The organism is Streptomyces sp. NPDC001493 (assembly GCF_053597235.1).
In genome coordinates this window covers 1-57,671 of sequence record NZ_JBSFHV010000009.1, presented here as the reverse complement: position 1 = coordinate 57,671, position 57,671 = coordinate 1, and the positions used below count along the sequence as shown (strand labels likewise).

Genomic DNA, 57,671 nt, shown 5'->3' with positions numbered 1-57,671 from the left:
CGCCGCACCGGCCCGCCGGGGAGCGGGCCTGAGCAGGGGGTTCTCGTCCCAGCTCGGGGTCCTGGGCGCGGCGGCCGGACGGCCGGCCGCGGGGTCGACCCGCAACTCGTCGACCAGGCTGGCCTGACGGACCCGGCGGGGGAGCGGGGGCTCCGAACCGGGTGCCGGGGCGTCCCCGCCCGGCGGGAGTGCCGGATGGCCGGAGGCCTGGGGCTGCCGGTCGCCGCCGTGCGCGTGGTTCCCGTACGGCGAGGTGTCCGCGTCCGGGTCCGGGTAACCGCCGGGGTACGACGGCTGCTCCTGGTACGACGGCTCCTGGTACGGCTCCGGATACGGCTCCTGGTAGGCGGTGCCGGGCTCCGGGAACTGCCCGGCGTGCGCGTCCGGGTCCGGGAAGCCGTGCCCCGGCACCGGGTACTGCCCGGCCGCCGTCATGTACGGCTGCTCCTGGGCGGCGTACTCCCGGTCGCCGGGGGCGTAGGGGTCCGAGGGCCCGTAGACCTGGTCGCCCGGACCGTAGGACGGCCGGTCGCCGGAACCGTAGGAGCCCTCGGGGGTGCCGTACGACTCCTGCGCGGGGGCGTAGGAGGGGTCGGCGTACGGCTCCTGCCCGTACGGCTCCTCGGGGGCGGAGTACGGGGGTTCCGGGACGGTGTACGTACCCGACTGGACCGGCCGGTCCGTGTCCGTGGCGGCGGCGGGGGGCCGGGCCTCGGACGCGACGGGGGGCGCGGACCGCTGGGAGCGGGCGGCGGCGTGGTCGACCAGGGCGGTGACCCCGGCCATCGCCCGGCCCTGGACGCGGGACGGCAGCGCGCCGGTGGAGACGGGGGCCTCCTCGCGCGCGGGCTCCGGCGCGGAGACCGGGGCGGCGGACACGGCGGCGACCGGGCGCCCGGTCGGATGGGCGACCGTGAGCTCGTCGGGGACGAGGACGACGACCCGGGTGCCGCCGAACGCCGACGAACGGAACTCCACCCGCAGGTCGTGCTGGTGGGCGAGGCGGGAGATCACGTGGAGGCCGAGCCGGATGTCCTCGGAGTGGGCGAGCACGTCCATCCGGGGCGGCTTGCTCATCAGCTCGTTGGCTTCGGCCAGTTGGTGCTCCTCCATGCCGAGCCCGCGGTCCTCGACCTCGATGGCCAGGCCGCGGCTCACCTTGGCGGCGCGCACCTCCACCGGGCTCGGCGGCCGGGAGAACGCCAGTGCGTTCTCGATCAGTTCGGCCAGCACGTGCGAGACCGGGCCGACGGCACGCTCGGAGAGCCAGGGCGTTCCGTCGAGGTCGAGCACCACCCGCTGGTAGTCCTGCACCTCGCCCTGGGCGGAGCGCATGACGTCCAGCAGCGGGACGGGCTTGCGCCAGCGCCGGTGCGGGGCGCCGCCGGCCAGGATGACCAGGTTCTCCTCGTACCGGCGCAGACGCGCGGTGAGGTGGTCCAGGTCGAAGAGGCCGTCGAGCACCTCGGGGTCTTCGTGCTTGCGCTCCAGCTCGTCCAGCTTCTTGAGCTGCTGGCCGATGAGCTGCTGGGTGCGACGGGCGATGCGCTGGAGGAGACGCTCGAACCCGCGGTGCTGGTCGGCCTGTTTGACGGCGGCGGCGAGCGCACTGGTGCGGGCGAGGTTGAGCGCGTCGCCGAGCTGGGTGATCTCGTCGCCGGTCCTGCCCTTGCGGTCGGACTCGATGGCGCGGGCCTCGGCCTCGACATCGATCTTCTCGCCCTGGCCGAGCCGTTCCACGATGTCCGGAAGGGTGCGTTCCAGCTCCTCCGCGCGGTCCTGGAGGCGCTTGATGCGGCGTCGCAGGTTACGGGTGAGGCGCCAGGTGGTCAGGATGACCGCGATCACCGCGAGCAGGCCGACGACCGTGGTGACCACCATCTTGACCAGCAGCGACACGATGGTGTTCTTGCCGATCGTGACCACCAGCGAGGTGCGGTGTTCGAGCAGGTTCACGAGTTGGGGGGTGACCTGGTCCATCGTCGAACGCCAGGACTTCTCCGAGGCCGCGATCCGGACGAACCCCTTGGAGTCGGCGTCGCGGGGCGCGAGGATCTGCGACTCCAGCTTCGTCTTCGTCTTCCATGCCTCGCCACCGGCCATCTCGTTCCACATCGCCCGCTCGTCGGCGGGGAGGTTGGGGAGGACCTTGGTGGAGTACTGGAAGGACTGGCCGGTGATCTCCTTGCGCAGCTGCGCGAGGTCGGCGGAGCTGAGCTTGCCGGCCGGCCAGCCGCGGGCGAGCAGCGCGTCCGAGCGGGAGACCATCTCCTTGACCCAGAAGAGGTCGACCAGCGGCGCGGACGCCGTGGTCACCTCGCCGTTGTCCACCTGGCTGAGGGCGGCGAAGAGCTGGAGGTCGACCGCGATGAGATCGGTGTAGTAGCCGTAGACGACCGCCTGCTGCTCGTCGTCGCCCTGGTCCACCAACGTCCGTTGTGCGGGTAGCTGGTTGATGGACTCACGGGCCTTGCCGACGGCCTCGCGCACCTTGGACGGGGCGCTGTCGGCGGAGATGTCCGAGACGGACTGGAAGGTCTCGATCGCCTTGTCGGTGAGCTTGCGCTGCCGCTGGAGCGCCTCCTTCGAAGCATCGGGATCGGCCAGCGCCTCTGCGCTGAGCCGCCGTTCCTCCTGCAGGTTGTAGTACACGATGTTGGACGGCTGGCCGGCCTTCTGGGCCAACTGCCCCTGAGCTGCCTGCCGCTGGAAGTCGAGCAGGGTCTGACCACTGGTGACCGCCCAGAGGGCCGCGAGGGCGATGCCGGGGACGATGGCCAGGATGAGCAGGGCTGTCCGCAGCGACATGGGGGTCGAGTCGGTGCGCCGAGACGCGCGCGTGCGCAGGGCATTCTCCTTGACGTGGGTGACGGTCTCACGACCAGTCAATTCCGTTGAGAACTTCGACACATAGATACTAGGCACAGTGAAAAAATGAAGAGAAAGTGGGCTCACACGAACAACACCGGTCCCACATATCCCTCACACGCCCAGGTGTCGTAAGGAGCCGCCCGCGGGGACCGCCCGGGTGGACATGGGGCGCCGCCGCACCTCGTGCGGCGTGCCGGACGGGTGAACGCCTTCGGGGGATATATCCATACTCAGTGCCTCATTCTCCGGACACCCCGCTGTGATCGCGCTCGTCCTCTGCCACTTCGCCCTGGCGGCCTGCGCCGGTCCCCTGGTGCGCCGGCTGGGCAGCCGTGCGTTCGTCGTGCTCGCGCTCCCCCCGGCCGCCACCACGGTCTGGGCCTTCACGTTGTGGACGAGCGCCGCCGACGGACGGGCCGACACCTGGTCCTGGGACTGGATCCCCGCGTACGACGTCTCCGTCGACCTGCGGCTCGACGCCCTCGCCGAGCTGATGGTGCTGCTCGCCGCCGGGGTCGGCACCCTCGTGCTGCTGTACTGCGCCTCGTACTTCGCCGACGACACCCCCCAACTGGGCCGGTTCGCCGGGAACCTGCTGGCCTTCGCCGGTGCCATGCTCGCGCTCGTCCTCGCCGACGACCTGATCACGCTCTACGTGTTCTGGGAGCTGACCACCGTCTTCTCCTACCTGCTGATCGGGCACACCAGCGAGAAGAAGCAGAACCGCAGATCGGCGCTCCAGGCCCTCACCGTCACCACCTTCGGCGGACTCGCCATGCTGGTCGGGTTCCTCATCATCGGCCGGGCGGCGGGCACTTACCGGATCTCGGAGATCGTCGCCGACCCGCCCACCGCCTCCGTCGCCGTCCAGGCCGCCGTCGCGCTGGTCCTGGCGGGCGCGCTGTCCAAGTCCGCGATCTGGCCGTTCTCCCTCTGGCTGCCCAACGCCATGGCCGCCCCCTCCCCGGTCAGCGCCTACCTGCACGCCGCCGCGATGGTGAAGGCCGGCGTCTACCTGGTCGCCCGGCTCGCCCCCGCCTTCGCCGACGTACCCCTGTGGCGCCCGGTCGTCCTCGTGCTCGGCGCCGCCACCATGCTGCTCGGCGGCTGGCGCGCGCTGCGCCTGCACGACCTCAAACTCGTCCTCGCCTACGGCACGGTGAGCCAACTCGGCTTCCTCACCCTGCTGGCCGGGGACGGCACCCGGGACGCCGCGCTCGCCGCCGCCGTGATGATCCTGGCGCACGCCCTGTTCAAGGCCCCGCTCTTCCTCGTCATCGGCATCGTCGACCACGCCACCGGCACCCGCGACCTGCGCCGGCTCTCCGGCGTCGGCCGCTCCCTGCCGCTCGTCTGCGCCGTCGGCGTGCTCGCCGCCGCGTCCATGGCCGCGCTCCCCCCGATGCTCGGATTCGCCGCCAAGGAAGCCGCGTTCGAGGCGCTCCTGCACGGGGACACCGCCGACCTCTGGACGCTGGCCGCCACCGTGGCGGGCTCCGCGCTCACCACCGCGTACACCCTCCGGTTCGTCTGGGGCGCCTTCTTCCGCAAGCCGGGTGTCGCGGACATCCCCGTCCACCGGGTCTCCGCCGCCTTCCTCGCCCCGCCCGCCGTGCTCGCCGTCACCGGACTCGTGCTCGGCCCCGGGGTCGGCTGGACGGACCACCTGTTCGAGCGGTACGCCGACGAGTTCCCCGCCACCGCGTACCCCTACCACCTCGCGCTCTGGCACGGCTTCACCACCGCGCTGCTGCTCTCCGCCGTCGCCTGGGCGGGCGGCGCCCTGCTCTTCGCCGCCCGCGCCCCCGTCCGTACGCTCTCCCGGCGCATCGCCTGGCCCACCGCCGACAGCGTCTTCGGCCACCTCCTGCTCGGCCTGGAACGCCTCGCCCTCCAGATCACCGGCCTGGTGCAACGCGGTTCGCTCTCCGTCTACCTCGCCACCACCCTGCTCGTCCTGATCGCCGGGCAGCTCGCGGTCCTCATCACCGACCGCCCCTGGGACGACGCGACCGCCCCCAGGCTCTGGGACTCCCCGCTCCAGGGCGCCCTGGCCGTCCTCACCAGCGCCGCGGCCCTGCTCTGCCTCACCGTGAGCCGCCGCATGAAGGCCGTGGTGCTCGCCGGACTCACCGGCTACGGCACCGCACTGCTCTTCGTCGTCCAGGGCGCCCCGGACCTGGCGCTGACCCAGTTCTGCGTGGAGACCGTCTCGATGATCGTGTTCGTGCTGGTGCTGCGGCGGATGCCGGTGCACTTCCAGGAGACCGTCAGCTCCTGGCGGCGGGCCGTACGCATCCCCGTCGCCCTCGCGGCGGCCGCCACGTTCGGGGTCGCCGTCTGGGTCTCCGCCGCCGCGCGCACCGCCGAACCGGCCGGCGCGGCGATGGTGGAGGAGGCCGCGAGCCACGGCCTCAAGGACGTCGTCGCCGCCATCCTGGTGGACCTGCGGGCCTGGGACACCATGGGCGAGTCGGCGGTGCTCGCCGCCGCCGCGGTGGGCGTCACCAGCCTGATCTACCTGCACCGCAGGAGCGAACAGCCACCCGCCTCCGGCGGGGAGCCCCCCGGCCGGCCCCCGTCCACCGCCCCCGCACCCGCCGGTGTCCCCTCGCTCACCGCCACCCCCGCGCACTCCACCGCCTGGTCGCTCTCCCGCGACCGCGAGGGGCTCACCGGACTCCCGCAGGGCGACGAGGGCGCCCCCGAACGCGACTGGCTCGCCGCGACCTCCACTCTCGCCCCCGAACACCGCTCACTCGTCTTCGAAGTGGTGGCCCGGCTGCTGTTCCACCCCGTCCTGGTGCTCTCCGTCTACCTCCTCTTCTGCGCGGAGAACATGCCGGGCGGCGGTTTCGTCGCCGGACTGGTCGGCTCCGTCGCCCTCATCACCCGCTACCTCGCGGGCGGCCGGTTCGAGCTCGCGGAGGCGGCCCCGCTGCCCCCCGGACTCATCACGGGCATGGGCCTGTTCCTCTCCACCGGTGTCGCCCTGCTCGGACTCTTCGACGGCACCGTGCTGCACGCCTGGACCTACCACGGCCACCTGCCGGTTCTCGGCGACTACCACCTCGGCACCTCGGTGCTCTTCGACTGCGGGGTCTACCTGCTGGTCCTCGGAGTCGTCCTCGACATCGTCCGCGCCCTCGGCGCGAAGATCGACCGGCAGATCGAACGGGCCGCCGCCCTGCGGCACCAGGGCCCGGCCGAGGCGGGGGGCGGCACCCGGTGACCGTCAGCGCCTCCTTGCTCGCCACCGCCGTGGTGCTCTGCGCGGTCGGCGGAATCCTCATGCTCACCCGGCCGCTGACCCGCATCCTGCTGGGCGCGGTGATCATCGGCAACGGCATCAACCTCCTCGTGCTGTCCGGCACCGGCTCGGCCGGCGCCGCGCCCCTGCTCTACGGCGTACCGCTGCGCGAGGTCACCGACCCGCTGCCGCAGGCCATCGCCCTCACCGCGATCGTCATCACCCTCGCCACCACCGCGTTCCTGCTCGCCATGGCCTACCGCAGCCACCAGCTGACCGGCACCGACGAGGTCCACGACGACCTGGAGGACCGGCGCATCGCGCTCCGTGCCGAAGTACGCGGCGAGCGCGCCCAGCTCATCGAGGAGTACCGGACCGGGGACGCCCCCACCAGCGAGGAGCGCACCCGCTACCTGGAGGAACGCCGCCGCCTGCGCCACCGGCTGCGCGCCGACCGCGCCCTCCAGGCCCGGGGCCGGGACGCGACCGGTGACCTCTGGCACGACGTGCTCGGCGCCGACCCGGAGGACCACGCGGAAGCCGCGGCCGTCGGTGACCGCTCTTCGTCGGCCGAGCCCTCGCACCACCCCCGCCCCGGAGACGACCGCCCCGGAGACGACCACCCAGGAGACGCCGGATGAACGCGCTCGTCCCGCTGCCGGTGCTGCTGCCGCTCTGCGCCACCGGACTCAGCCTCGCCTTCGGCACCCGCCTCAAGCGCTTCCAGCGCTTCATCAGCGTCGCCGTGCTCACGCTCGTCCTCGGGCTCTCCGCCGGGCTCATGGCCGCCACCCAGTCGGAAGGACCGCTCTCCGTCCACCTCGGGGACTTCGCCCCGCCGCTCGGCATCACCCTGGTCGCCGACCGGCTCTCCGCCCTGATGCTGACGGTCTCCTCGGCGGTCACCCTCTGCGTGCTCGTCTACTCCCTCGGGCAGGGCATGGCCGACCGGGACGAGGAGACCCCCGTCGCCGTCTTCCACCCCGCCTACCTCATCCTGGTCGCCGGGGTCTCCTGCACCTTCCTCGCCGGAGACCTCGTCAACCTCTACGTCGGCTTCGAGATCATGCTCGTCGCGAGCTTCGTGCTGCTCACCCTCGGCGGCACCGGACCCCGCGTGCGCGCCGGATCCACGTACGTGATCATCTCGCTCTTCTCCTCGATGCTCTTCCTCACCGCCATCGCCATGACCTACGCGGCGACCGGCACCGCCAACTTCGCCCAGCTCGCCCAACGTCTGCCCGAACTCCCTCTCGGGGTACAGACGTTGATCCAGGCCATGCTGCTGACGGTCTTCGCCATCAAGGCCGCCGTCTTCCCGCTCGGCGCCTGGCTCCCCGACTCGTACCCCACCGCGCCCGCGCCCGTCACCGCCGTCTTCGCCGGGCTGCTCACCAAGGTCGGCGTCTACAGCATGCTGCGCACCGAGACGCTGCTCTTCCCCGGCAACCGGGTCGGCGACCTGCTGATGGCCCTCGCCCTCGCCTCGATGATCGTCGGCATTCTCGGCGCCGTCGCCCAGACCGACCTCAAGCGGCTGTTCTCCTTCACCCTGATCAGCCACATCGGCTACATGATCTTCGGTATCGGCCTCGCCACCCGCCAGTCCTACGGCGGCGCGATCGTCTACGTCACCCACCACATCACCGTGCAGACCACGCTCTTCCTCGTCGCCGGGCTGATGGAACGCCGGGGCGGCACCACCGAACTCACCCGGACCGGCGGCCTCGCCCGGGCCGCCCCGCTGCTCGCCGTGCTCTACCTCGTCCCCGCGCTCAACATGGCGGGCATCCCGCCGTTCTCCGGATTCATCGGCAAACTCGGCCTGATGCGGGCCGGTGTCGCCGACGGAAGCGTCTGGGCCTGGCTCCTGGTGGCCGGCTCCACGGCCACCAGCCTGCTCACGCTGTACGTGATGGCCAAGGTCTGGAACCTGGCGTTCTGGCGCGACGCCCCGCCCGGACAGGCCCTCGACGGCACCGTCCTGGAGGCCGACTCCGACGAGGACGACGACGACGCCGACGAGGGGCCGGACCGCATGCCCGGCACGGGCGACGAGCCGGTGGGCCATCTGCCCGGACCGGCCGGACGCGCGTTCGCCGCCACCCTGCACGGACGCGCCATCACCACCACGACCCGGCTGCCCCGCACCATGGTCGCGGCCACCGCCGCCGGAGTCGCGATCAGCCTCTCCTTCACCGTCTTCGCCGGACCCCTGACCACCTACACCGACCGGGCCGCCGCCGAACTCCTGCGGCGCACCCCCTACATCGAGGAGGTGCTCGGCCGGTGAGCCGCCGATTCCCGCACGGGCCCGGGATGCCACCGCTCAGCGTCACCCTGGGCAGGAGCGGGCGCCGCGTGCTCGACCTGCCGCTCATCGTCTGGCTCACCCTGATCTGGGTGATGCTCTGGTCCACCCTGACCTGGGCCAACGTCCTCATCGGGGTGGTCGTCGCGGTGGCCGTCTGCCTGGCCTTCCCGCTGCCCCGGGTCGACCTCGGACTGCGGCTGCACCCCTGGGGCATCCTGCTGCTCGCCGGCTACCTGCTCTACGACATGGTCACCTCCGGGGTGAAGGTGGCCGGGCAGATCCTCGCCGGCCGGCCGCACCGGGCCGCCGTCATCGCGGTGCCGCTGCGCTGCCGGAGCGACCTGATGCTCACCGCCACCGCCGTCGCCGTCTCCAACGTGCCGGGCGGCGCCATCGTCGAGGTGCGCCGCTCCACCGCCACCGTCTTCCTGCACGTGCTCGACGCCGACCGGCCCGCCGAACTCGACGCCGCCCGGCGCTCGGTGTGGCGGATGGAGGCCCTGACCGTACGGGCCTTCGGGACCCGGGACGAGATCGCCCGGGTCGCGGAGCCGCCGCCGTCCCACCCGCAGACCGGGAGCACCCCCGCATGACCACGACCGGGAACACCGACCGCTGGCTGCTGTACGTGGCGGTGGCGATGATCGTCGTCGCCGGGCTGCTGCTGCTCGCGCGCATCTGGCGCGGACCCTCGATGCTCGACCGCGCGCTCTCGCTCGACGTGTGCGCGGCCCTGATCATCGCCGGGCTCGGTGCCCGCGCGGCTCTGGTCCGCGACACCTTCTACTTCCCGATCATGCTGGTGCTGGCCTTCCTCGGCTTCACCGGGTCCGTCGGCATCGCCCGATTCATCGCGGTACGCGACCGGCCGCGCCCACGCCGCCGGCCGGACCGCCCCACCGGCACGAAGGAGATGGGAAGTTGACCACCTGGCTCACCGTCGTCGACACCGCGGGCGCCGTCGCCATCCTGCTCGGCGCGGCGACCTGCCTGCTCGGCACCTTCGGCATGCTCCGGCTGCCCGACGTCCTCTCGCGCAGCCACGCGGCGACCAAGCCGCAGACCCTCGGCATCCTGCTGGTCCTCATCGGGGTGGCGATGCGGCTGCGCAGCGGGATGGATCTCGCGACCCTCGCCCTGATCCTCTTCTTCCAGATGATGACCGGCCCGGTGGCCGCGCACCTGGTCGCCCGTTCCGCGTACCGGACCGGCCAGATCGACCACGACGACCTGCTCTTCGACGACCTGGACACCCAACTCACCGAAGAGCGCTGACCCTTGGCCGCTTCTGCGAGTGGGCGGCCATGCGCTTCGGCGCGGTATGCCCGGAAACAGAAGCGTGCCATGATGCGGGTCAACTGCCGGACGCTGGGGGGCGTATGGGAAGCACGGGTACGGTGCTGCGCGAGTTGCGCGGGGCACAGAAGACGGCCAAGGGCGTCTCGCTCTACTCGCGGTACGTGAACAGGCCCGCCGGCCGGGTGCTCGCGGCGGCGGCCTTCCGGGCGGGGCTCACGCCCAACCAAGTCACCCTGGTGAGCGCCGCGTTCACCTTCTCGTCCCTCGCGGCCCTCGCGCTCGCCGGGCCCTCGTGGGCGCTCGGGGTGCTCGTCTGGGCCGGACTGGTGGTGGGCTTCGCCTTCGACTCCGCCGACGGCCAGCTCGCCCGGCTCACCGGACGCGGCGGCCCGGACGGGGAGTGGCTCGACCATGTGGTGGACTGCGCCAAGATGATCCTGGTCCACACGGCCGTACTGATCTCCCTCTACCGCTCGGACGTCTACCGCATCGGCGAACAGCGCGGCGAGACATGGCTGTTGCTGCCGCTGGGCTTCCTGTTCACCGCCGTCCTCACGTTCTGCGCCGGACTTTTGCGCGAACAGCTGGGCAAGGCGGCTCTGCGCGGGGGCGCCGGGGCCGTCGCCCCCGCGGGACCGGTCTCCCCGGTCCGCGCCGTCGCACTGCTCCCCGCCGACTACGGGGTCTTCTGCCTGGTCTTCCTGCTGCTCGGCGAGCCCACGGCCTTCCTGGCGGGGTACGCGGTGCTCGCCGTCGTGCACGCACTCTTCCTGGTGGCCTTCCTGGCCAAGTGGTTCAGGGAGCTGAGAGCGCTCCGGGCCGCGTGACGAGCACGTCCAGCGCCTTGCGCAACTGGGTGCTGGACGTGTGCACGGTGTACGGGAAGTAGACGACCTCCACGCCGACTTCGGCGAAGTCGCGTTCGAGCTTCTTCCCCTTCTCCGTACCCCGCCAGTCGTCACCCTTGAAGATCACGTCGAAGCGGACCTGCTGCCAGGTGTCGATCTTCTCCGGCACGGTCTCCACGAAAGCGGCGTCCACGTGACGGATGCTGCGGACGATCTCCAGCCGCTCCCGCAGCGGGATCACCGGCCGGTGGCCCTTGGCGAGCTCGGCCATCTCGTCGGAGACGACCCCGGCGACCAGGTAGTCGCACTGACTGCGGGCATGACGAAGGATGTTGAGGTGACCCACGTGGAACAGGTCGTACACGCCCGGCGCGTAACCCACCCTGTGCTGCACCATCCGTTCTCTCCCCCCACGGTGAACGTCATGTGCTGATGTTTCCAACGACCTTACTGTGAAGAACACTTGTGCAACCCGTGAACGGATAAGCTCGACGCGGGGCTGTTCCCTCGGGGAACAGGGGGCCGTTCCGGGGGGAAGGCGATCGTCCGATGTCCGCTGCCGCACCACACACGCCGCTGCACGACCGCAGAATCCTGGTGGTCTCGACCAACTACGCGCCGGAGCTGACCGGCATCGGCCCGTACGCCACCCAGCTCGCCGAACACTGGGCGGCCACCGCCGCGCGCGCCGACGTGCTCACCGGGATGCCGCACTACCCGTCCTGGCGGACCGACGCGGAGTACCGGGGCGTCTGGCGCACCACGGAGGAGCGCGAGGGGGTCCACGTCCACCGCCGGCGCCACTACGTACCGCCCCGGCAGACCGCGCTGCGCCGGGGCCTCTTCGAACTGACCGTCCTCGGCCACGGACTGCTCGCCCCGCCGCCCGGCCGCCCGGACGCCGTCGTCGCCCAGATGCCGAGCCTCGCGGGCGGGGTCGTCGGCGCCCGGATCGCCCGCCGCCACGGCGTCCCGTACATCCCCGTGGTCCAGGACCTGATGGGCGCCGCCGCCGCCCAGAGCGGCATCCGGGGCGGCGGCAGGGCCGCGTCCGCCGCGGCGGCGGCCGAGCGGTACGCGCTGCGCGACGCGGCGCTCGTCGGCGTCATCCACGAGAGCTTCGTGCCCGGCGTGACCGCCCTCGGCGTCGACCCCGCCCGCATCCGCACCGTCCCCAACTGGACCCATGTGCAAGGGCCCACGGCCGACCGGGCGGCCACCCGCGCCCGTCTCGGCTGGCACCCGGACACCCCCGTGCTGCTCCACTCGGGGAACATGGGGCTCAAGCAGGGGCTCGACGTGCTCGTCGACCTCGCCCGGCTGGCGCCCGACGTCCGGGTCGTCCTGATGGGCGACGGCAACCAGCGCGAGGCACTGCGCGCACGGGCGGCCGGGCTGGCCAACCTCGACTTCCTGCCGCCCGCCGCCGCCGAGGACTTCACCGACGTCCTCGCCGCCGCCGACGTCCTCGCCGTCACCCAGCGCGCCTCCGTCCTCGACATGTCCGTCCCCTCCAAACTCACCTCCTACTTCGTCTCCGGACGGCCCGTCGTCGCCTCCGTGGCCGACGGGGGCGGCACCGCCGAGGAGGTCCGCCGCTCCGGCGCCGGAGTGCTGGTGCGGCCCGAGGACCCGGCCGCCCTGCTCGCCGCCGTACGCGAGCTGGCCGCCGACCACGCGGAGGCCGACCGGCTCGGCACGCGCGGAGCCGCCTACGTCGCACAGCACCTGAGCCGCGAGGCGGGGCTCGCCCGTTTCGACGCCCTGCTCGCCGAGGCATTCGACAACGCCCGAGGGATCGCACGAGGGAGCACACGCCGATGACCCATCCCATCCGACCCCTGGACGACCAGGACGAGCCGGCGCTCCTGCGCGACCAGTTCCGCCAACTGCTGCGCTACCGGGGCCTGCTCGCCACCGGGGTGCTCCTCGGACTCCTCGGCGGCGGCTACCTCGCCGTCGCGGGCGACGAGACCTGGTCGGCCACCGGCGAGGTGCTGGTCCGCTCCGCGACCGCCGACCCCTTCGCCACCGGAGCCTCCGCCGACAAGGGCATCAACATCGGCTCCGAACGCCAGACCGCCGTCAGCGACACCGTCGGCACCCTCGCCTCCCGCACTCTCGCCGCCAAGGGCGACAAGGTCTCCTCCCGCGACCTGCTCGCCGGGCTCCAGGTCACCAACCCCCCGAACACCCTCACCCTCCGGTTCGCCTACACCGGCGCCACCCCGCAGCAGGCGCGGGACCGCGCCGAGGCCCTCGCCACGGCCTACCTCGCCAACCGGAAGCAGCTCACCGAGGACAGCATCGAGAACATGGCGAACGGCTACCGCGCCCAGCTCAAACCGCTGGAGGAGAAGCGCGACCAGCTGGAGGAGCAGATCGGCTCCTCCACCGCCGACGACATCACCAGCGCCCGCGCGAGCCTCATCGTCTCCATCTCCGAACTCAGCCAGAAAATATCCGAGTTGAAGGCGCTGGACGCCACCCCCGGCTACCTCAACAAGAAGCCGGTGACACCCACCGAACCCACCGGGGCGGGCCTGCCGCTCCTCCTCGGCCTCGGCGGAGTCGTCGGCCTCGCCCTCGGACTGCTGCTCTCCTGGGTCCGCCTCGTCTTCGACCCGACCGTACGCTCCACCCACGAGCTGGTCCGCTCGCTCGGCGCCCCCCTGCTCGGCACCCTCCCCAGGGAGCGCGCCGCCGCCGCGGGCCTGCTCGCCATCGGCCGCGGCGGCAGCCGGCTCGCCGAGGAGTACCGCGCGGTGGCCTTCCGGCTCGCCTACGACCCCGCCTTCGCCGACAACCGCCGGCTGCTGGTCACCGCCCCGCGCGGGGACAACTCGGCCGCCACCGCGGCGGCGGCCAACGTTGCCGCCGCCTTCGCCGAGATGGGCCGCGACGTCCTCCTCGTCGAGGCGGACCTGCGGACCCCCTCCCTCGCCCGCGACCTGGGCCCGGCGGTCAGCGAACCCCGGCCCCGGTGGGCCTCGGACGACAAGCGCGGCTGGCCCGCGGGCAGCCGTACCAACGTCGACGTGCCCGGCTCCGGCGCCTTCGCCCTGGTGGCGGGCGCCCCGGTGGACAACGTCCCGCGCGCCCTCACCTCCGCCCCGGTCGGACGGATCGTCGCCGAGGCGGACGCGCCCGGAGCCGTCGTCATCGTGCTGGCCCCGCCCGTCCTCTCGTACGCCGACGCCGTCGCCCTCGTGGACCGGGTGGGCGGCGTCATGATCGTCTGCGACCCGCGCGAGGTGCACCGCAGCGACCTGGAACGCATCCGCGAGGTCGTCGGCGCGGCGGGCGGCCACCTGCTCGGGGTGCTCCTGCACCCCGGACGCACCCGGCGGGCCCGCAAGGAGCAGCGGAAGCACCAGAAGTCCGCCGGACGGCGGGGCGGCGGTGGCGGACAGGGGTCCGAACCCGAGGAGGCCGAACGGCCGGAGATCACCGGCGACCCGGCGGAGACGATGGGGCTGCGCACCTTCACCGTGCCGCCCGCCCGCCGGTGAGGGCCCGCGGCGCGGTCGTCAGCTCCGTCGCGGACCAGGGGGTCGCCGCCCTCACCAACATCCTGGTGCTGGTCGCGGCGGCCCGGCTCTCCACCGTGGCCGGATTCGCCCGGTTCTCCGCGGTCTACCTCGTCTTCACCGTGCTGCTCGGCGTCTTCGGCGCCTACACGGGCCAGCCGCTCGTCCTCACCCGGGGCGGCGAGGCGGCCCGGAACGCCTGCCGCTCCGCCGTCGCCTTCGCGCTGCTCGCGGCGACCGTGCTCGGCGCCCTCCTCGCCGGCGGCGCCCTCCTCGTCCCGGGGGACACCGCCCGCGCCCTGCTGGCGCTCGGACTCGTGCTGCCGGTCGTCCTCGGCCAGGACGCGATGCGGTACGCCTTCTCCACCCTGCGGCTGCCGCACCTCGCCCTCGCCGCCGACCTGCTCCGCCTCGGCTGCGTCCTGGGCGCACTCGGTTCGCAGAGCCACGGAGCGGGGGCGGCGCGGCTGGTCGCGGTCTGGGGGCTCTCCGCCCTCCCCGCGCTGCTGCTCTCCGCCGTCCTGCTGCGCGGCCGCACCGCCGGGGCCCGTACCGAACTCGGTCCGTACCTGCGGCGCGGTCACCTGGGGCAGCGGTTCGTCGTGGAGTTCGGGGTCGGCAACGCCACCAGCCAGCTCTCCGTGCTCGGCCTCGGCACGGTCGGCAGCCCGCTCGTGGTGGGCGCCCTGCGCGGCGCGACCACCCTCTTCGGGCCGCTCAACGTCCTGTTCACCTCCGCCACCAGCTTCGGCCCGCCGCTGCTGGCCCGGGTCGGCGACGAGCGGCGCCGGATACGGGCCACCGCCGCTCTCGCCGGGGTGCTCGCCGCGACCGCCGCGCTCTGGGCCACCGCCCTCGCGCTCCTCCCCGACCGGATCGGCGGCCAACTCCTGGGCGACACCTGGTCGTCCGCCGCCGCGCTGCTGCCCGCGACCGGCAGCCAGTACGCGGCGATGGCCTTCGGTACCTGCGGACTCCTCGCCCTGCGGATGCTCGACCCGCGCACCACTCTCTCCATCCAGGTGGTGTTCTCGCTCGCCGCCGTCGTCTTCCTGATCGCCGGCTACGCGGCTGCCGGGGTCACCGGCGCCGCCTGGGGGCTCTGCCTGGGCTCCGTCTGCAAGGCCGTCGCCACCTGGACCCGGGTCGCCAGGCTGCGGCGCACCGGTGCGGCCGGTACGGGGGCCGTCAGCGCGACCGCTGTTCGCTCCGCTCCGTGAACGTGGTGACGAACGCCAGACAGAGCGCCGCGATGGCGAGCTTCCCCACCGACTGGAGGAGTGGGCCGCGCAGCAGGATGAAGGTGTAACCCGCCACCAGCGGCGCCGCGATCGCCAGCACGCTCCCCGGGCCCGGCCCGGCCCGGGTGACGGCGAGCGCGTACCGGCGGTCGGTGCGCGCGGCGACGTACCCGATCAGCGCCAGACCCCCGACCATTCCGGCCGGACCGAAGTCCACCCAGAACTCGGTCCACAGCGGTGCCGAGAGGTTGGTCATGTTCATCCCCATCCACTGCCCCACCCGGACCCCGGTGTCCTCCGGCTTCCCGCTCCACACCGCGCGCGGCACGAAGAACAGGGCGGAGCCGGCGAGTTGGCGGCCGTACGTGTGACCCCGGGTGTCCACCCAGGCGATGGTGTTGGCGAACATGACCGTCTGGTCGTAGTCCTTCGTCGCCAACGGCTCGAAGGCCGAGGCCGACTGCACCGGCCGGTACCCCGAGTCGTCGTACCGGAACTTGTCCGCGTACGGGAAGAGCACCAACGCCCCCACCACGCCCAGGGCCAGCACCGTGCGGTACACCGCCGCACTGCTCGGGAACGCCGTGAAGAGCAGCGAGACGAGGACCGTGAGGAACCAGTAACGCGCGTTGGAGATCGGGTTGTTGACGATGAGGTTGAGCGCCAGCAGCCCGGTCCACGCGAGAACCGTCGACGGCGAGCGGCGGGCCCGGCGCGAGGTCACCAGACGGCGCGTCCAGAAGAGAAGGGCCAGCAGCGCGGGCACCGTGCCGAAGCCCTTCAGGAACGCCGAACCGACGTTCGACTCGGTCGAGGCGACCCCGCTCTCGGCCACCGACGCGCTGATCTCCTGCCGGCTGGTGAAGAAGATCGCGGGGCCGCCGAGCTTCACCACGTAGTACCCGCTCGCGGCGAACGCCAGCAGCAACAGCAGCCGCAGCCGGGTCCGGCTCGCGATCGCGGGACGGCCGTGCCGCGACCGGGAGGAGGGGGACCGGCGCCGCAGCGGGCGGCGCGAGGCCAGCAGCGCTCCCAGGTCGAACGCCGAGCACCCGACGAGGATCATCGCGGTGGCCGTCACCAGATCCGCGCGGGGCCCCACCAGGGGAGTCGGCGTCTGCCCGATCACCGCCTGCGCCAGCGGCGCGACACCCATCGCGATGTACACGAACATCCAGAACACGCCCTGGAGCAGACGCCGCCGGGTGGAGAGGATCATCGTCGCCAGCCGGGCGCCGGCGTAACACGTCAGGACCAGCTGCAGCCAGAACACGGTGTCCCGGCTGCCCGTCCCCGGCTGCGCCGCGACCACCGCGGGCAGGAAGACGACCAGGCCCAGGATCAGCGGCACCGCCAGCGCGCGCGACAGCATCGCCCAGGCGAGCGGCCTCGTCACGGGCTCCAGGGTCCGCCGGACCGTGGCCGCGCGGGCGGCACGGGCGGCACGGGCCGCATCGGCCTTCGCGGCCGGAGCCGTGTCGTACACGGACGTCATGCGCCCCCCGTTCCGTGGACCTGCGAACACCTTAACGAATCAACCCACTTGAGGGGGTGCGATGACTACTCTGTGAAAACCGGCCGAGGTTGAGGGGAACCCTGGTGAAAATCCTGCACGTCGTCACGCTGCACACCCCGGACCACGCCTTCGGCGGGCCCACCCGGGTGGCGCTCAATCTCTCCAAGGTCCAGCGGGCGGCCGGTGACGACGCCCGCGTCATGGCCCTGGGCGACGGCTTCGGACCCGGCGAACTCCCCGGGGAAGTAGAAGGAGTTCCGGCCCTCCTCCACCGCGCCCGGCACGTACTGCCGATGTTCGAGGTCAGCGGGATCACCTCGCTCTCCCTGCTGCGCGCCGCCCGCCGCGCCATGCGCGCCGCCGACCTCGTCCACGTACATCTCATGCGCGACCTGGTGACCCTGCCCGTCGCCCTCCTCGCGCTCGCGACCCGGACCCCGCTGGTCGTGCAGACCCACGGCATGATCGACCCCACCGAGAAGCCGGTGGCGAAACTGACCGACCTGCTCGGCGTGCGGAAGGTGCTCCGCGAGGCCGACGCCGTCCTCCACCTCACCGAGACGGAACGCCTCGACGTCAACGCGGTGGCCGCGCCGGTCGCCCTCACCCGCACGGTCCGGCTGGTGAACGGGGTACGCCCCCAGGAGCGCAAGCCCGCCCGCGAGCCCGGCCGGCCGCCCACCGTCCTCTTCCTCGCCCGCGTGCAGGAGCGCAAGCGCCCCGAGGACTTCGTCGCCGCGATGCCCGCCGTGCTCGCCCGGCACCCCGACGCACGCTTCGTGCTGGCGGGCCCGGACACCGGGGCGCTGGCGGGCACCCTGGCCCTGGCGGAGAAGCTCGGCGTGACCGGCTCCCTCGACCACGTCGGCCCGCTCGGCCACGAGGAGGTCCTGGCGGCGGGGCGCGAGGCGGACGTCTACGTGCTCCCGTCGATCGAGGAGCCCCTCGGGGTCTCGGTCCTGGAGGCGATGTCGGTCGGCACCCCGGTCGTCATCACCCGCACCTGCGGCCTCGGCCCGGACGTGGCGAAGGCCGGGGCGGGCCGGGTGATCGACAGCCGCGTCGGCGAGGACGCGGCCAACGCCGCCAAGGTCGCCGAGGCCGTCCTCGAACTCCTGGAGCCGGAGGCCGCCGCCGAGGCCGGCAGGGCCGCCTGGGACCTGGTCAACGCCGACTTCACCATCGACGTGGTCACCGCCACCCTGCGCCGGACCTACGAGGACGTGGTCGCGCGGCGACGGGCGTGAGTCCTCATGCGGTACGGAGGTCGTGCACCTCGACGGCGAGCCGGGGCCACGGGCGCTCGAACGCTTCGGGGGAGAGAGGGGCGGCGTGCAGCTCCCCGGAGCGGCGGAACCGGACGGTCGTTCCCCTCGTGCCGTCGTCGGCGACCGGCGTCAGGCCCGTCACCGGGACTCCGTACGCGTAGCGCTGCGTCCAGGCTCCGTCCGCCCGCCGGTTGGTGTGGACGAGCCACTCGCTGAGCGCCGCCACGACCGACATCCCGCGTCGCGGGTGCCCGTCGGGGAGCGTCTGCGCGCCGGGACGGTCGAAGAACCGTAGATCCTTCGTGGCCATGACCGGCTTCTTCACCGGGCGACCCCGCGCGTCGAGCCGGGTGTCCGTGCCCCGGCCGTCGTCCGCTACGGAGACCGAGCCGTCCGGGTGGAGGGTGACCGTACAGCGCCCGCCGCCCCTGTCCTCCGCCTCGTCCGCCGCGTAGGCGACGACCTCCAGCACCAGATGGTCCGGGCCGCCGGGAGCGAACGCGGCCGGATCGCTCCGGACGTGGGCGAGATGGGCGTGGTCCACGGTGCTCGCCCAGTCGTGCGTGGTGTTCCGCCAGGGGGCGGGAGATGCGTCCATGAGGGGGGATTCTCCCCGCGGACCGGCCTGTGTGCGTGCCCTGTGCCGCCGCCCGGCGAAGACGGGTGAGGGGTCCGCGCAACCGCGAACCCCTCACCCGTGTTCGGGTCACCCGTGTCGGGGTCACCCGTGTTCGGGTCACCCGTTATCCGGCCGATCAGCCCTCGTACGCGTCCAGTTCGGCGAGGAAGCTCTCCCGGACCGAGGGGGCCGCCCACGAGATCTCGATGGCGTTCCGCTGGAGGCGGACCAGCTCCTCGTCCGAGAGGGCGGCGGGGCCGCGCAGGGCCGCGAGGTTCTCGGAGACGTAACCCGGGAAGTACGCCGGGTCGTCGGAGTTGACCGTGACCTTGACGCCCTGGTCGAGGAGCGCGCGGATCTCGGCGGCCTTCAGGCCGTCCGTGACATGGGAGTTGGAGATCGGGCACACGGTGAGACCGATTCCGCGCTCGACGATGCGGGCCACCAGCGCCGGGTCCTCCAACGCGTTGACGCCGTGGTCGATGCGGTCGACCCCGATCTCGTCCAGCACCTGGCGGATGTGCTCCGTGGAGTTCTGCTGGTCGACGTCGCAGTGCATCGTCAGCCGGAAACCCTCGGCGCGCGCCCGGGCGAAGACCTCGCGGAACTTCACCGGCGGGTTGCCGGCCTCGTCGGAGTCCAGGCCGACGCCGATGATCCACTCCTTGTACGGCAGGGCCTGGACGAGCGTCGCCATCGCGAACTCGGCTTGGAAGTCCCGCAGGAAGCACATCACCAGACGGCCCCGGAAGCCCGTCGCCCGCTCGGCGTCGTCCAGCGCACGGGTCAGGCCCCGGATGACGGTGTCGAAGGCGACACCGCGCGCGGTGTGGGCCTGCGGGTCGAAGAAGATCTCCGCGTAACGGACGTTCTGCGCGTGCGCCTTGGCCGCGTAGGCGGCGGCGAGGTCGTAGAAGTCCGCCTCGGTGCGGAGCACGGACATGCCCTCGTAGTAGACGGAGAGGAAGCCGGGCAGGTCGTCGAAGTCGTACGCCTCGCGCAGCGCGGCCTCGTCGGCGTACGGCAGCTCGACGCCGTTGCGGCGGGCGAGCGCGAACTTCAGTCCGGGCTCCAGGGTGCCCTCGATGTGCAGGTGCAGTTCGCACTTGGGCAGACCCGCGACGAAGGGGTCCACGGTGACGGTCTCGGTCATGGCGATCTCCTCGGTGGGACGGGTCAGTTGGCGGAGGGAAGCAGGATGTCGACGACGTCCTGGGTGTGGTAGCTGACGACACCCAGGTCGGTGACGGCGTACTCGGGGATCGCGGTGATCTCCAGGAAGATCAGGTAACCGAACGCCGAGGGGAGTTCGCAGCCGAGCGCGCGGGACGCGGCCTCCAGGCGGTCCTCCGCGTCGGCCATCTCCTCCGGGGTGAGGTCGGCGACGATCCCGGCCACCGGCAGCGGCAGGAACTCCTTGATCACACCGCCGTCCACGACGACCTGGCCGCCGCCGTGCTCGGAGAGGTGGTTCACCGCCAGGGCCATGTCGGCCCGGTCGGCGCCGACGCAGACGATGTTGTTGTCGTCGGGGGCGGCCGAGGAGGCGATGGCGCCCGACCGCAGCCCGAAGCCGTTGATCATCGCGGTGACGGTGGCGCCGTCGTTCTTGCCGTACCGCTCGGAGACCGTGACGTACAGCGCGTCCTGCGCGAGGTCGGCGCGGACCGTGCCGTCGACCACCGGCAGCGTCATCTCGACGCCCTTGCGGACGAACGGGACGGTGCGGTCCATCTCCACGACCAGCACCCGGGCCTCGTCGCCCTCGGCGGCGATGCCGACGCCCTCCGGCGCGAGCGGGGCCACCTTGAACGCGGGGGAGAGCGCCGGGGTGCGTACGGGCGGCTGCGGGGCGCGCAGGGTGCGGCCGTTCTCCGCGACCAGCTCACCGCGCGCGAACACCCGCTCCACCTGGAAGGACTCGGGGGAGTCGACGATCAGGACGTCCGCGAAGCGGCCGGGCGTGATCGAGCCGACGAGGTGGTCGATGCGGTACATCTCGGCGCAGTTCAGCGTGGCCATCTGGATCGCCTCGACCGGACGGACACCGGCCTTGATCGCCATCCGGACCAGCTTGTCGAGGTGGCCCTCGCGGATGATGTCGGCGACGTGCATGTCGTCGGTGCAGAACCCGACGTGCCGGGACTGGGCGCCGAACTCGGTGACGGTGCGCACGTTCTCGTTCATGAAGTGCGCGACCGAGGACTCGCGGATGAGCAGCGACATGCCGGCCCGCAACTTCTGGAGGGCCTCCTCGGCGGTGTAGCTCTCGTGGTCGAGGCGGACGCCCGCCGCCGACAGCGCGTTGATGGTGGTCTGCGCCGCCATCGGGGCGCAGCCGAAGATCGGCAGCCGGTTGCGGTGGGCGAGTTCGAGGGCCCGCAGCACCTTCTCGTCACGGTTGAGGACGAACTCCGCGACCGTCTCCCAGACACCGAAGCACTCGGCCCAGCCCTGCGTCTCCTCGTGCTCCTCGGGCCCGAAGGAGAACCCGACCGTGGTCTCGGGCAGGGTGTACGGCGTCTTGAACGGCGCGCCCCAGAAGATCTTCATCGGGCTCGCGTCGGCCTCCCGCAGCGCCTCGCGGACCCCTTCGAGACCGGCGACGACGAGGAACTGGTCGAGCCCGGAGATCACCGAGGTGGTGCCGAAGCGGACGGCCGCGTCGGCGAACATCGTCACCGAGAGCTTGGAGCACTCCAGGTGGAGGTGGCCGTCGATGAGCCCCGGGGTGAGGTACTTGTCGGTGGCGTCGACGATCTCCGTGTCCGGCCCCTCGTACGCGCTGACGTCACCGGTGGCGGCCACGCGCTCACCGGTGATCGCCACGTCGGCCGGGTAGATCTCGCCGGTGTGGACGTTGACGAGCTGCCCGCCCTTGATGATCCGGTCGGCCTTGACGACCCCTTCGGAGGCGTCGATGAGGCTGCGGAGGCTGGGGTGGTTCATGGGGTTCGCTCCAGGGCGCGTACGAGAGGTGGGGGAGGGTCCACGTGCGGGAGGGCACGTGCGAGGGGGTGCGGTGGCGGTGTCCGAGGCCCCGGGTTCAGGTGCCCGGGGTTCAGGTGGCCGGGGTTCAGGCGTCCAGGACGAGCTCGGCCTCGGCGCGTACGGTGCGACGGGCGAGCAGCCAGTAGACGGCGCCCGCGACGAGCGCACCGGCGAAGACCGACAGGTCCAGGCCGCCGGCCGCGTCGGAGAGCGGGCCGACGAACACCGTGGAGTCGACCCAGAGCACCGCCGCCCCGAAGCCGAGGAGCACCGCGATCAGACCGGCCGGGCGCACCCCGCCCTTGTGCCAGTAGATGCCCTTGCTCCCGGTCTCCCGGGGGAAGAGCGAGGGCACGTGGTAGCGGCCGCGGCGCAGCGCCCAGTCGGTGAGGTAGACGGCGGCCCACGGGCCCAGCCAGAGCACGATCAGGCTGAGAAAGTTGGACAGCAGGGTGTAGAAGTCCGAGGAGAACACGGCCCACAGGGTGATCGCGGTGCACAGGGTCAGGTCGATGAAGACGACCATCCACCGCTTGATCGGGAGGCCGACGGCCAGCAGGTTCAGGCCGGAGGAGTACATGTCGGTGGTGTTCACCGCGAGCAGCGACACGATCGCGAGCAGCAGGTACGGGGTGACGAACCAGCCGGGCAGGACCTCGGGGAGCCCCGAGATCGGGTCGGCGGCGTTGGTGGTCGCGGTGGCGACGGCGGCGCCGAGGATCTGCAGCGCGATGTTGGGCACCATGCCGCCGAGCGCGGCGCAGGTGAACACCTTGCGGGGCGCGGCGTCGGCCGGGAGGTAGCGCGAGTAGTCGCTGCCCATGTCCGCCCAGGACAGCCCGCCCGAGGCGGTGACCATGGCCAGGACCAGGGAGATCGTCACCACCGAGGGGGCGGCGCCGTGCGTGGCGAAGTCCGCCTTCGGGAAGACGAGGAACGCCATGACGACGAACATCGCGGCGAAGATCCAGGCGAAGTACTTCTGCACCTTCATGATCAGGTGGTAGCCGGAGAGCGGCAGGAGCATCTGGAGCCCGGCCGCGACCGCGATGGTCACCAGCTTCAGCGGGGTGGTGGTGGAGACGCCCGCCTGGTCGAGGAGGGCGAGCCCGGCGAGCACGATGAGGACCATGCCGCCCGCCTCGAAGCCGACCAGCATCACCCAGCTCAGCAGCGCGGGCAGCCGTCCGCCGTTCGGACCGAAGGAGGCCCGGGAGACGGAGTGCGTGGAGGTGCCGGTGCGCGGGCCCTGGAGGCTGGTCAGGCCGGTGACGGTGAAGCCGAGGACGTTGCCGACCACGATCAGCGCGACGGCGTACCAGAACGACAGGCCGAAGGAGACGACCAGCGCCCCGTAGACGACGGTGAAGACGGTGGTGTTCGTACCGGCCCACAGCCCGAAGAGGCGGCCGGGGCCGCCCTGGCGTTCGGAGGCGGGGACGGCGTCGATGCCCCGCTGCTCGACCGTGAAGACGGACGTCTGGGACGACGGGGGTGTCCGGTCGGCAGCGTGGGCGGTGGATCCGGGCGGGGCGGTGGCGGTGGCCTCGGCCATGGTCGGCAGACGTCCTTTGCGGACTTGCGTCCCGGCCTGGAGGGACGGGACGAGGGATGTACGGGGAGCCCGGAGCGAGCCGGGTGACCGCACGACGGTGTGCGGCGAGGGAGCTACGGGGGAGGGGGGTGGAGCGGTACGGCGGGGGCCGCGCGGCGCGGCTCGGGCGGGGGACCCGGCGCGCCGCACGGGTTGCCAAAACGTTTTGGCAACACTCCGCGAGGAAGTGCGCAAACGTTTTGGCATGGTCCGGACCGTACTGCCTAAACGTTTTGGCAGTCAACCGGTAAGCTCGCCGCCATGTCAGACGTCACAGAGCCGGACCCGCGCGGCACCTCCCGCAAGCCCCGCACCTCCGGCCCTGCGAAGACGGGCGGCGAGGCGAAGACGGGCGGGACGGCGCCCCGGGCCGCCGGCGGCGCGAAGACGGGCGGCACGGCGAAGGCCCCCGGCGCCGCGAAGACGGGCGGGCTGCGCGAGGTGGCCCGCCGCGCCGGCGTCTCGGTCACCACCGCCTCGCACGCCCTCAACGGCGTCGGCCGGGTCGGCGCCGAGACCCGCGAGCGCGTGCTCGCGGTCGCCGCAGAGATCGGCTACCGCGCCAACCCCAACGCACGGGGGCTGCGCGGCGCCCGCACCGGACTGCTCGGCCTGACGCACCGCTCCGCCGTTGAGGGTGGCGTCACCGACATCGAGTACTTCGTCAAGATCGTCAACGCCGCCACCTGGACGGCGATGGCCCACGACTACTCCCTCGTGCTCGTCCCGCCCTCGCTCGACGGCCGCCCCTTCGAGTCGCTGCCGCTGGACGGGACGATCGTCATCGACCCGCTCACCGACGACCCGCTGCTCACCCGGCTCTCCGGCATGGGCGTCCCCGTCGTCACCACCGGCCGCGACCTGGCCCGCAAGGACGCCTTCCCCTGGGTCGACAACGAGCTGTCCACCTGCGCCCTCGCCGCCTTCGACCACCTCGCCGCCACCGGCGCCCGCCGGATCGGCCTGCTGACCGGATCGACCGGCCAGTCCTACGACGAGGACGCGGCCCGCGCCTACCGCGACTGGTGCGCCCGCACCGGGAACCCGGTGCTGATGGACCGCGCGGAACCCGGCACCGACTCCACCGACGCCGCCCGCCGGCTCCTCGACCGGCCGGACCGCCCCGACGCGCTCTACGTCGTCATGGAGAAGTTCGGGTTCGCCACCCTCGCCGTCTGCCGCGAACTGGGCCTCGGTGTACCCGAGGACGTCCAGATCGTCGTCGGCGCCGACGGCGAGTTCGCCCGCAGCGCCCGCCCCGCGCTCACCGCGCTCGACCTGGCGCCCGAGGAGATCGGCAAGCAGGCGGCGCAGCTCCTGATAGAGCTGGTCCAGGGCGGCGGCGCGGTCGCCGGGGGCGGTCCGCTGCATCGGCTGGTACCGGCCACGCTGCTGCGGAGGGCCTCGACGCGGGAGCCGGTCTGAGGCGCACGTGCGGTGAGGGCGGTGGGGTGCGCCCGGAGTGTGGTGAGGACAGTGCCCATCGGGCAGGTCGAACTTGCTGCCTCCAGCGGGATTTGGTTGTCCGTGCGTGGAGTCGATGTGGTGTTTGAGCCGCGTCCGAAGTGGCGGTCGTGCCGCTCGAACCGCGGCGGCCACCGGACAAAGGGGCTGGTGACCGAAGTGCCGGAAGGCGGGCTCCACGACGTCGGTATCGATGGTGTGGAGGGCTGCGTGCGTGGCGTTGCTCGCGAGTGCACCTGGGCGCCCGACAGGGCCAAGGGCTGTCCCGCCCGATCCTGACTCGCGGTGTCGAGGGCCTCTCCTCTTTCATTCAGGAGTGCGACTGCCTTATCGGGCACGGAATATGACGAACCACCAACGTGACTTCCCTGCTGCCGGGGACTGGCCAGATCGTGGGTCGAGCCGGGCGGCGCCGAGGAGGCCCGCAGCAGGCGCCCGCAGGGGTGCGTGAGGACCTGTACGTTCATGCCGTGGCGTCTGTAGTTGCCCGAGCAGTAGGGTGATCGGCGGCGATGCGGTCGATTGGCATGCCATCGAGAACGACGCATGCCTTGGCCTGGATCGTTGTCATGGCCTTGGCCAAGGTCAGTCGGGCCTGACAATCCGTGAGTTCACGAATACCGACGTGCTGATCCCCATGAGCCCAAGGGTGATGAGCCGATGACGCGAATTACCCAAGGGCCGGTCCGATTGATCCAAGGCGCGATATGCGCGGCACACATCCGCCAGCGGGACACTTCATTCGGTTGCTCCCGGCCGTTCGTCGAGAACAGCATCGGTGAATCGAAGAATCCGCTCCTGTTCCGCGCTCTCATCGGTGGCGTCATAGTGCCGCACTTGATTCCACCAACGGTCGTGGTCGAACCCCTCGCAGTGGTTGAACGGGTGCGCGGTGCTGCGCAACCGCTGCCACTCACGCACGATGGCAGCCCGCTGCCACGAATCGGGCTGTTCCAGCCGAAGGAGAGTGTGCAGGAACCCGGCCGAGTCACTGACCAGGATGAGCAAGGACCGCATCGCGAAGGAGGTCTCGCCAGTTTCACCATTCAGATCGTATACCCGCCCGAGCTGCGTGTTGAGGAACGTTTCCAAGGCTGTGACGTCTTCGTGTGTGAGGTCAGCGGCGTAGGTAAGGTTGCGCTCGGCCTGTGCGCTTGTCATTAGGGTATGTCCTCGCGTTTCGTCGGCCGGGTCGGAGATCTCCAGGAACTCTGCCCACTCGGCGGCGGCCTTGCGGTCGATGGCCGTGCGGACCCTGGTGTCGAGGGGTCGCGACGTCCACGGTACTGGCCGACGGGGCGAGCATCCGCGCCGCGACGAGATGCACGGCCCGCACGGTGAGCGTCTCGGTCTCACGGCGGCAGCCGCACGCCTCGCACAGCCCACCAGCCGCGTCCTGCCTGCAGTCTTCGCACGCCAGCGCCTGACGCACCGTGGCGGTCACCCCGATGTGTCCATGACCCAACAATTCCTTGATCACGAAGAGTTCGACGCCCTGCTCCAGGAGGAGCGTCGCCGCTGAGCGCCGAAGATCATGAAAGCGGATGCGGCGAAGCCTGGCTCGGCGGAGTAGGGCGGTGAAATACCTGGAGAGGGTGGCGGGTTTGAGCGCTCCACCATCCGGCCGGGTGAAGATGTAGCCGTTGTCCCGCCAGCGTTCGCCTGCGGTTTCGCGTTCCTGGTGCTGCTGGTCACGGTGGGTCTGCAGTGAGCACCCCTGGGTGCAGTACTGGCAGGTGGCGTGGAGGCGGTCGAGGAAGGTGCGGACGTCGCGAGCGGTGAGGCATATTGAAGTCGACGAGGGTAGGCGGCTGACCGGTGCACCATCAGCGCACCCCCCGAGGGCCGCGCGGGTGTTGGCGCGGCCCTCAGCCAAGCCGACGCGCGACCGGCTCAACCAGTCGGCTTCTCCCGCGACTTGAGCGCGATCTGCCACCGGTAGAAGCTCATCGCCAGGGCGAAGTCCAGCCCCGCCCGTCCGTCCAGGAACCCGCGCCGGTAGACGTACATGTAGGCGAACGACACCAGCGGCTTGAACGGGGCCTTGTGGAACAGCTGGCCCTGGCGGGACTTGACCCGGCGGACCTGTTCCTTGACGTCGGGGTGGTGTTCCAGCCACGCCTCCCAGTCGGAGTACCGGTTGTGGCGCTCGAACCACGCGGTCACCGGGTCGAGGTCCTGGTGCTCGATCGGGTTGCGCAGCGCCTGGGCGGAGTCGGCGACGGGCTGGTAGTGGCCCTCCACCTCGCCGATGCCGGGGGCCGCGAGGTCGCCGACCTCCGGGTAGGCGCAGCGGGTGCGGTCGGTCAGGGAGCGTTTGCGGATGGTGTAGCCGTGGCGCAGCCGTTTGCCGGAGAACCAGTAGCCGAGCGGGATGTCGTACGCGGCGGGCTTCGGTGCGGCGGGGTCGGCGAAGATCGCGCGGAGCTCGGCGAGGAGCCCGGGGCTGAGGCGTTCGTCGCCGTCCAGGACCAGGATCCAGTCGATGTCGGTGCGGACGTTCTCCAGGCACCACTGCTTCTTGCGGGGGTGGCCGCCGTCCCAGGTGTACTCGACCACCTCGGCGCCGCACTCGGCGGCGATCTTCGCCGTGTCGTCGGTGCTGTGCGAGTCCACCACGACGACGGCCTCGAAGTGGCCGAGTACGGAGTTGACCGCCTCGGCGATGTTGAGGCCCTCGTTCTTGGTGGGGATCGCCACGGCGATGGGCAGCTTGCTCAACTCTTGTCTCCTTCGGGCAGCCAGGCGTAGCAGCCTGTGGAGGTGAAGGTGCGGGTGGCCGCGGGGAGGGTGATGCTCACCGGCTGACCGCTCGCGGAGGAACCCTGGTCGAGCACCTTGCCGCCCGCTCCTTCGGTCCGCCAGGTGCAGGCGGCGGTGGGGGAGACCGAGCGGTAGCGGCCCGGGCGCAGTTCCTTGCCGGTGTGGGTGCCGTCCGCGTAACCGAGCGCTGCCTCGTCCACGAGATCCTGGTGTCCCGTGCACAGATGGGCCACCGCGGCTGCGGCGTCGGGTACTTCGCCGGTGACGATCGAGCCGACGGCGATCCGGCGGTCGGCCTTGACCAGGAAGTCGAGCTTGTCGCAGGTCTCCTGGCCGGTCTGGAGGACGGCGGCCGGGTCCATGCCCTTGGGCACCCGGTCGGTGAGGTACTCCTTCTCCTTCTTGGTGAACGTGCCGGTGGCGGGCGTGAGTTCGTCGGTGGGAACCTTGGGCCCGGCGGTGTCCGGTGCGGGTGCGGCGTCCGACCCGGAAGTCCCGGAAGCCCCCGAAGCCCCGGAAGCCTCCGCAGCCCCGGACGTCGGGTCGTCGTCGGTCGGTGCGGCGGCCGAGGGGCCCGCGACGGAGGGCCCGGAGGCCGCGGGGCGGGGTGCCGCCGCGGCCTCCGGGTCGTTCCCGTCGTGGGACGAGCCGCACGCGGCCAGCGCCGCCGTCAGGATGACGACGGCGGCGCCGGCCAGGAGCGGGTTCCTCATCAGCCCGTCCTGAGGGCGTAGTGCGCGGCGATCTGGGCGGCGCTCAGCGAGGTCGGGTAGACGGCGGTCTCGTCGAGCTGACCGGCGAAGAAGGTGCTGGTCGGGGCGGACGGCCAGCCGCTGAGGCTGTCGCCGCCGACCCGCCAGTACCCCTCGAAGTTCTGGTTGGTCTTGTAGGAGGAGTTGGAGGCCCGCAGCACGCCGTCCACGTAGAGGGCGATGCCACCGGTGCCCTGGGTGGCGACGACGTGGTGCCACGCGCCGTTGTTGTAGGCGGCCGGGGTGGTGATGGTGCGCGTGGAGCCGTCGTGGACGCCGAACACCAGCTTCCCGTCGTTGGTCATGTAGACGTGCTTGTCGTAGCTGGTGCTGTTCTGCATCGTCAGGTTGCCGAAGCCGATGAGCTTGCCGCCCTTGGTCGTGGTCGTCTTGAACCAGGTCTCGACGGAGAAGGCGCCCGGCTTGGCGTGCCGGCGGTTGCTGTACGCGTACTCGTCGGTGCCGTTGAACCCGATGGCCGTGGAGGCGCCCGCGATGGCGGCCGGGGTCTGCCGGTAGGACGGGGCGTTGCGCAGGAAGCCGTTGTCCAGCTCGGTCCCGGTGTCCGCCGCGAAGGTCGAGGTGCCCTCGTCGTAACGCCAGTAGAGCGAGGCGCCGTCGGCCAGTACCTTCGCCGGGTACGCCTCCGCCGCCGAGGCCACGGTGGCCGACAGGGCGGGGGACTTGGCGCTGGTGTTGGTGCCGTCGCTCGCGGTGATCCGGTACGAGTGCGTCTCCCCGGCGGCAACGGCCGTGTCGGTCCACCGCAGTTGCGGCCGGTCCCAGAAGATCGAATTCCCGGTCGTGGTGTACACCGGGGTGGTGGCACCGTCCTTGTAGATCCGGTAGGTCAGCAGCCCGTCGTCGGTGTCGGAACTGGTCTGCCAGTTGACGTCGATCTGCCCCGGCACGACGGTCGACAGCTGCACGTTGGGCACCCATGGCGCGCCCGTGTCGGGTCCGTCCGCGAACCGGGTCAGCCCCTGCTGGGCCGCCCCGTTGACGGTGGTGAACTCGCCGCCCACCCACAGGTAGTGGTGGCCGCCGGTGTCGGTCTGTGCCATCACCCGGGGGCCGACCGGTTCACCGATGCCGTCGTTGGTGTCGGGTGCCCACGGCAGCAGCTTCGGGTCGTTCACCGACTGCGCGAGCAGGTGGTGGCGCGGCTGGTCGGAGAACTCGCCCATGCTGGAGCAGTCGTGGGCGTGGCTGCCGCTGTAGAGCACGCCCGAGTGGACCAGCACGGCCTGGGTCGCGCCCAGGCAGGTGTCCCGCCAGCGCTGCTGGAAGTCGTCGAGGTCCAGGGCGATGCGTCCGTCGAACACCCCGCCGCCGGTGCCCTCGTTGGCGGTGTAGAAGCCGGTCGCGTCGGTGGTGATGTCCTGCACCGTGGAGGTGTTGGGGATGAAGCCCGGATAGGCGGTCGTCACCGCCCCGCTGGTGGCGTCCACGACGGCGAGCGCGTGCGAGGTGGTGCCGTTGACGGTGAGGAAGTCGCCTCCCAGCAGTACGTGTTGGCCGTCCGGGGCCACCTCGACCGCGCGGGCCACCTCGTCGGCGTTGGCGGTGAACGGCAGCAGGTCGGCACCGGTGGTGACGGCGGCGAACTTCTGGCGGGTCTGGCCGCCCACGCTGTTGAAGTCACCGCCGAAGTAGACGGTGTCGTCGGTGACGGCGATGGCGCGGACGGTCGCCGAGACGGCGATCTTGAAGTCGTTGCGCGGGGTGCAGGTCGCCGTGTCGATCGCCACGATGTTGCTGACCCCGACGCCGTTCACCGCGCCGAACTGCCCGCCCGCGTAGAGCGTCGCGCCGTCCGGGGAGAGGGTGAGGGCCCGTACGGTCGCGGTCCCCGAGGAGAGCGTGAACGACAGGGAGCAGCCGTTCGGCGCGCCGGTCGCCGCGTCGAAGGCGGCGAAGTTCACCGCGGGGGTCTCCGAGGTGCCGGCGGCGGCGTCCGGTGGGCGCACCGTGGAGAAGGTGCCGCCGGCGTAGACCGTGTTGCCGGTCGCGGCCATCGACCAGACGATGCCGTTGGTCTGCCAGGTGGAGAGATCGTCGGCGGTGATCGACACCGGCGGCGTCAGCGATGCCGCCGGGGAAGTCCCGACCGCGGTCGCGGTCAGGGCTCCGCCCAGCAGGCAGAGAGCGGCGGAAGCGGCGCGCTTGCGGCCACGTCCGGCGGATCTCCGCCCCGTACGTCCGTTCATCATTCAGCTCCGAAGGTGAGAACGAGCTGCGGCCGGTAGGCCGCGGTGGAGACCTCGCTCGACCAGATACGGAGGCTGTCCGTACCGGTGTTGGTCAGGGCGAGTGATGTGGCGGAGCCGAGGGCCCCGCCCAGGGCCGACGCGTCCAGCGCCACCGAGTAGTCGGTGGACACGGCGGTCGCGCCGGTGATGGTCCCCAGCACGGTCGCACCGAGCGCCGGCCGGGTGTTGTAGGTGACCGTCGATTCGGTCCAGGCGCCGGTGACCGGCACCACCTGGTGGCTCTCGGCGGAACCCGCCGTCGAGTCCGAGGAGGTGCGGAAGTCGATCCGGGCGCCCTTGAGCACCTGCCCGGCGGGGGCCGCCGGCAGGTCGTAACGGAGGTAGCCCAGGTACGCGGTGGTGCCCCGCGAGGCGAGCTGGTTGTCGTTGTAGTTCGTGTTCGGGGCGACGCTGTTGACGTACGCGTCCTCCACCGGGGTGAGCGTGACCGTGGTGTCCGCCCCGCCGCCCCCGCCCCCGTCGCCGCCGCCGTCGCCGGGCACGGACGGAGCGTCCGCGAGGTCGTGGTGCTCGGCGACCTGCGCCGCCGTCAGGGCGGTCGGGTAGACCGCGGTCTCGTCCACCTGCCCCGCGAGGTAGGTGCTGGTCGGACGGTTCGGCCAGGCGTTGTTCATCGCGTCCCCGCCGACCCGCCAGTACCCGTCGTACGAACGGTTCCCGGTCGCCGCGTTGGTGCCGGCCACCGCGCCGTCCACGTACAGCACCATCCCCGCCGGGCCCTGCGTGGCGACCACGTGGTGCCAGGCGCCGTCGTTGAAGCCGGCGGTGGTGGTGATGGTCGGACGGGTGTTGCTGCTGCCGGTCTGGACCCCGAAGGCGAGCCGTCCGTCGTCCGTCAGGTAGACGATCTTGTCGGAGATGGTGCTGGTGTGGCCCGTGTCGAAGCCGATGTTGTTGCCGAAGCCGACGATCCGGCCCCCGGTCGTCGAGGTCGTACGGAACCAGGTCTCGACCGAGTAGGGCGACGGCGAGGTGTAGTGGTGCAGCCGGTCGCTGTAGACGTACTCGTCCGTGCCGTTCAGGCCCAGCGCGGTCGAACCGGCCACCGCCCCCGCCGCCCGGTACGTCGGCGCGTTGACGTACACGCCCCCGTCGCGTCCGTCCGAGGCGTCCGCGGCGAACGCCCCGCCCGCCTCGTCGTACCGCCAGTACAGCTCGGCGCCGTCCGCCAGCACCTTCTCCTGGTACGGGGAGGCCGAGGAGGCCGCGGTGACGGAGACGGCGGCGGACTGGGCGCTGGTGTTGGTGCCGTCGCTCGCGCTGACCCGGTAGGAGTACGTCTGCCCGGCCACCACGTCCGTGTCCGTGAAGGTCAGCTGCGGACGGCTGAAGAAGAGCGAGGAGCCCGTCGTGGTGTACACCGGCGCCGACGCGCCGTTGCGGTACACCCGGTAGGTCAGCGAGGAGTCGTCGAGGTCGAGCGAGGAACGCCAGTCGACCTTCACCTGCCCGGCCCGGGGCGAGGCGACGCTCACCACCGGTACGGCGGGCGCACCCGTGTCCGGAGAGTTGGCGAACCGGGTCAGCCCCTGCTGGGACGAGCCGTTGACGGTGGTGAACTCACCGCCCACCCAGAGGAAGTCGCGTCCGTCCCGGCTCGATACAGTCAGCGCGCGCGGCCCGACCGGCTCGCCGATGCCGTCGTTGGTGTCCGGCAGCCACCCCAGCATCGCCGGACCGTCCACCGACTGGGCGGTCAGATGCTTGCGCACCTGGTTCGGGAACTCACCCATGGTGGAGCAGTCGTGCACATGGCTGCCCGCGTACAGCACGCCCCGGTAGACCCGGAGCGCCTGGGTGGCGCCCTGGCAGGTGTCGCGCCAGCGCTGGCCGAACCCGTCCAGCTCCATGGCGATGCGCCCGTCGAAGGAGTTGCCCCCCATGCCCTCGCCCGCGACGTACCAGCCGCCGGAGGCCTGGTCCGTGACGATGTCCTTGATGACCGCGGACGCCGGGACGAACCCGTTCGGGTAGGTGTGGGTGAGCGTGCCGGAGGCCGCGTCGGTCACCGCGAGTGCGTGCGTCGCGGTGCCGCCGACCGTGGTGAAATCGCCCCCGATCAGCACCGATCCACCGTCCGGGGTGACCTTCAGGGCCCGTCCGGGGTCGTCCGCGTCCGGGTTCCACGCGGTCAGCGCGCCCGCCGGGGTCACCGCCCCGAAGAAGCGCCGGGCGCTCCCGTTGACCGTCTGGAAGTCACCGCCCGCGTACACCGTGCCGTCCGCCGCCACGTCCAGCGCCCGCACCGTCGCGCTGAAGTTCGGCGCGAAGCCCGAACGCACCGTGCAGTTCGCGGTGTTGATGGCGACCAGCCCGTTGCTGGTCGTCCCGTTCACCGCGTTGAAGTAACCGCCCGCGTACAGCGTCGACTTGTCCGGCGAGAGCGCGAACGCCCGTACCGTGGCGGTGCCGCTGCTGCGGGTGAAGGAGAGCGAGCAGCCGGCCGGAGCACCGGTCGCCGCGTTGAACGCCGCGAAGTTCACCGCCGCCGCCGAACCCGTGCCGCCCGCCGCCACCCCGGCGGGCCTGATCTGCGAGAACGTGCCGCCCGCGTAGACGACCCCGTTCGCCTCCGCCAGCGCCCACACGATGCCGTTGGTCTGGTAGGTGGACAGGTTGTCGGCGGTGAACCCGACCGGCGCGGTCAGCGCGGCGGCCGGCGGAGCACCCGCCGCCGAGGCGGAGAGCGCCCCCGCGGCCAGCGCCAGCGCCGTCGCGCCCGCCCCGCCCCGCCACCACCGGGGGCCGGGGCGGCGTGGCGCACTCACCGGTCCACCCGCACGGCCGCGCCGCTGAGCTGCGACTCCAGCAGCCGGACGTCCGCGTCGACCATGATGCGCGCCAGCTCCATGGACCGCACCTCCGGCTTCCAGCCGAGCAGCTCCTCCGCCTTGGAGGCGTCACCGATCAACGCGTCGACCTCGCTGGGGCGTTCGTACTTCGGGTCGTACCGCACGTGCTCGCGCCAGTCCAGACCGGCATGGGCGAAGGAGTGCTCCAGGAACTGCCGGACGCTGACCCCCTCGCCGGTCGCCACCACGTAGTCGTCCGGGGTGTCGCGCTGGAGCATCCGCCACATCGCGTCCACGTACTCGGGGGCGTACCCCCAGTCGCGTACCGCGTCCAGGTTCCCCAGGTGCAGCCGGTCCTGGAGTCCGGCCTTGATGCGGGCCACCCCCCGGGTGATCTTGCGGGTCACGAAGGTCTCGCCCCGGCGCGGGGACTCGTGGTTGAAGAGGATGCCGTTCACGGCGAACATCCCATACGCCTCACGGTAGTTGACCGTGGCCCAGTACGCGTACACCTTCGCCACGCTGTACGGGCTGCGCGGGTGGAACGGCGTCCCCTCGTTCTGCGGGGGAGGGGTGGAGCCGAACATCTCGGAGGAGGAGGCCTGGTAGACGCGGGTGTCGATGCCGCTGGCGCGCACCGCCTCCAGCAGCCGGATGGCGCCGAGGCCGGTGACGTCACCGGTGTAGAGGGGCGCGTCGAAGGAGACCCGGACGTGCGACTGGGCACCGAGGTTGTAGACCTCGTCGGGCTGGATCTCGCGCAGCAGGTTCACCAGCGCCACACCGTCGGAGAGATCCGCGTGGTGCAGCACGAACGAGCGGTCCGCTTCCTCGGGCCCCTGGTAAATGTGGTCGATGCGCTCGGTGTTGAAGCTCGACGAGCGGCGTATGAGCCCGTGGACCGTGTAGCCCTTGTCGAGCAGCAGCTCGGACAGGTACGAGCCGTCCTGCCCGGTCACGCCGGTGATGAGTGCGGTCTTGGCCATGACTCCCCCCTTCTGTGGTCGCCTGAACGGCGGTTGTTACCCGGAATTTCATACAGTGAGTGGTTTGCGATGAAAAGGGCGCAGTGCCGGGCTTCTGCTGGCACAATCCGAGCCATGACGACTGATCTCCCCGGCCTTCCTCAGGAATCCGATCGCCCTCTACTGCGCCCGGGCGCACGCATATTCGTGGCGGGTCACCGCGGACTGGTCGGTTCGGCGGTGGTCCGCCGCCTGACCGCGGACGGCCATGAGGTCCTCACCCGCGGCCGCGACCTCCTCGACCTGCGCGACGGTGCGCGGACCGAGGCATATCTGAAGGACGTCCGGCCGGACGCCGTCGTCCTGGCCGCCGCCAAGGTGGGCGGGATCATGGCCAACAGCACCTGGCCGGTGCAGTTCCTGGAGGACAACCTCCGCATCCAGCTGAGCGTGATCGCCGGCGCCCACGCGGCCGGCACCGAGCGGCTCCTCTTCCTCGGCTCCTCCTGCATCTACCCCAAGCACGCCCCCCAGCCGATCAGCGAGGACGCGCTGCTCACCGGCCCTCTGGAACCGACCAACGAGGCGTACGCGCTGGCCAAGATCGCCGGAATCGTGCAGACCCAGTCGTACCGGAGGCAGTACGGCGCCTCGTACATCAGCGCCATGCCGACCAATCTCTACGGCCCCGGGGACAACTTCGACCTGGCGACCTCGCACGTCCTGCCCGCGCTCATCCGCCGCTTCCACGAGGCGAAGCGTGACGGGGCGCCCACCGTCACCCTCTGGGGCTCCGGCACCCCCCGCCGCGAGTTCCTGCACGTCGACGACCTGGCCGCGGCCTGCGCCCTCCTGCTGGCCTCGTACGACGGTGACGAGCCGGTCAACGTCGGCTGCGGCGACGACCTCACCATTCGCGAACTCGCCGAGACCGTGCGCGATGTGACGGGATATCAGGGTGCGATCACCTGGGACACCTCGAAGCCCGACGGCACCCCCCGCAAGCTGCTGGACGTGGAGCGCCTGACGTCCCTCGGCTTCGCGCCGAAGATCTCGCTGCGGGACGGCATCGCCGGGACCTACGCCTGGTGGCGCGACCGGGACGCCGCTCTCGGCTGAGCCGGACGATCCGGTGCCCCGCCGTGCGCGGGGCACCCGGAGTGCGCGCATGGTCTCCACTCCGGCCCCTCAGTAGGCCCCGCGGCCGTCGGTGACGGCGCGCACCGTACGGACCAGCAGGTTCACGTCGGTGGAGACCGACCAGTTGTCGACGTACCAGAGATCCAGCGAGACCGACTCCTGCCAGGAGAGATCGGACCGGCCGCTGACCTGCCAGAGGCCGGTCAGCCCGGGCTTCACCGCGAGCCGTCTGCGCTCGCGGTCGTCGTAGTCGGCCGCTTCCTCGGGAAGCGGAGGACGCGGACCTACCAGGGACATGTCACCCCGCAACACATTGAAGAGCTGCGGGAGTTCGTCGATCGAGGTGCGCCGCAGGGCTCGGCCGATCGCGGTCACCCGGGGATCGCGGCGCATCTTGAACAGCGGGCCGTCCACCTCGTTGGCGCCGGTCAGCTCTGCCTTGCGCGACTCGGCGTCGACCACCATCGTGCGGAACTTCCACATGGTGAACGGCCGGTCGTGCCGCCCGTGCCGGATCTGCCGGTGGAAGACGGGCCCGCGCGAGGAGAGCCGCACGCCCAGCGCCACGGCCAGCAGCAGGGGTGCCAGCAGCACCAGCCCGAACACCGCGCCGGACCGGTCCAGCACCGCCTTCAGCGCCGGCTGCGGCCCCTGCCGAAGCGGTGGGGTGACGTGCAGCAGGGTCATCCCGGCCACCGAGGCGGGCCGGACCCGGGTGGTGGCGATGCCGGTCAGCGCGGAGAGCACGCAGAGCGCGATGCCTCCCTCGTGCAGCCCCCAGCCGAGCCGGCGCAGCCGGTCGCCGCAGAGAAGCGGCCCGGGCGCCACCAGGACCAGGTCCACGTCGTACGCGTACGCCCCGGCGAGCACGGTCGGCACGTCGTCGTCCGTCCCGTCCGCCCCGAGCCGCCCGGTCAGCGGCAGCTCGTGCTCGGGCTCCGCCGCCCCCACGGGCACGGCCGCCACGACGGCGTAACCCTCCTTCTGCGTACGGGGGTCGAGGGCGCCCGCCACGGTGTCCACGCCGGACGCGTCGCCCACGACGAGGACCCGCAGGGCCGGACGGCGGTGCGTGGCGTCGGCCCGCCGCCGGACCGCCCAGGTCACCACGACCGCCACCGCCGCGCCGGGCACGGCGGCCACCAGGGCGGCGGTCGGGTCGACGGCATCGCCGGCCACGGCCCACGCGATGGCGAGCAGCCCGACGAAGACCAGCCAGTCCCCGAGGGCCCCGGCCGCTCCGGCCGTGCTCCGCGGCGGTCCGGCGGCGTAGCGCCCGCGCACGGCCCGCACCCCGGCCCAGACGAGCGCCGCGATCGCAGCGGTGGGCAGGGCCACCGGCTGCTCCCGCGCGGACAGGACGGCCCAGGCGGGAACGGCCATCCCCACGGTCTCGGTCAGAACCGTGAGGGGCGTACCCCGGCGGCCGGCCCGTCGGCCGGGACGTACGTGATCGGTCAGGTCGCGCTGTGCTGTCGGGGCCCTCCAGAGCTGCTCCAGGGCCGTCGAGCGGTTCCCGGGTGCCGTGGAACGCGGGCGTGGCGGACGCCGCACCCCCACGGGCCCGGATATGTCGGATTCGGGTGTTTCGACATGCCCCATGAACCCCCCAGTCACAGTTGCATCCCTGAAACGCGGCGCACCCGTCGATCCCAGGGACCGACGGATGCGCCATCGCTCGGTGCACGATATCCACACACGTGCTATTTCGCTGGAGTTCCCGTGAAGTTCAGACACAACGGAGGCTTCCGCCGCGATCCCGTCCCATTCGTGATCTCTGGTTCCACGGGGCGCAGTTGAGCTGAATGTGCGGGGCGGGTGATCCGGTCTCCGGACCGACCAGGCGCAACATGGACGAAGTGAACTCCCGTACTCCGCACAGTATGTGCGGGGTCGGGTGACTCAACTCTGTCTGAAATCGCAAAAGTTAGTCACGTCACACGGCGGGTTCGCGCGGTGACCCGCCGTGGGCGTGGTGGGGCGGGGCGGGTGGATGGTGCGCCACGGGCCGGGTGGTCGGGGTGGGGCGGCCGGGCCGGGGGGCCGGGGGGCCGGGGGTCGGCTGGGGGTCGGTTGGGGGTCGGCCGGGCGGATCGGCCTTCCGGGTGGCCCGGAGTGATGGCCCGGAGTGGTGGTGCGGCAGAGCGGTGCGGCGGGCCGGCATGGCGTGTCGGTGCGGCGTGTTGGCACGGCGGGCGTGCCCGGCCGGGGGTGCGCGTGTCCGGATTCCGGGACGAGGGGTTGTCGAATCGCCTTGTTCGACGGGGATATCTCGAACGAAAATGTTTCGTTTGTGACGCGCCATTGTTTCGGCGGCAATACATGCCCCAGGATCTGTCTCAGCGCCGATGAACGGCTCAGCGCACAACCCGTCAGGGTGATCTGTGCCTGAATGTTCCGGTACGTCCAGGCTGTTGCCCTCTCTCCCGAACGGGCGAGGGGGCGGAGCACCACCTGTCTCTTGTCGAGAGAGTTTCGGAAGATCAGGGGGCCGGGACAGAGTCCTGGTCGGCGCGACGCACCCCAGTCCCACCCTTATGAGGAGTTGCACCATGCAGTCCAGACGACTCGCCCTCGCCGTCGCCACCGGTGCCGTGGCCGCACTGACCCTCGGTACGGCCGCCCAGGCGGCCCCCGCCCGTCACGGTGGGCACGAGGCGACGCTGCGTACCCTCGCAGAGCGTCCGGACCTGCTCATCGGAACGGCGGTCGACACCAGCGCGCTGGCCACCGACGCCCCCTACCGGGCCGACGTGGCCTCCGAGTTCAGCTCGGTGACCGCCGAGAACGTCATGAAGTGGGAGGTCGTCGAGCCGGCCCGCGGTACCTACGACTGGTCGCAGGCCGACAAGCTGGTCAAGTTCGCCAAGAAGAACGGCCAGGAGGTGCGCGGCCACACGCTGGTCTGGCACAACCAGCTTCCGGCCTGGCTCACTTCGGGCGTCGCGGACGGCTCCATCGACACGAACGAGCTCCGCGCCATCCTGAAGAAGCACATCACCGACGAGGTTCGCCACTTCAAGGGCGAGATCTACCAGTGGGACGTCGTCAACGAGGTCTTCGACGAGGACGGCACCTACCGGGACTCCCTGTGGCTGCAGAAGCTCGGCCCGTCCTACATCGCCGACGCCTTCAAGTGGGCCCACGCGGCCGACCCCAAGGCGAAGCTCTTCATGAACGACTACAACGTCGAGGGCGTGAACGCCAAGTCCACCGCCTACTACGACCTGGCCAAGAAGCTCCGCGCCCAGGGCATCCCCGTCCAGGGTCTGGGTATCCAGGGCCACTTGGACATCCAGTACGGCTTCCCGGGTGACGTCGGCGACAACCTCGCCCGGTTCGACGCCCTCGGCCTGCAGACCGCGTTCACCGAGATCGACGTGCGGATGACGCTGCCGGTGGACGACACCAAGCAGGCGCGCCAGGCCCAGGACTACCGCAGGCTGCTCGACGCCTGCATCGCCGTCCGGGGCTGCAAGTCATTCACGGTCTGGGGCTTCAGCGACAAGTACTCGTGGGTGCCGGGCACGTTCTCCGGCCAGGGCTCCGCGAACATCATGGACGAGAACTTCGTGCGCAAGCCCGCGTACACCGCGCTCGCCGACGGCCTCCGCGCCGCCGCGCACCGCACCGGCCGGCACTGACCCGGCCGGGAACGGGCCGGTGCGACCACGCCGTCGCACCGGCCCACCCGCCCCGCCGGCCCGTCACGCCGTAACGCGCCCCGGCGCCCCGCCCCATGCTTGGCATGCGCATGGCATAAGCGTGCATGCCTTTGATTGTGGCCGTCCCCCGGCGGTCAGTTCCTCCCTGTCCGACCACGGAAGAGAGAAGCAGTCATGACCATCAACGTGTCCGACGCGGGCGGGCGGCACCGTTCCCCGTTCCGCGCCTTCGCCCGCAGGGCCCTCGCCCTCGGCGGAGCGGGCCTCGTCTCCGTCACCGGAGTCGTCGCGCTCTCCGGCAGCGCCCAGGCCGCCGGAACCACCCTCGGCGCCGCGGCCGCGGGCTCGGGGCGCTACTTCGGTACGGCCGTCGCCGCCAACCACCTCGGAGAGTCGGGGTACGCGACCACGCTCGACACCGAGTTCAACGCGGTGACGCCGGAGAACGAGATGAAGTGGGACGCCGTGGAGGGCACCCGCAACACCTTCAACTTCTCCAACGCCGACCAGATCGTCAGCCACGCCCAGAGCAAGAACATGAAGGTGCGGGGCCACACGCTGGTCTGGCACTCCCAGCTGCCGAGCTGGGTGAGCGGCCTCGCCGCCACCGACCTGCGCACCGCCATGAACAACCACATCACCCAGGTGATGACCCACTACAAGGGCAAGATCTACGCCTGGGACGTGGTCAACGAGGCGTTCCAGGACGGCAGCAGCGGCGCGCGGCGCTCCTCGCCCTTCCAGGACAAGCTGGGCGACGGCTTCATCGAGGAGGCGTTCAAGACCGCCCGGAGCGTCGACTCCGCCGCGAAGCTCTGCTACAACGACTACAACACCGACGGCGTGAACGCGAAGTCCAACGCCGTCTACAACATGGTGAAGGACTTCAAGGCGCGGGGCGTCCCGATCGACTGCGTGGGCTTCCAGAGCCACTTCAACAGCAACTCGCCCGTCCCGTCCGACTACCAGGCCAACCTGCAGCGCTTCGCCGACCTCGGCGTCGACGTGCAGATCACCGAGCTGGACATCGAGGGCTCCGGCACCGCCCAGGCCACCAACTACAGCAACGTCGTCAAGGCCTGCCTCGCCGTGACCCGTTGCACCGGGATGACCGTCTGGGGCATCCCGGACAAGTACTCGTGGCGCGCCAGCGGCACCCCGCTGCTCTTCGACGACAGCTACGGCAAGAAGGCCGCCTACACCGCGGTCCTGACGGCCCTCGGCGGGAGCTCCTCCGGCGGCGGCACCACCGACCCGGGCACCGGCGGTGGCACCGACCCCGGCACCGGTACGGGGTCGAAGACCTGCACCGCCACCTACACGGCGACGCAGACCTGGCAGGGCGGCTTCAACGGCCAGGTGACCATCAAGGCGGGCTCCGCCGCGATCACCGGCTGGAGCGTCAAGGTCACCCTCGGCGCCGGCCAGACGACCACCGGAGTCTGGAACGGCACGACGGCCTGGGACAGCACCGGCAAGGTCATGACGGTCACGCCGAGCTACAACGGCAGCCTGGCGGCCGGGGCTTCGACCAGCTTCGGGTTCACCGTGCAGGCGAACGGCAACACCGCCGCCCCCACCGTGAGCGTCTGCACCGCGTCCTGATCACCACCGCACCCGCACGCCGAACACCGCCGTAAGGCCCACGCACGGATGCCCGGCCGCCCGTTCCAGAGGGGGCGGCCGGGCATCTTCGCGTGGGCCCGGCCGTCAGGCGGCGGGACGCGCGGCGGTCGGCGGCAGGGTTCGGGCCGCGGCGGTCGCGGCATCCACGTCGGCGGTGATCAGCCGGATCACCAGGATCGCCGACACCGCCGCGAGCACGCCGACCACCATGTCGTACGGGGTGGACCCGCCCCCCGGCGTCGTCGTCCCGTCCACCGCCAGCGAGCCGGCCGTCTTGGCGACGAAGGCGGCCCACCACCAGAGGATCAGCGCGGTGCCGCGGGACGACCCGCTCGCGTTCCGGATGTCCAGGGCCGCCCGGACCGGTATCCACCACAGCACGGGGACGAAGAATCCCCACAGCGTGAGCCTCTCGGTGTACCGCTGCGACCCGGGGGCGAGGAGCTCGGCGTTCGCCCGGCAGGCGAGGAACCAGACGAGGAACGCGACCGCGGAGCCCACCAGCAGCAACAGCGACACCGGAGCGGTCCGCCGGAAGGCCGCCGAGCCGGCGCCGCCGCCCGCCGCCAGCGCGAGCTGCAACGCGGTCTGCCCGGCGATCAGCACCTGCGCGGCGCGCGCCGCCTGCCGGGTCTCCCGGAAGACGCCGGACGGCGGGCGCTGCTTCGGTCCGGGCGCCTCGGAGGGGTTCTCGTTCTCCTCGGCAGCGACGTCTTTTCCGCTCATGCTGCCCCCGGTCGCAGACCCGCCCGTGCCGTCACGTGCGGGGATCGACGGCAGCGTACGGCGGCGGACCGGACGCCCACCAGTGAATTGATCATGAACGGAAGAGGGCGCCGCGGTGCCCCCGGACGCGCCGGAGCCCGGCCACCCGTCGTACGGGCAACCGGGCTCCGGCGCAGAGGTGTTCAGTTGTTCCGGCGTTCAGGTGCCGCTCGGGACGGTCAGTGCTCCTTGAGCGTCTCCACCTGGAACTCGGCGTGCAGCCGGCGGGTGTGGTCCACCTTCCGCGCGGGGCCGGTGAGCGTCACCTCGGCCGTGAGGCGCGGGTCCGTGGTGGAAGCGCTGAGCCGCAGCTCCAGCGCGCCCGGCTCCACGACGCGTGCGCCGTCGCGGCCCGTGAACGAGGCGAGGTCGGCGGGAACGCTCACGCGCACCCTGGCGGCCTCGCCCGCGGCGAGCTCGACCCGTACGTAACCGGCCAGGCGCTGCACCGGCTGGACCACGGAGGCGACCGGGTCGTGCAGGTAGAGCTGGACGACCTCGACGCCGTCGCGGTCACCCGTGTTCCGTACCGTGCACTCCAGTTCGGCCACGCCGTCCGTGGGGATCCCGGTCGCCGCGACGGCGAGTCCGGACCACTCGAACGTCGTGTACGTGAGCCCGTGGCCGAAACCGAACGCGGGCGTCGGGTCGATGTTGGAGACCTCGTTCGCGTGGCCCAGGCGGGCCGCGAGGTAGGTGGACGGCTGAGCGTCCGGCTTCTTCGGCACGCTGACCGGAAGCCGCCCGGACGGGGCGACCCGCCCGCTCAGCACCGAGGCGAGGGCACGGGTGCCCTCCTCGCCCGGGAAGAAGGTCTGCACCACGGCCGCGGCCTCGTCCACCGCGCGGCCGAGCGCGTACGGACGGCCCGCCAGCAGGGTGACGACGACGGGGGTGCCGGTGTCCAGGAGCGCGTCGAGCAGCTGCGCCTGCACGCCCGGCAGGGTGAGGGAGCCTGCGTCGCAGCCCTCGCCGCTGGTGCCCCGGCCGAAGAGGCCGGCCCGGTCGCCCAGGGCGGTGATGACGACGTCCGCGTCGCGCGCGGCCGCCAGCGCCTGGCGGAATCCGTCCGTGCTGTCGTCGTCGATGCCGCAGCCGGCCACGGTGACGATCTCGCTGCCGGGGAACTCCGCCACCAACGCCTCGCGCAGGGTGGGAAGTTCGACACCGGCGGGCAGGTTCGGGTGCTGGCTGCCGACGTGCACGGGGAAGGAGTAGCAGCCGAGCACGGCGGTGGGCAGGTCGGCGTTGGGGCCGATCAGCGCGATGCGCGTGGGGGCGTTCTCGCCCTTGAGCGGCAGGATGCCGTCGTTGCGGAGCAGCACGATGGCCTGCTCGGCGATGCGGCGGGCCAGGGCGCGGTTGGCGTCGCTGTCCAGGACCACCGAGCCGCGCAGCGTATCCGGGGCGAGCTCGGCACCGGCGAGCGCGTCGGGCACCGGGTTCCAGTCGGCGTCCAGCAGGCCGAGCTGCGCCTTCTGCACGAGGACCCGGCGGGCGGCGCGGTCGATGTCGGCCTCTGCGATGAGCCCCTCGTCGACGGCGGCGCGGAGCGGCTCACCGAACGTGTTGACGGTCGGCAGCTCCACGTCGACGCCGGCGAGGAGCGCGGCGACGGCCGCTTCCCCGAAGGTCCCGACCACACCGTGCAGGGTCTTGAGGAACGCGATGCCGAAGTAGTCGGCCACCACGGTGCCGTCGAAGCCCCAGGTGTCCCTGAGCAGTCCGGTCAGCAGTTCCTTGTCGGCGGCGGACGGGACGCCGTCGGTGTCGGTGTAGGCGTGCATCACCGAGCGGACACCGCTCTCGCGCACGGCCATCTCGAACGGCGGCAGGATGACGTCGGCGCGCTCGCGCGAGCCCATGCCGACCGGCGCCAGGTTGCGGCCCGCGCGGGAGGCGGAGTAACCGGCGAAGTGCTTGAGAGTGGCGACGATGCCGGCCCGCTCCAGGCCCTTGATGTACGCCGTGGCGATCGTACCGACGAGGTACGGGTCCTCGCCGATGGTCTCCTCCACGCGGCCCCAGCGGGCGTCGCGCACCACGTCGAGCACCGGGGCGAGGCCCTGGTGGACGCCGACCGAGCGCATGTCGCGGCCGATCGCCCCCGCCATGTCGCCGATGAGCGCCGGGTCGAAGGTCGCGCCCCAGGAGAGCGGCACGGGGTACGCGGTCGCTCCGTAGGCGGCGAATCCCGCGAGGCACTCCTCGTGGGCCACGGCCGGGATGCCGAAGCGGTTGGCGGCGGTGATCGCGCTCTGGGTGCGCAGCAGGGAGAGCGCGCCGAGGGCGGGGTCGACCGGGACCGTACCGAACGGGCGGGTGAGCTGGCCCAGTCCCTCGGGCAGCAGGTCGGCCAGCGGCGGCGGCTCCTCCATGTCGTGCTGGTGCGGGGCGACTTCGGCCCCGTCGTCGGAGGCGCCCACCCAGACTCCGAAGAGCTGGGCGATCTTCTCCTCCAGCGTCATCTCCTGGAGCAGGGCGTCGGCGCGCTCGGCCGGGGTGCGGGACGGGTCCCGCCACAGCGGGAGCGTCACCTCTTCGGCCGGTTCGGTCTGTACGGACACGTGGTCGGTCACTTTCCTCCGACTCCCATCAGCCCCTGGACCAGGGCTCGCCGGGCGAACAGATATACGAGCAGGATGGGGATCATGGAGATCACGACAGCCGCGAGCATCGCCGGCATGTCGACCCCGTGTTCGGTCTGGAAGTCGTAGAGGCCCATGGTGACGACCTTGGACTCGGCGGACTGCGTCAGGACGAGCGGGAAGAGGAAGCCGTTCCACGCCTGGAGGGCGGAGAAGACGACGATGGTGGAGATCCCGCTCTTGGAGAGCGGCAGCACCAGCTGGAAGAAGACGCGCCGGTGGGTCGCGCCGTCCATCGTCATGGCCTCGTAGAGCTCCGGGGTGATGTCGCGCATCACGCCGGTGAGGATGAGGGCGCACACCGGCATCGCGAAGGCGGCCGTCGGCAGGATGACGCCGATGAGGTTGTCGTAGAGCCCCGCCTCGCTGATCGCGAAGAACATGGGCACGATCACCGCCTGCGAGGGAATGGCGAGCCCCAGCAGGAAGAGCCGGAACACCAGGCTGGTCACCCGGCTGCGGCTGCGGACGATCGCGTACGACAGCGGCGCCACCAGCAGCACCACGATCGCCACCACGGAGAGCGTGACGATCACGGTGTTCAGGAAGTACTGCCCGAACCCGCTGTTGAAGTCGTTGACGTAGTTGTCGAGCGTGAAGTGCTTGGGCAGTGCGAACGGCCCGTTGGACCCGTAGTCGGCGCGGTTCTGGAAGGTCGCGACGAGCATCACGTAGAGCGGCAGCCCCACGACGAGGAGCCAGACGGTGGAGCCGAAGCCGGCGAGGAAATTGGGACGGCGCCTGCTCACATGCCCTCCATGGTGCTGTTCATCTTGTCGTAGCCCGTGAGACGCACCATCACCAGCGAGATGACCGTGGCGACCAGCACCAGCATCACGCCGATGGCCGAGGCCGTTCCGTAGTCGAAGGTCTTGAACGCCTTCTGGTACATGTAGTAGGCGCTGATCGTGGTGTCCGTGCCCGGCCCGCCCTGGGTGAGGATGAGGACCGTGTCGAACGTCGTCAGACCGCCGACCACCATCAGGATCATCGAGGTGACGACGCTGTTGCGCAGCTGCGGCAGGGTGATGTGGAAGAACTGCCGGTACCGGCCCGCCCCGTCGATCTCCGCGGCCTGGTAGAGCACCCGGGGCACCGAACGGGCCGCGCCCTGGTAGATCAGCGTGTGCAGCGGGGTGAACTGCCAGGTGCCGACGAAGATCAGGACCGCGATCGCCGTGCTCTGGTTGCCGAACAGGTTTCCGTCGCCGAACAGCCACTTGGCGTGCGCGGGGACACCGAAGTTGGGGTCGAGCACCGCGCGCCACAGCACCGAGACGGCTGTGGCGGAGAGCAGCAGCGGGATGAAGTAGATCGCGGACAGCACGGCCCGGTTGCGCTGGTGACCGGCGGCCCACACCCCCAGCAGGATGGAGAGCGGGGTCTGCACGACGACACCCAGGAAGGTGAGCAGCAGGCTGAGCCAGAGGCTGTTGATCATGATCGGGTCGTCGAACAACTTCTTCCAGTTGTCGAGACCGGCGAACTCGGGGTCGGAGAGCCCGTCCCAGGTCGCGAAGGAGAGGACGACGACCAGGAGGAGCGGGACGATGGCGAAGAGGCCGAAGAAGACGGCAGCCGGAGCCGCCCAGGCAAAGCCGGGGCGGCTGGCGCCTTCATGGGAGCGGCCGGGTCGACGGCCGCTCCGCTGGACCCCTTTGCTGGCCGCGGGGACCGCGGTGGCAGTTGTGGTCATGAGAGGTGTTCCAAGTCGGATGGAGGAGCGCGGTCAGGAGGTGGGCAGGCCCTGCATCGCCTTGATGAAGCCGTCCACGTCGATCCCGCCGTTGAAGAACTGCTGCACCGCGGTCGACAGGGCCGTGCCGGCGGTCTGCGGGTACGCCTGGTCCCAGGAGAGCTGGAAGGAGGGCGCGTTCTTGACGAGGTCGTACTGGAAGCGCACGTAGTCGGGGTTGGCGGCGGTGTCCAGCTGCGCTTCGGTGTTGGTCGTGGTCGGCAGGTTGCCGATCGAGAGCTGCGCCTTCACGAACTGGTCGGAGTACATGAGCTTCAGGAACTCGGCGACCTCCTCCGGGTGCTTGGTCTTCTTCAGCACGGAGTAGAAGTTGTTGGTGTTGCCGACGATGTCGGTCGGGGCACCCTTGCCGCCGTCGATGCTCGGGAAGGCGCTGTAGTCGAGGTCCGACTTGGCGAAGTCCGGCTGGGAGTCCTGGAGGGTCGAGTACTCCCACGAACCCATCAGCTCGAAGGCCGCCTTGCCGGTGGCGAGCAGCGTGGGCGAACCGCCGTCGGTGAACTTCACGGAGTCGAAGTTGGTGCCGAAGGCGCCGGCGTCGATGAGCTCCTTGAGCTTGGTGAGCGCGGCCTTGCCGTCGGCGCTCGCCCAGACGTCCTTGTCGCCCTTGAGCGCGCTCTGGACGAGCTCCGGGCCGGCGACGCGGTCGAAGAGGTACTCGAACCACATCAGCGTCGGCCACTTGTCACCGCCGCCGAGGGCGATCGGGGTGACGCCCTTCGACTTGAGGACCTTCACGGCGTTCAGCAGCTCGTCCCAGGTCTTGGGGGCCGCGAGTCCGTTCTCCTTGAGCACCTTGCTGTTGTTGAACATCAGCACCGGCTGCGTACCGCGCATCGGGACGCCGTAGGCCTTGCCGTCCACCACGGTGCTGTTGAACACGGACGGGAGGAAGTTGTCCTTGAGTCCCGGGTCCTTCGCGATGAAGTCGTCCAGCGGGAGGAGCAGTCCGGCGTCCACGAACGGCTTGATGCTGCCGCCGCCCCAGTTGAAGAAGACGTCCGGCGCCTGCTTGCTGTTGATGATCGTCTGGAGCTTGGCCTGGTAGTCGGCGCCGGGGATGGTGTCCAGGACCACCTTGACCTTCGACGACTTGTTGAAGGTGGCGACGAGCTGCTTCTCCACCTTGTTCGTGGCGTCCCCGTAGACCAGCACGTGGATCTTGTCGCCGCCGGATGCGGAGTCGTCGCCTCCACACGCGGAGAGGGACAGGGCCATGGTCAGCGCCAGCCCGCCGACGGCAGCGATCCGTGGGAGCCGGTTGCGTCGCGTCATGGTCTCGCCTTTCGAAAATGTTTCGGCTTCATTACCGAAACTTCATGCGTCGGGACGCTAGGGCTCGACGACTGGAGGGGTCAACCCTCGGGCCTCAAGTTGCTGATTTGTTATCTCTGTTGGCCAATTGTTCGTGCCCTATGCTTCTCACCATGCGCGATGACGAGAACGTGGGCCGCATCACCCTTGCCCAGGTGGCCCAGCAGGCCGGCGTCTCCATTTCGACAGTTTCGAAGGTGCTCAACGGCAGACAGGACGTCGCGGCGCCGACCCGCGTCAAGGTGGAACGCCTGCTGGAGACACACTCCTACCGGCGGACGACCCGGTCCGCCCGGGAGGCCCCGCTGATCGAGCTGGTCTTCCACGAGCTCGACAGCATCTGGGCGATGGAGCTGATCAGGGGTGTGGAGAACGTCGCCAAGCTCCACGGGGCGGGCGTGGTCCTCACCGAGAGCGGCACCCGCCACTCGCCCAGCCCCGAGTGGATCGAGGGGGTGCTCCAGCGGCGTCCGCTCGGCGTGGTGCTGGTCTTCTCGGCGCTGCCGGTGGAGTTCAAGCAGCAGCTGCGGTCCCGGTCGATCCCCTTCGTGATCATCGACCCGGCCGGCGATCCCGAACCGGACGTACCCTCGGTGGGCTCGGCGAACTGGAGCGGCGGCCTCGCCGCGACGCGCCACCTCATCGAGCTGGGCCACCGCCGGATCGGCATCATCACCGGCCCCGAGGACATGATCTGCTCCCTCGCCCGGCTGGACGGCTACCGCTCCGCGATGAGCATGGCCGGCCTGGAGGCCTCCTCCGACCTGGTGCTCTACGGCGACTTCCACGTCGAGGGCGGCTACGACCGGACGATGGAGCTGCTCGCCCTCCCCGACCCGCCCACCGCGATCTTCGCCGGCAGCGACCTCCAGGCCCTCGGCGTGCTCGAAGCCGCACGGGTCAGCGGACTGCGCGTCCCGCACGACCTCTCCGTGGTCGGGTACGACGACGTGCCGATCGCCCGCTGGTCCAGCCCCGCCCTCACCACCGTCCACCAGCCGCTGCGGCAGATGGCCGAGGAGTCGGTCCAGATGCTGCTGAGGATGCGTGACGAAGCGCCGATGACCACGCGGATGGAGCTCGCCACCAGCCTGGTCGTACGCAACAGTACGGCCGCTCCTCGCGCTTGAGGAACGGCCGTACGGGGGAGCGGGTTCGCGGTCAGCGACCGTCGGTGTAGGCGCGGACGTCCGCCACGCTCCACCAGTTGCCCGCGGAGGCGGTGAGCGTCATCCGGACGTAGCGGACCGGCCCGTGGGGGAGCTCGACGGTGGTGAACTGCCCGGTGCCCGGGGCGTCGGTGACCACGTCGGTCCAGTGCGTGCCGTCGGTGCTCACGGACGCCGTCCAGCCGCGCGGGTAGTCGCCGGTGGAGGAGCCGGTGTCGAAGACCACCCGGTCCGCCTGCCGCTTCTTGCCCAGGTCGACCTGGAGGTACTGGCCCGGGACCTGCGCCGCACCGGAGGAGAAGCGGGTGCTGGCGTCGTCGTCGACGGCGTCCGCCGCCGTGCCCGCCGTGGAGGTGGTGGCGGTCCAGCCGGCCGGGTCCACAGCCTTCCCGTCCGTGCCCGAGGTGTGGCCGGAGGTGTGGCCGGACTTCCAGACGAAGTCGGCGAGCGCGCCACCGGGCAGCGTGTACGTCAGGTAGCGGTCACCTTCACGGATCGCGAAGGTCTGCGGGTCGTCGCTCTCGTTGTGCGCGACCAGCACGCTGCTGCCGTCCGGGTTGCGGAAGGCGACGTCCTCGACCTGGCCGTTCCAGCCGGTGGTGCCGAAGGAGGTGCTGGCGATGCGCACGGCACCCTGGTCGACGAAGCGCGCGAGGCTGCCGAGGGTGTAGTACTCGGCGTTGCGGGTGACCGTCCCGTCGTCCGCCACCGTCAGCACACCGGTGCACCCGGTGCAGCCGCCCGCGTGCGGGCCGCCCTCCGGGTCGAGCGCGATGTTCCAGTTGATGACCGTCTTCGCCCAGTTGCGGGTCGCGCCGATGACCAGGTTGCGGGTGTGCCACTTGAGCGTGTCCGAGAAGGTGTTCTCCGGTACGGACGACTGGCTGCCCGAGCACTCGGTGAAGTAGATGTCCTTCGTCGGGAACCGGTCGTGCAGCGCCGTCATCGCGCTCGGGTCGCCGTAGTAGCAGTGGTAGGCGGTGCCCGAGACGTACCGCGCCGCCGGCGAGCCCAGCAGCTGCTGCGGGTAGGCGTCGGTGTCGGCCGCCTCGTCCGCCGGGGCGCCCACGGTGTCGTCCGGGTGCTCCGACCAGTTGTGGTCGAAGGCGAGGATCTCCGTCTTCAGCTTGGCCTTCTTGAGCAGCGGACCGAGCTGCTCGATGACTTTCGCCTCCTGCCACGACGGCATGTCCGTACCGGGGTAACCCTTCGGGTTCCGGTTCTGCGGCTCGTTCTGGACCGTGAGGGTGTCGATGTCGACGCCCTCCGCGCGGTAGGCCTGGACGAACTTCACCAGGTAGGCCGCGTAGGCGCGGTAGACGCGGGCGTCGTCGATCAGGCGCCCGCCCTCCAGGGAGCCGCCGGTCTTCATCCACGCCGGCGGGCTCCACGGGGTCGCCACGATCTTGATGGAGGGGTTGATCCGCTCGGCCTGCCGCAGCAGTGGCAGGATCTGCTTCTTGTCGTGGGCGACGGAGAAGTGCGCGAGACCGTAGTCCGTGCGGCCCGCCGGCATGTCGTCGTACGTGTACGCGGGGCCGTCGGTGAAGTCGGAGGCGCCGACGGGCTGACGCAGGTAGTTCAGGCCGTCGCCGGTACGGGAGTCGAAGAGCGACCGCATGGCGGCCTCGCGCGCCTCCGGGGCCAGGCCGGAGAGCACGGACGCCGAGGAGTCGGTGATCGAGGCGCCGAAGCCCGACATCGTCTGGTACGTCCGGCTGGGATCGACCACCACGGTCGGGGCGCTGCTCGGGGTGGTGGTGAAGGCGACCGTACCGGCGTCGGCCAGCCGCTGCTTGCCGTCCGGCGTGGTGATCCACACCTGCGCGCCCGTACCGGTGGCGCCGACGGTGCCGCTGTGGCCGCCGCTGTTGCCGTGGCCGGCGGTGTGGCTCGGGGGAGCGGCCTGGGCGGCGGCCGCGCCGGGACCGGCGAGTGCGGTGGCGACCAGGACGCCGGTCGCGGCGAGGACGGCCTTGGAGATTCTGGGCATGAGGAAGGAACTCCGTGCGGGTTTCGGAGGGCGTCCGGTGAGATTTTCCGACCGGACGGGACGGGACCTTAGCCCAGCCTCCCCCTCGCAGGGAACAGGCCGGACACCCCCACTTTTCCGTCGAACGCGGCGCTGACCTGCACGAAGGCGCCAGTCCAGTGGTTCCGCGCAGGGGGCGCCGGGGTGCCGGCCCGGGGTCACACGGCGGTCAGCGCGAACCCGTGCCCGGCCGGATCGGCGTAGTACCGCGTGTCGTGGACGCCGCCGTTGTTCCTGGCCTCCACCGGAGTGGCTCCAAGACCGATCGCCTCCCGCTCGGCCGCGTCCATGTCCGCCCGCCCGACCCGGATGAGTACATGGGCCTGCTGGGAGTCGTCCGGGCGGGGCCAACTCGGCGGCGCGTACCCGAGATCCCGCCGGACCGCCAGATGCACCCCCGCCTCCCCGACGACCTCCACGTAGTCGTTGCCCCGGCCCGGCCTGGATTCGGCGCCCAGCAGACCGGCGTAGAACTCGGCCAGTTCCATCGGGTCGGCGCTGTCGAGCACGAGAACCAGGGATTTGTGAACTGCCATGCGAGGACCCCTCTGCGGAGATCGGATCGAACGGACATGCGTGCGCTGAGGGCTGCCGCCCGCTCCCTCGGCGGCCCGGCCGGCGGATCGCACACCCCGCGACCACCGGCGGCCCGCACACCGTGTGCCCCCGACCGGACCGGGCAATCCGCTTGCCGGGCCGGGAGTTCGTCCGCACCATGGAGGGCATGGCGAGCGCACTCCCCACCCCTGCCCCGAAGGCCCGCCGCGCGACCGTCGACGACGTACCCGCCCTCGTACGGCTCCGCGCGCTGATGATGGCCGGCATGGGGGTGCCGACCGGGCCCGAGGACGCGCCCTGGCGGGACGCCGCTGCCCACTGGTTCGCCGAACGGCTGCCACGGGAGGACGAGTTCGCCGCCTTCGTGGTGGACGATCCGGAGCTCGGCGTCGTCAGCAACGCCGTCGGCGCCTGCGAACACCGGGCCCCCGGCCCCCGCAGCCTCAGCGGCCTGCGCGGCCACGTCTTCAACGTCAGTACCGAACCGGCCGCACGCAAGCGGGGATACGCGCGCGCCTGCACCGAAGCGCTGCTGCGCTGGTTCGACGAGGAGACCGGGGTGACCATGGTCGACCTCAACGCGACCCCGGACGGAGCGCACCTCTACGAGGCCCTCGGCTTCGAGGTCCCGCACTACCCCGCCCTGCAGATCCGGCTGAACGCTGTTCCGTGACCTCCGTAACCTTCGCAACTTCCGTAACCTTCAGAACCCGGGAGTCAACACGGGTTCTGCTGGCTCGCGTTCGGGGCAGGAGCCGTACATGGCATCGATGAGGCATGTGGCTCTGGCTCCCCGCGCACTGCGGCAGTTGCGGCGGGTGCGCTCCGTCTACCTGGTGGGCGCCCTGCTCTCCCTCCTCGGGCTGCTCACCCAGGAGGAGGGGCCTGCGGCGACGGGCGGCAGGTCGATGGTGATCGCCGCCGTGCTCCTGGGGGTGTTCACCGTGCTGCTCGCCGTGACGCTCGTACAACTGTGGCGCCACGCCCGCACGGTGCACTGCGGCACCGCCCGGAAGCTGACAGGGACCACCTGAGGATCCGCCGGGCGCACGGCGCCGTCGACGAGGCCGGACCGGCCCTCCGGGGCGCGGGACCGTCCGCGTGCGCACCCACCGGGCGGACCCGTGCGAGGGGGGCCGGTGGGCGAACGGGGATGCTGGACGGGTGACGACCCCCCTCACCGCCCCCGCGATCCGCTTCCGCTTCGGGCTCACCCCGCTGGAGGAGATGGCGTCCCGGGGCGCGGGGCACCCCGTACGGCACTGGTTCGGGCTGACCGACGGCTGGTACTGCGTCGATCTCGACGGCCACGAGGTGCTGCGCTACTCCGCCCGCACGGTCGCGGAGTTGAGAAAAGAGGGTGATCCACCGCATCCGTACGTGGACTACTACGTCGCCCGGCTCTGGGAGGACCTGCTCGCGATCGTGTCCGACGCGATGGAACCGGTGCCCGGCGACCTGGCCGGCATCGCCGCCGACCCCTCGCCGGACTGGGAGTGGGTCGACACGCCGGAGGCGGAGGCCGCGGCCGACTGGCACGGAGCGGGCTATCTGTACACCGGCTACCTCCGTGTCGCCCCGGACCTGCGTTTCTGCCGTACCGTCGCGGGCGAGGACGACGTGGTGATCGCCACCTGGGAGCAGCGGGCGGACCCCGAGGGCGTGATCGAGTTCGCGGTCCCGCGGTCCGGCCGGGTGACCATGCGGACGAGCGAGTTCCTCGCGGCGGTGACCGAGCTGGACCGCGCGCTGTTCGCCGCGATGGACCAACGTGTCCGCGAGCTGGCGGAGTTCGAGCCGGATCCGGCCGCTCCTGAGGCGATGGAGCAGCTGCGCCGTGAGCACGGGGACCGGGCGACCTGGCTGCGGCGTGCGCGGGACCGAGAACCCGGCACCGACTGGGAGGCCGTACGGAGTGGCGTGCGCGCACTCCTCACCGCGCAGCCCGGCCCCGATGTCAGTGCCCCCTCCTAGGGTTGGAACATCACTCGGGGAGCCACTCGGGGGGCCTGTGAAGGGGAGCGGAAGCATGTCCGGAAACAAGATCCAGCACAAGGTGAACCACGTCGCGCTGGTCGTGGACTGCTCGGGTTCGATGCGCCCGCACCAGGGGCAACTCGTGCGCGTGGTGGACGAGTTCGTGGCGGGGCTGAAGGCCGAATCGGACAGCCTCGGCCACGAGACCCGGATCAGCCTCTACTCCTTCGACCACAAGGTGGAGAACCTGGTCTGGGACATGGACGTGAAGCATCTGCCGTCCATGCGGGGCCTGTACAAGGTCAACAACGGCGCCACCGCGCTCATCGAGGCGTCACTGAAGTCCCTGGACGACCTCGGCCACATCTGGGAGGAGTACGGCGAGCACAGCTTCCTCCAGATCGTGGTGACGGACGGTGAGGAGAACGCCTCCGGCGGCGACCGGCGGCACGACGGCGACATGACCATCCTCGGCCCCTGGCTCGACAGGATCTCGGCGAAGATGGGCGGGCTTCCGGGCCACTGGACCTCCGCGATCCTCGTACCGAACTCCCTCGCCAAGCGGACGGCCCAGAACTACGGCTTCCCGGCCGGGAACATCGCCATCTGGGACGCCGACTCCAAGGAAGGCGTCGAGGAGGCGATCGGCACCGTGCGCGCCGCCGCCACCAGCTTCCTCCGGGGCCGCGAACAGGGCGTGCGGGGCACGAAGAACCTGTTCGCCGTCGGCCAGGACATATCGGTTGACCAAGTGCGTGCGAGCCTGGAGCCGATCGCGGCCGACAAGTACCGCCTCCTCAAGGTCGACCAGGAGACCGAGATCCGGTCCTTCGTCGACTCGCACCCGGGCGTCTCGTACCAACGCGGCTCCTGCTACTACCAGTTGGGCTCCCGGGTGCAGGTCCAGCCGGACAAGGAGGTCATCGTGGTCGAGAAGGACACCGACCGTGCGTACACGGGCGACGCCGCGCGCAGCATGCTGTTCGGGACCGGCATCCGCGGGACCGTCTCCGTGAAGGCGGGCACCAACCCCAAGCTGGAGGTGTACGTGCAGAGCCGCTCGGTGAACCGCAAGCTCAAGGCGGACACCCGGCTCCTCATCATGCTCTGAGCCACTTCGCTCCGAATCGAATGGACGTTCCGCTCCGTGGGGGCGTACGTTCCCTCTGCCCGCTCGAAACGGGCCACTCTCTCATTCATTCGTCCGGGGGGACCTTGTCGTGTCCGATTTCGTTGCACCTGCTCAACAGCCGGCCTGGCCCGGGGCCCTGCCGCCCCGACCGCCGCGCGCCCCTGAGGGGCTGCTGAAGGCCGTCGTCGCACTGCTGGGCGTGGTGGCGCTCACCGACCTCTTCGCCGTGTTCGCCGACCTGAGGGTGGCGAACGTCGCCGGCGACGACGAGAACTCCGCCGTCACCTTCGCCGAGGATTTCGACGCGGCGGACAGCCTCTACGGAGTCGCCGGTCTGTTCCAGCTGGCCGCGTACCTCGCCTGCGCGGTCGTCTTCATCACCTGGTTCTTCCGGACGCGCAAGTACATCGGAGCACTGGCGCAGGACGCGTTCGAACGGGGCCCCGGCTGGGCGATCGGCTCGTGGTTCATCCCGATCGGAGCGCTGTGGATGCCCTTCCGCATCGCCGTCCAGATGTGGGAAGCCGCCACCCGGACCCTGGGTTCCGAACCGGCTCGGTACCCGTCCCCCTGGCCGGTGCGGCTGTGGTGGAGCCTCTTCCTGCTCTCGGGCTTCGCCGGACGGTTCGCGAGCGGCTACGACATCGACGCACCGCTCACGGAGATCAGGAGCGCCGTCCTCCAGACCGCGGTGGCCGACGGCCTGGACATCGTCGCGGCCGCGGCCGCGGTCTACTTCGCCGTACGCCTGACGGCTCTCCACCGTCGGCCGGCCCCGGAGTCCGGCCACGCCGCCCCGGTCCAGCCCGGCTTCCAGGCGCTCTGACCACGGGCTCTGCGCCCGGGGCGGCCGGGGCTGCCGTCAGTGGCCGGCGGCGGCCTTGACCACGGCCACGGCCAGCCCGATCGCGGCATCGAGCGCACCGGCCAGCAGGGCGACCGCGGTGCCGTTGCCGAGCCGGACTCCGCCGTACCAGCCCCAGCCGAACAGACCGGCCACGCTGACCCCCGCCGCCGCGAACAACGCGGTCTCCAGGTACATCACATCCAGAGCGGCGGCGCCGATCAGGATCAGCGGACCGACGGCGGAGAGCAGCAGCGGGCTGCTGACCCACAGCATCCGGCGCAGCTCCGCGCGCGTGGCGATCCGGCCGTGCACCGTGCGGTGGGCCTGCTCGTCGGCGACGAGCGTCGCCAGCCAGAGGCCGATGGCGGCGGCCGCCACGCTGGCCGCCGCCCCGGTCGGGGAGGGATGCTCGGCTGCCGACAGCCCGATCACCACGGAGATCATGGTGATCGTCGCGTACAGCCGTTCCTTGAGCCAGGTGAGCCGGTCGGCGGGGTGCTCCGCACCCTCGCCCACCGCGCCCCCGGAGGCGTCGGCCGGGCGCGGTCGGCGCCCCTCGGTGCTGTCGTGGGCCATGCGGCCAGCGTAGGTTTCGGGGCGCCCGATCCGGTGGCCCGTCGGGGCCGTGTCGTCGGGGCGTACGGGTACCGGGGCGGCGCGCCCCGCTTGCGGCAGGAAGGCCGCGGAGGGCAGGGTTCGTGGCTGTGGCCACCCTGCTGATCGTCCATCACACACCTTCGCCGAACTGCCAGGCGCTCTTCGAGGCCGTCGTCTCCGGGGCGTCGGCCGACGGCATCGAGGACGTCCGCGTCGTACGGCGCGCGGCCCTCTCCGCCACGGCGTCCGACGTGCTCGCCGCCGACGGCATCCTGCTCGGCACCCCGGCGAACCTCGGTTACATGTCCGGCGCCCTCAAGCACTTCTTCGACCAGGTCTACTACCCGTGCCTGGACGCGACGCGGGGCCGCCCCTTCGGCTACTGGGTGCATGGCGGCAACGACGTCACCGGTGCCGTGCGCGGGATCGAGTCGATCACCACGGGCCTGGGGTGGCGACGTACGGCGGACGCCGTGACGGTCACCGGGGAGCCGGCCAAGGCCGACGTGGAAGCCTGCTGGGAACTGGGGGCGACCGTCGCCGCGGGGCTGATGCCCTGACGCCCCGGCCCGGTCCGCGACAGAGTCGATCCATCAGCGAGGTGTACGTTCGTACGCTTCGGGGTTAGGGTCACCCCCATGACTGTCGACGACATAGCGGTCCGCCTCCCCGCCACAGACCGGCGGGCCCGTGCGGCCGTCGCCGTGCTGTTCCTGACCAACGGCGCCCTCTTCGCCAACCTTCTGCCGAGGTATCCGCAGATCAAGGCCGAACTCGGCATGACCAACGCCGTCTACGGCCTGGCCGTGGCGGCGTTCCCGACCGGGGCCCTGGTGGCCGGCCCGGCGGCCGGAGCGCTCGTCCGCAGGTTCGGCTCGGCCCGCGTCGCGGTCGCCGGCACACTGCTCACCGGCGCGGGCGTCCTCGCCGCCGGTCTCGCGGGCGCCGTACCGCTGTTCGCGGCGGCCCTGTTCCTGGCCGGAGCGATGGACGCGATCACGGACGTCGCGCAGAACGCGCACGGCCTGCGCGTACAGCGCCGGTACGGGCGGTCCATCATCAACTCCTTCCACGCGATCTGGTCGATCGGCGCCGTCGCGGGTGGCCTCATGGCCGCCGGAGCCATGGCGCTGGACCTGACGCGTGGACAGCACCTGACCCTGTCGGGCATCGTTTTCGCCCTCGCCGCTCTCGTCGCCCTGCGCTTCTGCCTGCCCGGCCGGGACGACGAACGCCCGGACGGCGAACCCGCGCACGAGGATCTCCCGAACGAACCGACCCGCCCCGCGTTCACCGCCCGGCGCGGCACCGCGTACGCACTGGCCGCCCTCGTCCTCATCGCGACCGCCGGCACCCTCGTGGAGGACGCGGGGAACTCCTGGGCCGCCCTCTACCTCTCCGATGCCCTGCGCGCCTCCGCGACGCTCGCCGCGACCGGCTACATCGCCCTGGTCGGCGCCCAGTTCGTCGGCCGCATCATCGGCGACCGGCTCGTCGACCGCTTCGGCCAGCGGACGGTGGCCCGCACCGGCGGCCTGATCGCCGCGGTCGGCATGGGCCTCGCGCTGGCCGTGCCCACGCTGCCCGGAACCGTCCTCGGCTTCGCCGCCGCGGGATTCGGGGTGGCGACCCTGGTCCCCGCCGCCATGCACGAGGCGGACAGCCTCCCCGGTCTCAAGCCCGGATCGGGGCTGACGATCGTCTCCTGGCTCATGCGCCTGGGCTTCCTGGTCTCCCCGCCGGTCGTCGGCCTGGTCGCCGACGCCACGAGCCTCCGGATCGGCCTGCTGGTGGTCCCGCTGGCCGGCGCGCTCACCGTCCTCCTCTCCGGAGTGCTCCAGCCCCGTCGGGCGGCCGCGTCGGAGCCCGCCGCATGAACGCGAGCGGCGGGCCGACCCGCCGGGAAGGAGCACCGGTGTCCCGTACCACCCCGCCACGCCCCCTCGACGTGGAGGCGGTCTTCCCCGCCCTCGGCCGCGTGTCGAAAGTGGCGCCTGTCGGGCGACGCCCGGCACGCACGCTCGCGGCGTTGTCGGGATCACCCCGATACATCCAGTATCGGGGCGGCCCTCCGCCTTGCGATCGCACGCACCGG

At 71.4% G+C, this 57,671-nt stretch carries 45 protein-coding genes and 1 pseudogene (1 of these 46 running past the window's edge); 23 read left to right on the top strand and 23 right to left on the bottom strand.

Annotated elements, in window-relative coordinates; translation table 11 throughout:
* On the bottom strand, positions 1–2,808 hold the 5' portion of the coding sequence (locus ACWCWD_RS15210) for a nitrate- and nitrite sensing domain-containing protein (protein WP_450773126.1). Its footprint begins 108 nt before the window's first position; the window shows 2,808 of its 2,916 coding nt (coding positions 1–2,808); the start codon lies at positions 2,806–2,808; its stop codon lies off the left edge, out of view.
* Between the two features lie 322 nt (positions 2,809–3,130).
* Here ACWCWD_RS15210 and ACWCWD_RS15205 point away from each other — a divergent pair, with 322 nt between their 5' ends.
* From ACWCWD_RS15205 to ACWCWD_RS15175, 7 genes are all read left to right on the top strand, one after another.
* Complete coding sequence (locus tag ACWCWD_RS15205) at positions 3,131–6,103, top strand: Na+/H+ antiporter subunit A (protein WP_450773124.1); 2,973 nt, start codon at positions 3,131–3,133, stop codon at positions 6,101–6,103.
* Positions 6,100–6,762: a Na(+)/H(+) antiporter subunit C gene (locus tag ACWCWD_RS15200; protein ID WP_450773122.1), complete on the top strand. Its 663-nt coding sequence runs from the start codon at positions 6,100–6,102 to the stop codon at positions 6,760–6,762. The genes ACWCWD_RS15205 and ACWCWD_RS15200 overlap by 4 nt, the downstream gene beginning before the upstream one ends.
* The gene (locus ACWCWD_RS15195) at positions 6,759–8,414 is read left to right on the top strand and encodes a Na+/H+ antiporter subunit D (protein WP_450773121.1); all 1,656 of its coding nucleotides are present in this window, start codon (positions 6,759–6,761) and stop codon (positions 8,412–8,414) included. The genes ACWCWD_RS15200 and ACWCWD_RS15195 overlap by 4 nt, the downstream gene beginning before the upstream one ends.
* A 26-nt stretch (positions 8,415–8,440) precedes the next feature.
* On the top strand, positions 8,441–9,028 hold the full coding sequence (locus ACWCWD_RS15190; RefSeq protein WP_450773401.1) for a Na+/H+ antiporter subunit E: 588 nt from the start codon (positions 8,441–8,443) through the stop codon (positions 9,026–9,028).
* Entirely contained in the window at positions 9,025–9,360 is a 336-nt protein-coding gene (locus tag ACWCWD_RS15185; protein ID WP_450773120.1) for a monovalent cation/H+ antiporter complex subunit F, read from the top strand. The genes ACWCWD_RS15190 and ACWCWD_RS15185 overlap by 4 nt, the downstream gene beginning before the upstream one ends.
* Positions 9,357–9,710 (top strand): monovalent cation/H(+) antiporter subunit G, encoded by a 354-nt coding sequence (gene mnhG, locus ACWCWD_RS15180; protein ID WP_450773118.1) that lies wholly within the window; start codon positions 9,357–9,359, stop codon positions 9,708–9,710. The genes ACWCWD_RS15185 and mnhG overlap by 4 nt, the downstream gene beginning before the upstream one ends.
* Before the next feature lie 104 nt (positions 9,711–9,814).
* Positions 9,815–10,561, top strand: coding sequence for a CDP-alcohol phosphatidyltransferase family protein (locus ACWCWD_RS15175; protein ID WP_450773117.1), 747 nt, complete (start codon positions 9,815–9,817; stop codon positions 10,559–10,561).
* On the opposite strand, the gene ACWCWD_RS15170 is transcribed toward ACWCWD_RS15175, so the two are convergent.
* On the bottom strand, positions 10,530–10,979 hold the full coding sequence (locus tag ACWCWD_RS15170) for an adenylyltransferase/cytidyltransferase family protein (RefSeq protein ID WP_450773116.1): 450 nt from the start codon (positions 10,977–10,979) through the stop codon (positions 10,530–10,532). The genes ACWCWD_RS15175 and ACWCWD_RS15170 overlap by 32 nt on opposite strands.
* Before the next feature lie 152 nt (positions 10,980–11,131).
* On the opposite strand from ACWCWD_RS15170, the gene ACWCWD_RS15165 reads away from it, so the two are divergent.
* The 3 genes from ACWCWD_RS15165 to ACWCWD_RS15155 are packed head-to-tail and all read left to right on the top strand — an operon-like array spanning position 11,132 to position 15,332.
* A complete protein-coding gene (locus ACWCWD_RS15165) occupies positions 11,132–12,406 on the top strand; it encodes a glycosyltransferase (protein ID WP_450773114.1) in 1,275 nt (424 codons plus the stop codon).
* A complete protein-coding gene (locus ACWCWD_RS15160) occupies positions 12,403–14,094 on the top strand; it encodes a lipopolysaccharide biosynthesis protein (RefSeq protein WP_450773112.1) in 1,692 nt (563 codons plus the stop codon). The genes ACWCWD_RS15165 and ACWCWD_RS15160 overlap by 4 nt, the downstream gene beginning before the upstream one ends.
* On the top strand, positions 14,091–15,332 hold the full coding sequence (locus ACWCWD_RS15155; RefSeq protein ID WP_450773110.1) for a hypothetical protein: 1,242 nt from the start codon (positions 14,091–14,093) through the stop codon (positions 15,330–15,332). The genes ACWCWD_RS15160 and ACWCWD_RS15155 overlap by 4 nt, the downstream gene beginning before the upstream one ends.
* Here the strand turns inward: ACWCWD_RS15155 and ACWCWD_RS15150 are convergent.
* Positions 15,301–16,848 (bottom strand): hypothetical protein, encoded by a 1,548-nt coding sequence (locus ACWCWD_RS15150; protein WP_450773108.1) that lies wholly within the window; start codon positions 16,846–16,848, stop codon positions 15,301–15,303. The genes ACWCWD_RS15155 and ACWCWD_RS15150 overlap by 32 nt on opposite strands.
* 104 nt (positions 16,849–16,952) lie before the next feature.
* Between ACWCWD_RS15150 and ACWCWD_RS15145 the strand changes: the two genes are divergently transcribed.
* Entirely contained in the window at positions 16,953–18,116 is a 1,164-nt protein-coding gene (locus ACWCWD_RS15145) for a glycosyltransferase (RefSeq protein ID WP_450773107.1), read from the top strand.
* 4 nt (positions 18,117–18,120) lie between these two features.
* Here the strand turns inward: ACWCWD_RS15145 and ACWCWD_RS15140 are convergent, their stop codons facing one another.
* From ACWCWD_RS15140 to ACWCWD_RS15125, 4 genes are all read right to left on the bottom strand, one after another.
* Positions 18,121–18,735 carry an ATP-binding protein gene (locus ACWCWD_RS15140; RefSeq protein WP_450773105.1) on the bottom strand — a complete coding sequence of 205 codons (615 nt, stop codon included), beginning with the start codon at positions 18,733–18,735 and terminating at the stop codon, positions 18,121–18,123.
* A 157-nt stretch (positions 18,736–18,892) separates the two neighbouring features.
* Positions 18,893–19,909 carry an adenosine deaminase gene (locus tag ACWCWD_RS15135; RefSeq protein WP_450773103.1) on the bottom strand — a complete coding sequence of 339 codons (1,017 nt, stop codon included), beginning with the start codon at positions 19,907–19,909 and terminating at the stop codon, positions 18,893–18,895.
* A gap of 23 nt (positions 19,910–19,932) precedes the next feature.
* Positions 19,933–21,705, bottom strand: coding sequence for an adenine deaminase C-terminal domain-containing protein (locus ACWCWD_RS15130; RefSeq protein ID WP_450773101.1), 1,773 nt, complete (start codon positions 21,703–21,705; stop codon positions 19,933–19,935).
* A 127-nt stretch (positions 21,706–21,832) separates the two neighbouring features.
* Positions 21,833–23,302 carry a purine-cytosine permease family protein gene (locus ACWCWD_RS15125; protein WP_450773099.1) on the bottom strand — a complete coding sequence of 490 codons (1,470 nt, stop codon included), beginning with the start codon at positions 23,300–23,302 and terminating at the stop codon, positions 21,833–21,835.
* A 300-nt stretch (positions 23,303–23,602) separates the two neighbouring features.
* Here ACWCWD_RS15125 and ACWCWD_RS15120 point away from each other — a divergent pair, with 300 nt between their 5' ends.
* Entirely contained in the window at positions 23,603–24,766 is a 1,164-nt protein-coding gene (locus ACWCWD_RS15120; RefSeq protein ID WP_450773098.1) for a LacI family DNA-binding transcriptional regulator, read from the top strand.
* Positions 24,767–25,543: 777 nt separating this feature from the next.
* Here ACWCWD_RS15120 and ACWCWD_RS15115 read toward each other — a convergent pair.
* The 7 genes and pseudogenes from ACWCWD_RS15115 to gmd form a co-directional block, all read right to left on the bottom strand.
* Positions 25,544–25,966 (bottom strand): hypothetical protein, encoded by a 423-nt coding sequence (locus ACWCWD_RS15115; RefSeq protein ID WP_450773096.1) that lies wholly within the window; start codon positions 25,964–25,966, stop codon positions 25,544–25,546.
* A gap of 268 nt (positions 25,967–26,234) precedes the next feature.
* Positions 26,235–26,531, bottom strand: a pseudogene (locus tag ACWCWD_RS15110) (tyrosine-type recombinase/integrase); the annotation flags it as partial.
* A gap of 167 nt (positions 26,532–26,698) precedes the next feature.
* Positions 26,699–27,526, bottom strand: a complete 828-nt coding sequence (locus tag ACWCWD_RS15105; protein WP_450773094.1) for a glycosyltransferase family 2 protein — start codon at positions 27,524–27,526, stop codon at positions 26,699–26,701.
* Positions 27,523–28,281 carry a hypothetical protein gene (locus tag ACWCWD_RS15100; RefSeq protein ID WP_450773093.1) on the bottom strand — a complete coding sequence of 253 codons (759 nt, stop codon included), beginning with the start codon at positions 28,279–28,281 and terminating at the stop codon, positions 27,523–27,525. Before ACWCWD_RS15100 ends, ACWCWD_RS15105 begins: the two co-directional genes overlap by 4 nt.
* Entirely contained in the window at positions 28,281–30,533 is a 2,253-nt protein-coding gene (locus ACWCWD_RS15095) for a LamG-like jellyroll fold domain-containing protein (RefSeq protein ID WP_450773091.1), read from the bottom strand. Before ACWCWD_RS15095 ends, ACWCWD_RS15100 begins: the two co-directional genes overlap by 1 nt.
* Positions 30,530–33,361, bottom strand: coding sequence for a DNRLRE domain-containing protein (locus tag ACWCWD_RS15090; RefSeq protein ID WP_450773089.1), 2,832 nt, complete (start codon positions 33,359–33,361; stop codon positions 30,530–30,532). Before ACWCWD_RS15090 ends, ACWCWD_RS15095 begins: the two co-directional genes overlap by 4 nt.
* Positions 33,358–34,371, bottom strand: coding sequence for a GDP-mannose 4,6-dehydratase (gene gmd, locus ACWCWD_RS15085; protein ID WP_450773087.1), 1,014 nt, complete (start codon positions 34,369–34,371; stop codon positions 33,358–33,360). The genes ACWCWD_RS15090 and gmd overlap by 4 nt, the downstream gene beginning before the upstream one ends.
* A gap of 114 nt (positions 34,372–34,485) precedes the next feature.
* On the opposite strand from gmd, the gene ACWCWD_RS15080 reads away from it, so the two are divergent.
* Positions 34,486–35,469: a GDP-L-fucose synthase family protein gene (locus ACWCWD_RS15080; protein WP_450773085.1), complete on the top strand. Its 984-nt coding sequence runs from the start codon at positions 34,486–34,488 to the stop codon at positions 35,467–35,469.
* A 69-nt stretch (positions 35,470–35,538) separates the two neighbouring features.
* Here the strand turns inward: ACWCWD_RS15080 and ACWCWD_RS15075 are convergent, their stop codons facing one another.
* Entirely contained in the window at positions 35,539–37,092 is a 1,554-nt protein-coding gene (locus tag ACWCWD_RS15075) for an exopolysaccharide biosynthesis polyprenyl glycosylphosphotransferase (protein ID WP_450773084.1), read from the bottom strand.
* Between the two features lie 950 nt (positions 37,093–38,042).
* Between ACWCWD_RS15075 and ACWCWD_RS15070 the strand changes: the two genes are divergently transcribed.
* Positions 38,043–39,134, top strand: coding sequence for an endo-1,4-beta-xylanase (locus tag ACWCWD_RS15070; RefSeq protein ID WP_450773083.1), 1,092 nt, complete (start codon positions 38,043–38,045; stop codon positions 39,132–39,134).
* A 195-nt stretch (positions 39,135–39,329) separates the two neighbouring features.
* Complete coding sequence (locus tag ACWCWD_RS15065) at positions 39,330–40,760, top strand: endo-1,4-beta-xylanase (RefSeq protein WP_450773081.1); 1,431 nt, start codon at positions 39,330–39,332, stop codon at positions 40,758–40,760.
* A gap of 105 nt (positions 40,761–40,865) precedes the next feature.
* On the opposite strand, the gene ACWCWD_RS15060 is transcribed toward ACWCWD_RS15065, so the two are convergent.
* The 5 genes from ACWCWD_RS15060 to ACWCWD_RS15040 form a co-directional block, all read right to left on the bottom strand.
* Positions 40,866–41,507 (bottom strand): DUF4328 domain-containing protein, encoded by a 642-nt coding sequence (locus ACWCWD_RS15060; RefSeq protein ID WP_450773079.1) that lies wholly within the window; start codon positions 41,505–41,507, stop codon positions 40,866–40,868.
* Between the two features lie 218 nt (positions 41,508–41,725).
* Positions 41,726–44,125, bottom strand: coding sequence for a beta-xylosidase/alpha-l-arabinosidase (locus ACWCWD_RS15055; protein ID WP_450773077.1), 2,400 nt, complete (start codon positions 44,123–44,125; stop codon positions 41,726–41,728).
* Positions 44,122–44,943: a carbohydrate ABC transporter permease gene (locus ACWCWD_RS15050; RefSeq protein WP_450773075.1), complete on the bottom strand. Its 822-nt coding sequence runs from the start codon at positions 44,941–44,943 to the stop codon at positions 44,122–44,124. Before ACWCWD_RS15050 ends, ACWCWD_RS15055 begins: the two co-directional genes overlap by 4 nt.
* A complete protein-coding gene (locus tag ACWCWD_RS15045) occupies positions 44,940–45,890 on the bottom strand; it encodes a carbohydrate ABC transporter permease (RefSeq protein ID WP_450773073.1) in 951 nt (316 codons plus the stop codon). Before ACWCWD_RS15045 ends, ACWCWD_RS15050 begins: the two co-directional genes overlap by 4 nt.
* Before the next feature lie 33 nt (positions 45,891–45,923).
* Positions 45,924–47,225 carry an ABC transporter substrate-binding protein gene (locus ACWCWD_RS15040; protein WP_450773071.1) on the bottom strand — a complete coding sequence of 434 codons (1,302 nt, stop codon included), beginning with the start codon at positions 47,223–47,225 and terminating at the stop codon, positions 45,924–45,926.
* A gap of 140 nt (positions 47,226–47,365) precedes the next feature.
* Between ACWCWD_RS15040 and ACWCWD_RS15035 the strand changes: the two genes are divergently transcribed.
* Positions 47,366–48,394 carry a LacI family DNA-binding transcriptional regulator gene (locus ACWCWD_RS15035; RefSeq protein WP_450773069.1) on the top strand — a complete coding sequence of 343 codons (1,029 nt, stop codon included), beginning with the start codon at positions 47,366–47,368 and terminating at the stop codon, positions 48,392–48,394.
* Positions 48,395–48,425: 31 nt separating this feature from the next.
* Here ACWCWD_RS15035 and ACWCWD_RS15030 read toward each other — a convergent pair whose 3' ends face one another.
* Complete coding sequence (locus ACWCWD_RS15030; protein ID WP_450773067.1) at positions 48,426–50,426, bottom strand: discoidin domain-containing protein; 2,001 nt, start codon at positions 50,424–50,426, stop codon at positions 48,426–48,428.
* A 197-nt stretch (positions 50,427–50,623) separates the two neighbouring features.
* Positions 50,624–51,001: a VOC family protein gene (locus ACWCWD_RS15025; RefSeq protein WP_387367384.1), complete on the bottom strand. Its 378-nt coding sequence runs from the start codon at positions 50,999–51,001 to the stop codon at positions 50,624–50,626.
* A 188-nt stretch (positions 51,002–51,189) separates the two neighbouring features.
* Between ACWCWD_RS15025 and ACWCWD_RS15020 the strand changes: the two genes are divergently transcribed.
* From ACWCWD_RS15020 to ACWCWD_RS15000, 5 genes are all read left to right on the top strand, one after another.
* Positions 51,190–51,696, top strand: a complete 507-nt coding sequence (locus ACWCWD_RS15020) for a GNAT family N-acetyltransferase (RefSeq protein WP_450773065.1) — start codon at positions 51,190–51,192, stop codon at positions 51,694–51,696.
* A gap of 88 nt (positions 51,697–51,784) precedes the next feature.
* Positions 51,785–52,057 carry a hypothetical protein gene (locus ACWCWD_RS15015; protein WP_450773064.1) on the top strand — a complete coding sequence of 91 codons (273 nt, stop codon included), beginning with the start codon at positions 51,785–51,787 and terminating at the stop codon, positions 52,055–52,057.
* Positions 52,058–52,187: 130 nt separating this feature from the next.
* On the top strand, positions 52,188–52,997 hold the full coding sequence (locus ACWCWD_RS15010; protein ID WP_450773063.1) for a DUF5984 family protein: 810 nt from the start codon (positions 52,188–52,190) through the stop codon (positions 52,995–52,997).
* A 55-nt stretch (positions 52,998–53,052) separates the two neighbouring features.
* A complete protein-coding gene (locus tag ACWCWD_RS15005) occupies positions 53,053–54,111 on the top strand; it encodes a VWA domain-containing protein (protein WP_450773062.1) in 1,059 nt (352 codons plus the stop codon).
* Between the two features lie 109 nt (positions 54,112–54,220).
* Positions 54,221–54,958 (top strand): DUF4328 domain-containing protein, encoded by a 738-nt coding sequence (locus tag ACWCWD_RS15000; RefSeq protein ID WP_450773060.1) that lies wholly within the window; start codon positions 54,221–54,223, stop codon positions 54,956–54,958.
* A 36-nt stretch (positions 54,959–54,994) separates the two neighbouring features.
* Here the strand turns inward: ACWCWD_RS15000 and ACWCWD_RS14995 are convergent, their stop codons facing one another.
* Positions 54,995–55,555 carry a hypothetical protein gene (locus tag ACWCWD_RS14995; protein ID WP_450773059.1) on the bottom strand — a complete coding sequence of 187 codons (561 nt, stop codon included), beginning with the start codon at positions 55,553–55,555 and terminating at the stop codon, positions 54,995–54,997.
* Positions 55,556–55,683: 128 nt separating this feature from the next.
* Between ACWCWD_RS14995 and ACWCWD_RS14990 the strand changes: the two genes are divergently transcribed.
* Together ACWCWD_RS14990 and ACWCWD_RS14985 are read left to right on the top strand one after the other, a co-directional pair.
* On the top strand, positions 55,684–56,136 hold the full coding sequence (locus ACWCWD_RS14990) for a flavodoxin family protein (protein WP_450773399.1): 453 nt from the start codon (positions 55,684–55,686) through the stop codon (positions 56,134–56,136).
* A gap of 78 nt (positions 56,137–56,214) precedes the next feature.
* Positions 56,215–57,453 carry an MFS transporter gene (locus ACWCWD_RS14985; protein WP_450773058.1) on the top strand — a complete coding sequence of 413 codons (1,239 nt, stop codon included), beginning with the start codon at positions 56,215–56,217 and terminating at the stop codon, positions 57,451–57,453.
* The last annotated feature ends 218 nt before the right edge of the window (positions 57,454–57,671 follow it).

Coding starts and splice junctions, on each gene's coding strand:
- ACWCWD_RS15185 (WP_450773120.1), top strand. CDS start 9,025: ATGACCACGACCGGGAACACCGACCGCTGGCTGCTGTACGTGGCGGTG.
- ACWCWD_RS15070 (WP_450773083.1), top strand. CDS start 38,043: ATGCAGTCCAGACGACTCGCCCTCGCCGTCGCCACCGGTGCCGTGGCC.
- ACWCWD_RS15025 (WP_387367384.1), bottom strand. CDS start 51,001: ATGGCAGTTCACAAATCCCTGGTTCTCGTGCTCGACAGCGCCGACCCG.
- ACWCWD_RS14985 (WP_450773058.1), top strand. CDS start 56,215: ATGACTGTCGACGACATAGCGGTCCGCCTCCCCGCCACAGACCGGCGG.
- ACWCWD_RS14995 (WP_450773059.1), bottom strand. CDS start 55,555: ATGGCCCACGACAGCACCGAGGGGCGCCGACCGCGCCCGGCCGACGCC.
- ACWCWD_RS15005 (WP_450773062.1), top strand. CDS start 53,053: ATGTCCGGAAACAAGATCCAGCACAAGGTGAACCACGTCGCGCTGGTC.
- ACWCWD_RS15125 (WP_450773099.1), bottom strand. CDS start 23,302: ATGGCCGAGGCCACCGCCACCGCCCCGCCCGGATCCACCGCCCACGCT.
- ACWCWD_RS15170 (WP_450773116.1), bottom strand. CDS start 10,979: ATGGTGCAGCACAGGGTGGGTTACGCGCCGGGCGTGTACGACCTGTTC.
- ACWCWD_RS15135 (WP_450773103.1), bottom strand. CDS start 19,909: ATGACCGAGACCGTCACCGTGGACCCCTTCGTCGCGGGTCTGCCCAAG.
- gmd (WP_450773087.1), bottom strand. CDS start 34,371: ATGGCCAAGACCGCACTCATCACCGGCGTGACCGGGCAGGACGGCTCG.
- ACWCWD_RS15030 (WP_450773067.1), bottom strand. CDS start 50,426: ATGCCCAGAATCTCCAAGGCCGTCCTCGCCGCGACCGGCGTCCTGGTC.
- ACWCWD_RS15165 (WP_450773114.1), top strand. CDS start 11,132: ATGTCCGCTGCCGCACCACACACGCCGCTGCACGACCGCAGAATCCTG.
- ACWCWD_RS15020 (WP_450773065.1), top strand. CDS start 51,190: ATGGCGAGCGCACTCCCCACCCCTGCCCCGAAGGCCCGCCGCGCGACC.
- ACWCWD_RS15080 (WP_450773085.1), top strand. CDS start 34,486: ATGACGACTGATCTCCCCGGCCTTCCTCAGGAATCCGATCGCCCTCTA.
- ACWCWD_RS15040 (WP_450773071.1), bottom strand. CDS start 47,225: ATGACGCGACGCAACCGGCTCCCACGGATCGCTGCCGTCGGCGGGCTG.
- ACWCWD_RS15175 (WP_450773117.1), top strand. CDS start 9,815: ATGGGAAGCACGGGTACGGTGCTGCGCGAGTTGCGCGGGGCACAGAAG.
- ACWCWD_RS15140 (WP_450773105.1), bottom strand. CDS start 18,735: ATGGACGCATCTCCCGCCCCCTGGCGGAACACCACGCACGACTGGGCG.
- ACWCWD_RS15130 (WP_450773101.1), bottom strand. CDS start 21,705: ATGAACCACCCCAGCCTCCGCAGCCTCATCGACGCCTCCGAAGGGGTC.
- ACWCWD_RS15150 (WP_450773108.1), bottom strand. CDS start 16,848: ATGACGTCCGTGTACGACACGGCTCCGGCCGCGAAGGCCGATGCGGCC.
- ACWCWD_RS15065 (WP_450773081.1), top strand. CDS start 39,330: ATGACCATCAACGTGTCCGACGCGGGCGGGCGGCACCGTTCCCCGTTC.
- ACWCWD_RS15045 (WP_450773073.1), bottom strand. CDS start 45,890: ATGACCACAACTGCCACCGCGGTCCCCGCGGCCAGCAAAGGGGTCCAG.
- ACWCWD_RS15060 (WP_450773079.1), bottom strand. CDS start 41,507: ATGAGCGGAAAAGACGTCGCTGCCGAGGAGAACGAGAACCCCTCCGAG.
- ACWCWD_RS15160 (WP_450773112.1), top strand. CDS start 12,403: ATGACCCATCCCATCCGACCCCTGGACGACCAGGACGAGCCGGCGCTC.
- ACWCWD_RS15100 (WP_450773093.1), bottom strand. CDS start 28,281: ATGAGGAACCCGCTCCTGGCCGGCGCCGCCGTCGTCATCCTGACGGCG.
- ACWCWD_RS15115 (WP_450773096.1), bottom strand. CDS start 25,966: ATGACAAGCGCACAGGCCGAGCGCAACCTTACCTACGCCGCTGACCTC.
- ACWCWD_RS15075 (WP_450773084.1), bottom strand. CDS start 37,092: ATGGGGCATGTCGAAACACCCGAATCCGACATATCCGGGCCCGTGGGG.
- ACWCWD_RS15015 (WP_450773064.1), top strand. CDS start 51,785: ATGGCATCGATGAGGCATGTGGCTCTGGCTCCCCGCGCACTGCGGCAG.
- ACWCWD_RS15095 (WP_450773091.1), bottom strand. CDS start 30,533: ATGATGAACGGACGTACGGGGCGGAGATCCGCCGGACGTGGCCGCAAG.
- ACWCWD_RS15035 (WP_450773069.1), top strand. CDS start 47,366: ATGCTTCTCACCATGCGCGATGACGAGAACGTGGGCCGCATCACCCTT.
- ACWCWD_RS15195 (WP_450773121.1), top strand. CDS start 6,759: ATGAACGCGCTCGTCCCGCTGCCGGTGCTGCTGCCGCTCTGCGCCACC.
- ACWCWD_RS15120 (WP_450773098.1), top strand. CDS start 23,603: ATGTCAGACGTCACAGAGCCGGACCCGCGCGGCACCTCCCGCAAGCCC.
- ACWCWD_RS15190 (WP_450773401.1), top strand. CDS start 8,441: ATGCCACCGCTCAGCGTCACCCTGGGCAGGAGCGGGCGCCGCGTGCTC.